Origin of the sequence: Streptomyces sp. NBC_00425, from assembly GCF_036030735.1 — a bacterium.
GTDB lineage: Bacteria > Actinomycetota > Actinomycetes > Streptomycetales > Streptomycetaceae > Streptomyces.
The window spans coordinates 7,480,972-7,537,263 of the sequence record NZ_CP107928.1 but is presented as its reverse complement, the minus strand read 5'-3'; the positions used below and the strand labels follow the sequence as shown (position 1 = coordinate 7,537,263).

General features: G+C 72.6%; 52 protein-coding genes (2 of these 52 cut by a window edge). 20 read left to right on the top strand and 32 right to left on the bottom strand.

The window, feature by feature from the left end; genetic code table 11:
• A protein-coding gene (locus OHS82_RS33165) for a serine/threonine-protein kinase (protein ID WP_328435105.1) crosses the window boundary here: on the top strand, positions 1-253 show its final stretch. 1,376 nt of this gene lie to the left of the window's left edge; 253 of the gene's 1,629 nt are visible here — the last part of the coding sequence; its start codon lies beyond the left edge, outside the window; its stop codon occupies positions 251-253.
• Positions 254-296: 43 nt separating this feature from the next.
• On the opposite strand, the gene OHS82_RS33160 is transcribed toward OHS82_RS33165, so the two are convergent.
• Entirely contained in the window at positions 297-1,103 is an 807-nt protein-coding gene (locus OHS82_RS33160; RefSeq protein ID WP_057579763.1) for an SGNH/GDSL hydrolase family protein, read from the bottom strand.
• A gap of 309 nt (positions 1,104-1,412) precedes the next feature.
• On the opposite strand from OHS82_RS33160, the gene OHS82_RS33155 reads away from it, so the two are divergent.
• The gene (locus OHS82_RS33155) at positions 1,413-2,507 is read left to right on the top strand and encodes a DUF5925 domain-containing protein (protein WP_057579765.1); all 1,095 of its coding nucleotides are present in this window, start codon (positions 1,413-1,415) and stop codon (positions 2,505-2,507) included.
• Between the two features lie 116 nt (positions 2,508-2,623).
• On the top strand, positions 2,624-3,328 hold the full coding sequence (locus OHS82_RS33150; RefSeq protein ID WP_328435104.1) for a DUF72 domain-containing protein: 705 nt from the start codon (positions 2,624-2,626) through the stop codon (positions 3,326-3,328).
• On the opposite strand, the gene OHS82_RS33145 is transcribed toward OHS82_RS33150, so the two are convergent.
• Positions 3,329-3,697, bottom strand: coding sequence for a GntR family transcriptional regulator (locus OHS82_RS33145; RefSeq protein ID WP_057579771.1), 369 nt, complete (start codon positions 3,695-3,697; stop codon positions 3,329-3,331).
• Between the two features lie 71 nt (positions 3,698-3,768).
• Between OHS82_RS33145 and OHS82_RS33140 the strand changes: the two genes are divergently transcribed.
• The gene (locus OHS82_RS33140) at positions 3,769-4,698 is read left to right on the top strand and encodes a GNAT family N-acetyltransferase (RefSeq protein ID WP_057579772.1); all 930 of its coding nucleotides are present in this window, start codon (positions 3,769-3,771) and stop codon (positions 4,696-4,698) included.
• On the top strand, positions 4,679-5,182 hold the full coding sequence (locus OHS82_RS33135) for a DUF402 domain-containing protein (protein ID WP_057579776.1): 504 nt from the start codon (positions 4,679-4,681) through the stop codon (positions 5,180-5,182). The genes OHS82_RS33140 and OHS82_RS33135 overlap by 20 nt, the downstream gene beginning before the upstream one ends.
• A gap of 56 nt (positions 5,183-5,238) precedes the next feature.
• On the opposite strand, the gene OHS82_RS33130 is transcribed toward OHS82_RS33135, so the two are convergent.
• Positions 5,239-5,853 (bottom strand): class I SAM-dependent methyltransferase, encoded by a 615-nt coding sequence (locus OHS82_RS33130; RefSeq protein WP_057579778.1) that lies wholly within the window; start codon positions 5,851-5,853, stop codon positions 5,239-5,241.
• A 140-nt stretch (positions 5,854-5,993) separates the two neighbouring features.
• Here OHS82_RS33130 and OHS82_RS33125 point away from each other — a divergent pair, with 140 nt between their 5' ends.
• Positions 5,994-6,128 (top strand): hypothetical protein, encoded by a 135-nt coding sequence (locus OHS82_RS33125; protein WP_107105240.1) that lies wholly within the window; start codon positions 5,994-5,996, stop codon positions 6,126-6,128.
• Between the two features lie 273 nt (positions 6,129-6,401).
• Positions 6,402-7,478: a lytic polysaccharide monooxygenase auxiliary activity family 9 protein gene (locus tag OHS82_RS33120; RefSeq protein WP_328435103.1), complete on the top strand. Its 1,077-nt coding sequence runs from the start codon at positions 6,402-6,404 to the stop codon at positions 7,476-7,478.
• 77 nt (positions 7,479-7,555) lie between these two features.
• On the opposite strand, the gene OHS82_RS33115 is transcribed toward OHS82_RS33120, so the two are convergent.
• Positions 7,556-8,437 carry an esterase/lipase family protein gene (locus OHS82_RS33115; protein WP_057579782.1) on the bottom strand — a complete coding sequence of 294 codons (882 nt, stop codon included), beginning with the start codon at positions 8,435-8,437 and terminating at the stop codon, positions 7,556-7,558.
• A 171-nt stretch (positions 8,438-8,608) separates the two neighbouring features.
• Positions 8,609-9,052: a MarR family winged helix-turn-helix transcriptional regulator gene (locus OHS82_RS33110; protein ID WP_057579784.1), complete on the bottom strand. Its 444-nt coding sequence runs from the start codon at positions 9,050-9,052 to the stop codon at positions 8,609-8,611.
• Positions 9,053-9,142: 90 nt separating this feature from the next.
• Between OHS82_RS33110 and OHS82_RS33105 the strand changes: the two genes are divergently transcribed.
• A complete protein-coding gene (locus OHS82_RS33105) occupies positions 9,143-9,517 on the top strand; it encodes a cupin domain-containing protein (protein ID WP_057579786.1) in 375 nt (124 codons plus the stop codon).
• A 25-nt stretch (positions 9,518-9,542) separates the two neighbouring features.
• On the opposite strand, the gene OHS82_RS33100 is transcribed toward OHS82_RS33105, so the two are convergent.
• On the bottom strand, positions 9,543-10,511 hold the full coding sequence (locus tag OHS82_RS33100) for a DNA polymerase Y family protein (protein ID WP_057579793.1): 969 nt from the start codon (positions 10,509-10,511) through the stop codon (positions 9,543-9,545).
• Complete coding sequence (locus tag OHS82_RS33095; RefSeq protein WP_328435102.1) at positions 10,508-14,203, bottom strand: DNA polymerase III subunit alpha; 3,696 nt, start codon at positions 14,201-14,203, stop codon at positions 10,508-10,510. Before OHS82_RS33095 ends, OHS82_RS33100 begins: the two co-directional genes overlap by 4 nt.
• A 133-nt stretch (positions 14,204-14,336) precedes the next feature.
• Between OHS82_RS33095 and OHS82_RS33090 the strand changes: the two genes are divergently transcribed.
• Positions 14,337-15,386, top strand: coding sequence for a DUF3533 domain-containing protein (locus OHS82_RS33090; RefSeq protein WP_328435101.1), 1,050 nt, complete (start codon positions 14,337-14,339; stop codon positions 15,384-15,386).
• A gap of 91 nt (positions 15,387-15,477) precedes the next feature.
• Here OHS82_RS33090 and OHS82_RS33085 read toward each other — a convergent pair whose 3' ends face one another.
• From OHS82_RS33085 to OHS82_RS33070, 4 genes are all read right to left on the bottom strand, one after another.
• On the bottom strand, positions 15,478-16,560 hold the full coding sequence (locus tag OHS82_RS33085) for a S1 family peptidase (RefSeq protein ID WP_328435100.1): 1,083 nt from the start codon (positions 16,558-16,560) through the stop codon (positions 15,478-15,480).
• A 492-nt stretch (positions 16,561-17,052) separates the two neighbouring features.
• The gene (locus OHS82_RS33080; RefSeq protein ID WP_328435099.1) at positions 17,053-17,973 is read right to left on the bottom strand and encodes a S1 family peptidase; all 921 of its coding nucleotides are present in this window, start codon (positions 17,971-17,973) and stop codon (positions 17,053-17,055) included.
• A 617-nt stretch (positions 17,974-18,590) separates the two neighbouring features.
• Complete coding sequence (locus tag OHS82_RS33075; RefSeq protein WP_057579804.1) at positions 18,591-19,220, bottom strand: GTP-binding protein; 630 nt, start codon at positions 19,218-19,220, stop codon at positions 18,591-18,593.
• Between the two features lie 290 nt (positions 19,221-19,510).
• Positions 19,511-20,728, bottom strand: a complete 1,218-nt coding sequence (locus OHS82_RS33070; RefSeq protein WP_057579805.1) for a DUF5685 family protein — start codon at positions 20,726-20,728, stop codon at positions 19,511-19,513.
• Between the two features lie 311 nt (positions 20,729-21,039).
• Here OHS82_RS33070 and OHS82_RS33065 point away from each other — a divergent pair, with 311 nt between their 5' ends.
• Positions 21,040-21,477 (top strand): cell division protein SepF, encoded by a 438-nt coding sequence (locus tag OHS82_RS33065; protein WP_057579807.1) that lies wholly within the window; start codon positions 21,040-21,042, stop codon positions 21,475-21,477.
• Positions 21,478-21,513: 36 nt separating this feature from the next.
• On the opposite strand, the gene OHS82_RS33060 is transcribed toward OHS82_RS33065, so the two are convergent.
• Both OHS82_RS33060 and OHS82_RS33055 read right to left on the bottom strand, forming a co-directional pair.
• Positions 21,514-22,704, bottom strand: a complete 1,191-nt coding sequence (locus tag OHS82_RS33060; RefSeq protein ID WP_057579809.1) for an acyl-CoA dehydrogenase family protein — start codon at positions 22,702-22,704, stop codon at positions 21,514-21,516.
• A 122-nt stretch (positions 22,705-22,826) separates the two neighbouring features.
• Positions 22,827-24,422: an MFS transporter gene (locus OHS82_RS33055; RefSeq protein WP_328435098.1), complete on the bottom strand. Its 1,596-nt coding sequence runs from the start codon at positions 24,420-24,422 to the stop codon at positions 22,827-22,829.
• A gap of 360 nt (positions 24,423-24,782) precedes the next feature.
• Between OHS82_RS33055 and OHS82_RS33050 the strand changes: the two genes are divergently transcribed.
• Both OHS82_RS33050 and OHS82_RS33045 read left to right on the top strand, forming a co-directional pair.
• Complete coding sequence (locus tag OHS82_RS33050; RefSeq protein WP_328435097.1) at positions 24,783-26,057, top strand: mannosyltransferase family protein; 1,275 nt, start codon at positions 24,783-24,785, stop codon at positions 26,055-26,057.
• A gap of 206 nt (positions 26,058-26,263) precedes the next feature.
• Positions 26,264-27,298, top strand: a complete 1,035-nt coding sequence (locus OHS82_RS33045; RefSeq protein WP_057579815.1) for a phosphatase PAP2 family protein — start codon at positions 26,264-26,266, stop codon at positions 27,296-27,298.
• 152 nt (positions 27,299-27,450) lie between these two features.
• Here OHS82_RS33045 and OHS82_RS33040 read toward each other — a convergent pair whose 3' ends face one another.
• From OHS82_RS33040 to OHS82_RS33030, 3 genes are all read right to left on the bottom strand, one after another.
• Positions 27,451-27,666 (bottom strand): I78 family peptidase inhibitor, encoded by a 216-nt coding sequence (locus OHS82_RS33040; RefSeq protein WP_057579818.1) that lies wholly within the window; start codon positions 27,664-27,666, stop codon positions 27,451-27,453.
• A gap of 408 nt (positions 27,667-28,074) precedes the next feature.
• Entirely contained in the window at positions 28,075-29,088 is a 1,014-nt protein-coding gene (locus tag OHS82_RS33035; RefSeq protein WP_057579820.1) for a helix-turn-helix transcriptional regulator, read from the bottom strand.
• 120 nt (positions 29,089-29,208) lie between these two features.
• Positions 29,209-29,991 (bottom strand): LysM peptidoglycan-binding domain-containing protein, encoded by a 783-nt coding sequence (locus OHS82_RS33030; protein ID WP_057579821.1) that lies wholly within the window; start codon positions 29,989-29,991, stop codon positions 29,209-29,211.
• Positions 29,992-30,528: 537 nt separating this feature from the next.
• Between OHS82_RS33030 and OHS82_RS33025 the strand changes: the two genes are divergently transcribed.
• Complete coding sequence (locus OHS82_RS33025) at positions 30,529-31,311, top strand: hypothetical protein (protein ID WP_057579823.1); 783 nt, start codon at positions 30,529-30,531, stop codon at positions 31,309-31,311.
• A 186-nt stretch (positions 31,312-31,497) separates the two neighbouring features.
• Positions 31,498-31,911, top strand: a complete 414-nt coding sequence (locus OHS82_RS33020; protein ID WP_057579912.1) for a hypothetical protein — start codon at positions 31,498-31,500, stop codon at positions 31,909-31,911.
• Positions 31,912-31,989: 78 nt separating this feature from the next.
• Here the strand turns inward: OHS82_RS33020 and der are convergent, their stop codons facing one another.
• The 5 genes from der to aroH form a co-directional block, all read right to left on the bottom strand.
• On the bottom strand, positions 31,990-33,471 hold the full coding sequence (gene der / locus OHS82_RS33015) for a ribosome biogenesis GTPase Der (protein WP_057579825.1): 1,482 nt from the start codon (positions 33,469-33,471) through the stop codon (positions 31,990-31,992).
• An 88-nt stretch (positions 33,472-33,559) separates the two neighbouring features.
• The gene (locus tag OHS82_RS33010) at positions 33,560-34,147 is read right to left on the bottom strand and encodes a lysophospholipid acyltransferase family protein (protein ID WP_370444146.1); all 588 of its coding nucleotides are present in this window, start codon (positions 34,145-34,147) and stop codon (positions 33,560-33,562) included.
• Positions 34,148-34,209: 62 nt separating this feature from the next.
• A complete protein-coding gene (gene cmk, locus OHS82_RS33005) occupies positions 34,210-34,896 on the bottom strand; it encodes a (d)CMP kinase (RefSeq protein ID WP_057579829.1) in 687 nt (228 codons plus the stop codon).
• Positions 34,897-35,114: 218 nt separating this feature from the next.
• Complete coding sequence (locus OHS82_RS33000) at positions 35,115-36,200, bottom strand: prephenate dehydrogenase (RefSeq protein ID WP_057579831.1); 1,086 nt, start codon at positions 36,198-36,200, stop codon at positions 35,115-35,117.
• Entirely contained in the window at positions 36,197-36,559 is a 363-nt protein-coding gene (gene aroH / locus OHS82_RS32995) for a chorismate mutase (RefSeq protein WP_057579833.1), read from the bottom strand. Before aroH ends, OHS82_RS33000 begins: the two co-directional genes overlap by 4 nt.
• Positions 36,560-36,747: 188 nt before the next feature.
• On the opposite strand from aroH, the gene OHS82_RS32990 reads away from it, so the two are divergent.
• The 3 genes from OHS82_RS32990 to OHS82_RS32980 are packed head-to-tail and all read left to right on the top strand — an operon-like array spanning position 36,748 to position 38,442.
• Complete coding sequence (locus OHS82_RS32990; RefSeq protein WP_057579835.1) at positions 36,748-37,401, top strand: hypothetical protein; 654 nt, start codon at positions 36,748-36,750, stop codon at positions 37,399-37,401.
• A 40-nt stretch (positions 37,402-37,441) separates the two neighbouring features.
• Positions 37,442-38,026 (top strand): DUF6529 family protein, encoded by a 585-nt coding sequence (locus OHS82_RS32985; protein WP_057579837.1) that lies wholly within the window; start codon positions 37,442-37,444, stop codon positions 38,024-38,026.
• Entirely contained in the window at positions 38,023-38,442 is a 420-nt protein-coding gene (locus OHS82_RS32980) for a Rieske (2Fe-2S) protein (protein WP_328435096.1), read from the top strand. The genes OHS82_RS32985 and OHS82_RS32980 overlap by 4 nt, the downstream gene beginning before the upstream one ends.
• A 109-nt stretch (positions 38,443-38,551) precedes the next feature.
• Here the strand turns inward: OHS82_RS32980 and OHS82_RS32975 are convergent, their stop codons facing one another.
• The 11 genes from OHS82_RS32975 to OHS82_RS32925 form a co-directional block, all read right to left on the bottom strand.
• Positions 38,552-39,574 carry an ADP-ribosylglycohydrolase family protein gene (locus tag OHS82_RS32975; protein WP_328435095.1) on the bottom strand — a complete coding sequence of 341 codons (1,023 nt, stop codon included), beginning with the start codon at positions 39,572-39,574 and terminating at the stop codon, positions 38,552-38,554.
• Entirely contained in the window at positions 39,571-40,320 is a 750-nt protein-coding gene (locus tag OHS82_RS32970) for an NUDIX hydrolase (RefSeq protein ID WP_057579915.1), read from the bottom strand. Before OHS82_RS32970 ends, OHS82_RS32975 begins: the two co-directional genes overlap by 4 nt.
• Before the next feature lie 90 nt (positions 40,321-40,410).
• On the bottom strand, positions 40,411-41,574 hold the full coding sequence (locus OHS82_RS32965; protein ID WP_057579840.1) for a pseudouridine synthase: 1,164 nt from the start codon (positions 41,572-41,574) through the stop codon (positions 40,411-40,413).
• On the bottom strand, positions 41,574-42,143 hold the full coding sequence (gene scpB, locus OHS82_RS32960; RefSeq protein ID WP_057579916.1) for an SMC-Scp complex subunit ScpB: 570 nt from the start codon (positions 42,141-42,143) through the stop codon (positions 41,574-41,576). Before scpB ends, OHS82_RS32965 begins: the two co-directional genes overlap by 1 nt.
• A gap of 53 nt (positions 42,144-42,196) precedes the next feature.
• Positions 42,197-43,525, bottom strand: coding sequence for a segregation and condensation protein A (locus tag OHS82_RS32955; RefSeq protein ID WP_328435094.1), 1,329 nt, complete (start codon positions 43,523-43,525; stop codon positions 42,197-42,199).
• Between the two features lie 18 nt (positions 43,526-43,543).
• Positions 43,544-44,122 carry a hypothetical protein gene (locus OHS82_RS32950; RefSeq protein ID WP_328435093.1) on the bottom strand — a complete coding sequence of 193 codons (579 nt, stop codon included), beginning with the start codon at positions 44,120-44,122 and terminating at the stop codon, positions 43,544-43,546.
• The gene (locus tag OHS82_RS32945; RefSeq protein WP_079041320.1) at positions 44,107-45,243 is read right to left on the bottom strand and encodes a ParA family protein; all 1,137 of its coding nucleotides are present in this window, start codon (positions 45,241-45,243) and stop codon (positions 44,107-44,109) included. Before OHS82_RS32945 ends, OHS82_RS32950 begins: the two co-directional genes overlap by 16 nt.
• 401 nt (positions 45,244-45,644) lie before the next feature.
• Entirely contained in the window at positions 45,645-46,769 is a 1,125-nt protein-coding gene (ald, locus tag OHS82_RS32940; RefSeq protein ID WP_199863812.1) for an alanine dehydrogenase, read from the bottom strand.
• A 136-nt stretch (positions 46,770-46,905) separates the two neighbouring features.
• Complete coding sequence (locus OHS82_RS32935) at positions 46,906-48,972, bottom strand: tetratricopeptide repeat protein (RefSeq protein ID WP_328435092.1); 2,067 nt, start codon at positions 48,970-48,972, stop codon at positions 46,906-46,908.
• 185 nt (positions 48,973-49,157) lie between these two features.
• A complete protein-coding gene (locus OHS82_RS32930; RefSeq protein ID WP_057579850.1) occupies positions 49,158-49,784 on the bottom strand; it encodes an NUDIX domain-containing protein in 627 nt (208 codons plus the stop codon).
• 91 nt (positions 49,785-49,875) lie between these two features.
• Positions 49,876-51,525, bottom strand: coding sequence for a CTP synthase (locus OHS82_RS32925; protein ID WP_057579852.1), 1,650 nt, complete (start codon positions 51,523-51,525; stop codon positions 49,876-49,878).
• Between the two features lie 469 nt (positions 51,526-51,994).
• On the opposite strand from OHS82_RS32925, the gene OHS82_RS32920 reads away from it, so the two are divergent.
• The 3 genes from OHS82_RS32920 to OHS82_RS32910 form a co-directional block, all read left to right on the top strand.
• A complete protein-coding gene (locus OHS82_RS32920; RefSeq protein ID WP_057579854.1) occupies positions 51,995-53,797 on the top strand; it encodes a glycoside hydrolase family 15 protein in 1,803 nt (600 codons plus the stop codon).
• Between the two features lie 110 nt (positions 53,798-53,907).
• Positions 53,908-55,290, top strand: a complete 1,383-nt coding sequence (locus OHS82_RS32915) for an FAD-binding oxidoreductase (RefSeq protein ID WP_328435091.1) — start codon at positions 53,908-53,910, stop codon at positions 55,288-55,290.
• A gap of 375 nt (positions 55,291-55,665) precedes the next feature.
• Positions 55,666-56,292 carry the start of a PucR family transcriptional regulator gene (locus tag OHS82_RS32910; protein ID WP_328435090.1) on the top strand. The gene runs 1,017 nt beyond the window's last position, so only the first 627 of its 1,644 coding nucleotides appear in the window; its start codon is at positions 55,666-55,668; the stop codon falls past the right edge of the window.

The following is a 56,292-nucleotide window of genomic DNA, read 5'->3' as shown; positions in this document are numbered from 1 at the left end:
GGTGTCGAAGGACGGCGAGCTGTCCGGGCAGACCTGGAAGACGCTCGAGTTCACGTCGGACGGCGGGAAGTCCAAGCAGGACAAGGTGATCGTGTCGACGTACGCGGAGAGCGGGACGTACGAGAACGCGATCGCCGTCGAGGTGCGTGATCCGGTGAAGACGACGTCCGCCTCGGTGCCGTTCTCGGTCACCTGCCAGGCGGCGGAGTCCCCGTCGGGCGAGGCCACTCCCTCGCCCTCGCCCTCGGAGTGAACCGGGCCTGACGACCGGTGCGGTGCGTCAGGCCCGGCGCGGATCAGGCCGCGCTGTTCAGAACCGGCAGATAGCCGCCCGACTGACCGGACGCGGTCGGGTGGTAGGACTCGCCGATGTTGAGCAGGTTGAGGCTGTGCAGCCAGGAGCTGCCCGAGCAGATCTCGTGGCCGCCGAACGAACCGCGGACGTCGCCGAAGACGAAGCCGTGGGCGGCGGCGCGCCGTGCGGTGGCGGCGTCCAGGTAGTCGGCGGCGCCGTTGATGGCGGAGCGCTTCGCCTCGGACAGCCCCAGGCAGACCGTGCCGAGCCGGTAGAAGCGCGGGTAGCCGATGACGACGACGCGCGCGTTCGGGGCCCTGTCGCGGATCGACGAGTAGACGGTGTCGAGTTTGCCGGGGAGCGTCGAGTCGACGTACGCCCTGGCGGTGTCGATGCGGGACAGACACGTGCTGTCGGAGCTGGTGACGCAGGTCGTCATGACGTCGGCGAAGCCCGCGTCGTTGCCGCCGACGGTGACGGTCACCAGAGCGGTGGAGGCGTTCAGGCCGCCGAGCTGGTCGGCCAGAACATCACCCGTACGAGCGCCTGAACACGCCGCGAAGGTGAACGAGGACGGGGCGTGGGCGGCGTTCCAGAGGTAGGGGTACGCCTTGGTGCTGCGCTTGCAGCTGCCGCTGGAGCTGATGTAGCTGCCCGCTCCGACACCGGAGGAGTAGGAGTCACCGAGCGCCACATAGCCGCCGCCGGCGGCGAGTTGGGACGCCTGCGCGGGGATCGCCCCGGTGAGGGCGGCGCCGGCGGCGAGGAGGACTGAGCTGACGAATACGACAAGTCGGGAACGTCTCATGGAACCTCCCTTTAGCAGGATCTCTGCCATGACTGTCGTAGCAACTACGCGTGTTGACGGGAAGTGTCCATGCCAACTTTGCCGCCGACGGAGTACACCGTTCTGTAACGCCGAACAGACGGAGAGTCAGAAACCGAGCGGACGCAGCGTCAGGAAACACCTGATACCGGACGTTCGCGCCCGGTCCGAGTCCACCCCCAGCCCGCCGGGGACGGAACGGATCGAACAGGCGAATCCGACACAACCGACACACCGCGCGCACCTCGGAAACCGGGTGCGCAGGGAGGCCTCGTGCCGGATCATGGCGGCATGTCCGCACTCCCACACGACGCACTGCCGATCCGGCTCACCGTCGACGACTCCGACTCCCCGTCCGACGTCGTCGACGCGTTGTTCCTCGGCCGCTTCGCGACGGGCGAGCAGCCGTACTCGCACGCGGCGAACATCGACCGCGTGCGCTCCGGCGCGACCCTGCTGCCGCCGCAGGCGCGTGTGCTGCGCGTGGCCCGCGACGAGGACCGCAGCGCCACCCTGGCCGAGGGCGACGGCTGGACGCTGCTGATCTCCCGCTGGAACCGCGGCGCCGACGTCACGGTCACCGCGACCACCGCCGAACTGGCCGCGCAGGTGCTCGACGAGGCCACGGAGGGAGCGGCGGACGAACCCGAGCCCCAGCCGGAGAACGTGACCATGGGCTTCTGGTACGTCTCCCCGCGGCGCGGCCCGCACCGCACCACCCGCCAGATCTCCGCGGGCACCTGGGACGAGGTCCGCCCCAACTACACGGCCCCCGTCGCCGAGGCGATGGACCGTCTGATGGGCACGACCCCGGAGACCATCGCCGGCCGGCTGCTCCTGCTGCACGGCCCGCCCGGCACCGGAAAGACGTCCGCGCTGCGCACCCTGGCCCGTTCCTGGCGGGAGTGGTGCCAGGTGGACTGCGTGCTGGACCCCGAGCGGCTGTTCTCGGACGTCGGCTATCTGATGGACATCGCGATCGGCGAGGAGGACGGCGCCGGCAAGAGCCGCTGGCGGCTGCTGCTCCTGGAGGACTGCGACGAACTGATCCGCGGCGAGGCCAAGCACACGGCGGGCCAGGCGCTGTCCCGGCTGCTGAACCTGACCGACGGCCTGCTCGGTCAGGGCCGCAACGTCCTGGTCGGCGTCACCACCAACGAGGACCTGGAGCGCCTCCACCCCGCCGTGGTCCGCCCCGGCCGCTGTCTGGCCCGGATCGAGGTGGGGGCGCTGACCCGCCGCGAGGCCGTGGACTGGCTGGGCACGGAGGAGGGGGTGGGCCGAGAGGGCGCGACGCTCGCGGAGCTGTACGCGCTGCGCCGCGGCATCTCCCCCACCGCGCTGCCGGAGCCGCGCGGGGTGGCGGACGCGGGGCTGTACCTCTGAGCACCCGGCCGCCCCGCGCGGCCCGCGATAGGGCTTCGGGTGTTCTGATGGAGGTATGACGCTGCACGTCGGGCTGGCAGTACAAGGACTGGAAGGACGTCCTGTATCCGGCCGACGTGCCCGTACGGCGGTGGCTGGAGGAGTACACCGGACACTTCGCCACCGTGGAGATCAACAACGCCTTCTACCGGCTCCCGTCCCGGGAGACGTTCGCGTCCTGGGCGGAGCGCGTCCCGCCGGACTTCACCGTCGCGGTGAAGGCGAGCCGCTATCTCACGCACGTCAAGCGGCTGAAGGACCCCGAGGAGCCGGTGCACCGTCTGATGACCCACGCCGCGGGCCTCGGCGGCCGCCTCGGCCCGGTCCTCCTCCAGCTGCCGCCGACCCTGCGGGCCGACCCCGCGCTGCTCGACGCCTGTCTGGCCTGCTTCCCGCCGGCCGCCCGGGTCGCGGTCGAGCCGCGCCACGCGTCGTGGTGGACGCCGCGGGTGCGGGAGGTCCTGCGGTCCCGGGGCGCGGCCCTGTGCTGGGCCGACAGCCGCTCCCGCCCGGTGACCCCGTTGTGGCGGACCGCCGACTGGGGGTACGTCCGCTTCCACCAGGGGCGCGCCCACCCCTGGCCGCACTACGGCCGCCGGGCCCTGGAGACCTGGCTGGACCGCATCGCGACGACCTGGCCGGACGACGCCGACGTCTACGCGTACTTCAACAACGATCCCGGCGGCGCGGCGGTGGCGGACGCGGCCCTGTTCGGGCGGACGGCGGCACGGGCGGGGCTGACGGTGACGCGCACCCCGCGCGGGCTCGCCGCGCGCCGGTGATCACGCCCGGTAGGCCGCCCGCAGCGCTTCCCGGACGGCGGCGGCCCCCTGCTCCTCGCTGAGCCCCAGCCGCAGCACCCGTTCGGCGTACACCTGTGCGGCGGCCGCGGCCTCGCGCTCCGCCGCCGGTCCCGCGGCGGCGACGACGGTGCCGTTGCGTCCCCGGGTCTCGATCACCCCGTCCGTCTCCAGCGCCCGGTAGGCCTTGGCGACGGTGTTCGCGGCGAGGCCCAGCGTCTCGGCCAGGCCCCGCACGGTCGGCAGCCGGTACCCGACGGGCAGCTCTCCCGACCGCGCCTGCTCGGCGATCTGCGCCCGGACCTGCTCGTAGGGCGCGGCACTCTCATCGATGTGGATCTTCAAGGTCACGGGCCCGATTGTCCCGTACCCGCCGGAAAATGGGAGGCACCCGCGGGCCGCCTCTCCTAGCGTGGGCCCACATGACCGTCATCGTGCGCGATCTTCACCCCGGCGCAGACGCCGACATCGAGGGCTTCGTCCGCGTCCGGCACGCCGCGCTGCCGTACGTGTACTTCAGCCGGGCGTCCGTGCTCCACCACCTCGCCCTGACCCCGGCCGCCGCCCGCTTCCGCGCGCTGGTCGCCGAGGAGGACGGTGAGGTCGTCGGCACGGCCCAGGTCGGCCTCGCGCACGACAGCCCGGAGCCGGGTCAGGGCTGGCTCAACCTGTACGTGGACCCGGCCCGCACCCGGCGCGGCGCGGGCACGCTGCTGGTGCGCGCCGCCGAGGAGCACCTGACGGCGCAGGGGGCGACCAAGCTGTTCGCCTGGGTCCTGGACGAGCCCGGCAACCGCGCCTTCGCCGAGCGGCACGGCTACCGGGCGAGCCGCTCCGGGCACTTCCTGGTGCTGGACCTGGAGCACACCGAGCTGCCGCCGCTGCACAAGCCGCCGGCGGACGTCGAACTGCGCACGGCGGCAGACTTCGCGGACGACCCGCGACCGCTGTTCACCCTCGACGCGGAGGCGGGCTCCGACGAACCGGGAGACATCCCCACCGAGTTCACGGACTACGAGGCGTGGATCGCCGAGTACTGGAAACACCCCCACCTCGATCTGGAGCTGTCCTCGGTCGCCGTGGCCGACGGCCGTCCCGTCGCGTTCAGCGTGGCCCACACCGACGGCGCCGGGCGCTACAGCACCGGCATGACCGGCACCGTCCGCGAGCACCGCGGCCGGGGCCTGGCCAAGCTCGTCAAGAACGACTCCCTGCACCGCGCACGCGCAGCCGGGTACACGCGGGCGTACACCGCCAACGACGCGGACAACGGGCCGATGCTCGCGGTCAACCGGTGGTTCGGGTACGAGATCAACGCGACGGAGGTCCGGTATGTCCGCGAAGTCGGCTGAGCCGACGGGCGTGGTGGACGTCGTCCTGGTCAAGGGCGGGCGGACGAAGATCCGTTACCCGGCCGGGCTGCTGTCCGACGACGGCGTCCGGATCGCCGTGCGCGCCCCGTGGGCGGGTGACGGCGTGCGCGACTTCGGCTTCGTGCGGTTCGAGGCGGGCGACGTCTTCACCGAGTTCTACTGGCGCGACCGGTGGTACTCGGTGAAAGAGGTCCGCGCCGCGTCCGGAGCCCTGAAGGGCTGGTACTGCGACATCGCCCGGCCGGCCGTGCGCTCCGGCGCGGAGCTCGTCGTCGAGGACCTCGACCTGGACCTGTGGCGCTCCGCCGACGGCACGGACGTCCGGCGCCTGGACGAGGACGAGTTCGAGGAGAGCGGACTCGCCCGGCGGGACCCGCGGGCCGCGGCCGCCGCACTCGCCGCCCTCGACGAGCTGGAGGCGCTCGCCCGCACCGAGGGCGGCCTGGAGTCGCTGCTGGCGTGACCCGCGGCCCGGGAACGGCGACCGTGCGGGGAAGCCGCCGCCGGGCCGGCAGCGGCTCATACCGTCGCCACCACCGCGTACCGCTCGTCCTCCACCGGGCCGCCCCACAGCAGCGCGTCCTGCGACAGGCGCTCCACACGCGCGTGCTCGGTCAGGGGGGCCAGCAGCGCGGTGAGCCGGTCCGCCGGTATGCCGACCGGGGTGACGGCGCCCCAGACGCCCTCGACCAGCACGAGCCGCCCACCGGGGCGCAGCAGACCGCGCCAGTGCCGCAGGACGCCGGCGGGGCCGGGCAGCGCCCACAGCAGGTGCCGGACGAGCAGCACGTCGAAGCGCTCCTCACCGACCGGGGGCGCCGCCGCGTCACCGTGGAGGAACACCGCGTCACGCCCGGCGAGTTTGGCGCGGGCCAGGTCGATCATGGCCGGGGAGAGATCCACACCCGTCACGCGGTGTCCCAGCTCGGCCGCGAGGAGCGAGAGGCTGCCGGTGCCGCAGCCGAGATCGAGCACGTCGCTCGCACGTTCCGGCAGCCAGGCGCGCAGCCGCCGGGACCAGGCCGCGCGCACCGCGGGGTCGCGCAGGCCGTGGTCCGGCTCCTCGTCGAACGCGGCCGCCGCCGCGTCCCAGTCGACACCGGGCGAAGTGGCTTCGTCACTGTTTTCCCTCATGTACCCCAGAGTGACACCCGCCACTGACAGTCGAATCGTGACACCCGCCACTGACAGAACGGGGGTTGATGAGGAACTCTCCCGGAAAGGGTCTACCTCCGTGAGAACGCGGAACTCGGTAGTCCTTGAAGGAGGCAGCCATGCGCCGCACCACCGTGCAGAAGCCCCTGAAGAAGACGGAATCCCGCAGGATCCGCGACGAGGCCGACGAACGGCCCGCCGGCCGCCCCGAGGTGCGCAAGGACATCGCCCGCACCTGGTGGCCTGACGGCTGAGCCCGCCCCGTTCAGGCCGCGTTCACTCCCCCGGCGTCGGGCAGGCCCCACGCACGCGCATGGCATCCACCGAAGTACGGCAGCCGCCGCCCGACGCCCAGGCCCTGGGCGTCGGGCGGACGGTGCGGCGTGCGCCTACCTGATCCCAGGCTCAGCGCTTCCTTAACGCCGCCCTAAAGATCGCCGCCGACCGCCCTCGGCGGGCCGTTTCGGGGTTTCTTGGTTCCGGTGCACCACGCGCCGCCGTCTGTTCCGGTTCCGAGGAGATCCCCCATGCCCGCACGCCGCAAGGCCGCCGCCGTCGGTCTCGGTCTGGCCGCGCCGGCCCTGGCCGCGCTGTCCGCCGCGCCCGCCGCCGCGCACGGGTCGATGGGCGACCCCGTCAGCCGGGTCGCGCAGTGCTACGCGCAGGGGCCTCAGAGCCCGAGATCGGACGCCTGCCGGGCGGCGGTCGCGGCGGGCGGCGCCCAGGCGCTGTACGACTGGAACGGCATCCGCATCGGCGACGCCAACGGCCGTCATCAGGAGCTGATCCCGGACGGCAGGCTGTGCAGCGCGGGCAACGAGGAGTTCAAGGGCCTGGACCTGGCCCGCGCCGACTGGCCGGCGACCGCCGTCGACAGCGGCCCGTACACGTTCGGATACCGCGTGACCGCCCCGCACAAGGGGACCTTCAAGGTCTACCTCACCAAGGCCGGTTACGACCCGGCCCGGCCACTGGCCTGGTCCGACCTGGACCTGGCGCATCCGGTGGCGACGGCGGTCGACCCGGTCGCGACGGGCGGCTTCTCCACCTTCTCCGGAACCCTGCCCGAGCGTTCGGGCCGGCAGTTGCTGTACGCGGTGTGGCAGCGCTCGGACAGCCCGGAGGCGTTCTACTCCTGCTCGGACGTCACGTTCCCGGGAGGGGGCGCGGGAGCGGGGGCGGGTTCGGGGACGGAAGCGGGAGCGGGTTCGGGGACGGGTGCAGGCTCGGGTTCGGGGACGGGCGACGGTGCCGCGCCGGCCGCCTCCGCGCCCTCCGAGGAGCAGATCCGGGACGGGGCCGACCGGTCGACGGTCGAGCACCACGGGCACGGCGACGACGGCGCGGCCACGACGACGGACCCGACGGCCCCCGGCACGCCCTCCGCCGACGGTGGTGCGCGGGACGCCACGGGCGCCTCCGCGAACGCGCCGCGGGCGGCCGACGTCCGTGCCGGTTCGGGCGAGCGTCTCGCGCGGACCGGCGGGGACGGCAGCGCCTCGTATCTCGCGGTGGGCGGCGCGGCCGTCCTGGCGCTGGGCGCGGCCCTGCTGTTCGCGTCGGTGCGCCGGCGGGCGGCGTCCGCCGGGTGGCACGGCCGCTGAGAGCGCGCACGACACGGACTCCGGGGCCTGACCGGCGGCTCAGGCCGGACAGGCCCCGGCGAACGCGAACCTGCGCGTCAGCTCAGGACGGACGCGCAGGTGGTGGCGGTGGCGTGGGCCGGGTCGAGGGCGTTGGCCACCTCATGGAAGGCGATCCGGTCGAGCAGCCCGATCGCCAGGTGCTCGGAGAGGTCCAGCGGGCACAGGTCCTGGAGCAGGACGTTGCGCACGTTCGATCCGCTGAGGAACTGGGTGCGCCACGGTGTGGCGACCTCGTCGTACCGGGTGGCGATGACGGTGTAGCGGACGCCGGGCACGGTGTCTCCGCCCTCGTTGAGCTCGGTGAGGAAGTCCGACCCGACGATCTGGTCGGCGAGGCCCGGGGTGGCGGCCGTCAGCAGGTCCTCGGCGCCGGGGAAGTAGGGCAGCAGACGGGTGAGTCCGCTGAGCGTGGTGCCGTGGTTGTCGGGGGCGATCCCGACCAGGGCGTGGACCTTGGCGGCTCCGCCGAGGAACTTCAGGTAGTAGCGCGGCATCATGCCGCCCTGGGAGTGGCCGACGAGGTCGGCCTCCGCGGCGCCGGTCGCGGCGAGCACCTTGTCGACGAAGGCGGAGAGCTGGACGGCCGATTCGTCGATGGGGCCGAGGCCGTTGAAGAGCGGGACGCCCGGCAGTTGGCCGTAGTCGACGGAGAAGACGCAGTAGTCGCGGACCGTCAGGTAGGGGGCGAGGGCCAGCCAGTTGTCGACGGAGTTGCCGAGGGTGCCGTGTACGAGGACGACGGGGTGGGGGTGGGCGGCGGAGGGCTTGCAGCGGTAGTCGTTCCAGCCGCTCGACGGGGCGGCGGCGGTGGCGTCCGCGGCGGTCGAGGCGTGGGCGGCGGCGGTGGGGACGGTGGCGGCAGCGGCGGCCAGCAGCAGGGCGGCGAGTGGTCTGAGCACACGATTCCAGGGCAGCATCGGGTGATCTCCTTGCGGCTCAAGGGAGGTACGAGGGCCGTACGCCCTGTGATCCGGATCACGGGATGCTGTTCACTTGTCAAGTTACGGACGAGTAGCTGAAGTGTGAAGTTACGCGTCAGTAAAAACTTCCAGTGATAGTCGGCGCCGCCCCGGGCCGCCGACGATCCGTCACCAGACCGGCCTGATCGGACCATAGGGGGCGATGCGCGCCAAACGGTCGTACAACACGCGCACTTCACCCTCGCCGAGCACATCGGCCCACGCCCGCACCGCCTCGGCCGCCGCCTCCTCCGCCGCCCGGGTGCACTCCCAGCCGTGTTCGGTGAGGACGATCAGCCGGGCGCGCGCGTCCACGGGATGCGGCCGGCGCTCGACGTACCCCTTGCGCACGAGCTCGTCGACGAGCTGGCTCGCGGCCTGTTTGGTGACCCCGAGATGGGCGCCGATCTCGGAGACCGTCGCGCCGTCCGGAGCCAGCCGGGCGAAGGCGAATCCGTACGAAGGCCGCCCCTCGAAGCCGCGGGCGACGACGCCGTCGTTGATGCGCCGGGTGAGCTCACCGGCGGCGGCGAGCAGGGCGGCGGACAGGGCGAGAGCTTCGGAGTTCTGCACAGCTGCAATGAAACACCCTTGACAGGCTGGTCAAGCAGGTTGACCATTGACCTACTTAGTCAATCTGCTTGACCATTTTGAGGAGTCCCCATGCCCGTCGTCCGTTCGTCGGAGGCCGTCACCCACGAGATCCACGGCGCCCGCTTCGTCTCGTACGCCACCCCGCTCACCGGAAGCAAGGAGCTCTGCGCCTGGCGGGGCGAGATCCCCGCGGGCACGAAAGCGCCCGCGCACACCGTCAACCGGGAGGAGATCTTCCATCTGCTCGTCGGCGAGCTGCTCGTCACCCTCGACGGCCGCACCGAGCGGATCACCGCCGGCGACACGCTGATCGTCAATCCGGGCGCGACCCTGGCCGTCGAGAACCCGACCGATCACACCGCGCTCTCCTGGGTCACCACCTCCATCGGCCTGGAGGCGGTGCTGGCCGACGGGACCCGGATCACTCCCCCGTGGGCCAACTGACCCCGTGGACCCGGCCGGGTTCGGCTCACGCCGCCAGCGTCCCGGGTTTCACCGCCCCCGGCCCGAACCTCGCCCGCAGCCGGTCGGCGACCTCCTCGATCCGGCGGGCCTTCTCGTCGACGGGATCGAAGGTGAGCTGGTGAGAGGCCTGTTCTGCGGGGCCGAGAGCCTCGGCGCGCAGGACGATCGCGCGGACCCGGGCACGCTGCAGACCGAGCGCCCCGTACAGGCCGTACGCCGCCCTCGTCAGGTCGGCCGAGTGCGCGGTCGGCTCCCCGAGGGTGCGGCTGCGGGTGGAGGAGGACCGGTCGGCGTAGCGCACGGTGAGGGTCAGGGTGCCGCAGACCTTCTCCACGGCGCGCAGCCGGACGCCCAGCTCCTCCGCGGCCGCGAGCAGGGCGCGGCGGTGCCGGCCGGGGTCCAGCTCGTCGCGGTCGAAGGGGCGCTCGGCGGCCAGCGACCGCGAAACGGCGCCGGGCGCCACCCGGCCGCGGTCGACGCCGCTCGCCTTCTCCTGCAGCTCCCGGCCCGCCTTCGCGCCGACCAGACGCTGGAGCGTGGACAGCGGCGCGGCGGCGACCAGGCCGAGGGTGTCGAGGCCGTACTCGCACAGGGTGCGGGCGGTCGCCGTCCCGACGCCGGGCAGCGCGGTGACCGGCTTGTCGGCGAGGAACTCCCGCACCCCGCCCTCGGGAACCGCGCACGTCATCCCTGGCCGGGCGGACCGCAACGCCGTGCGGGCCGAGAGCGGGCCGGGGCCGGCGCCGATCACGCAGTCGACCCCGTGCAGGGCGAGCGCCCGCACCCGGATCACCGACGCCAGCTCGACCGCGGTGCGCCCGAAGTACCGTTCGGCGCCCCGCAGATCGGCCAGCGCCCCGTCCGGCGGCAGCGCCTCGACGACCGGTGTGAACTCCTCCAGGAGCCCGAGCAGCGCCGGCAGGGCGGACTCGCGCGTCGACGGCAGCTGGAAACGTACACAGAGGACAGTCATCCCGCACTCCCCGGGCTCTGGTGCCACAACTTCCTTCCCACCGCGGGCCCTTCGCCCGCGGGGCGCAGATCGGCCCAGGGATGCATCTCGTACCCCGTGGGCATGTGGATGCGGCGCCGGTCCCCCGCGTCCTGAGCGGCCGAGCCCGCCGGCGCGGGCGGCCCGTCCGGACCGGCGAGCCGGCTGCGCGCCGGACCGTCGCCGTCGGCGCCCGCGCCGGGGGCGCCGCCGGGGTCGGCCAGCCGGGCCGCGACCCCTTCCAGCCCCTCGTCCCGGCGCACTTCCAGCAGGTCGGCGAGGTTCCAGACGGCGGCGCCCACCACGCTGAGGCTGCGCGGGCCGCGCCGCTGCACCACCCCACGCACCAGCAGCAGCCAGGAGTGGAAGACGGTGTGCGCGCAGGCGTCGTGGGAGTCGTCGAAGAAGGCGAGGTCGACCAGGCCGGTGCCGTCGTCGAGGGTGCTGAAGACGACCCGTTTGCCGGACCGGATCGGCGGGGTCTGGGTGGCCGCCTTGGCGCCCGCGACCAGCACGGTCTCCCCGTGCCCGGCCTCCCGCAGCCGCCGCGCCGGGATCACGCCCAGCTCGTCGAGGAAGGCGCGGTGGTCGTCCATCAGATGGCGCGAGACGTCCATGGACAGCACGCCCAGCTCGGCGCTGAGCCGCTCGGCGCAGGACAGGTCGGGCAGCCCGGCGGGAGCGGTCTTCCGCCCGCCCGCCAGGGGGAGCTGGCCGCCGCCCGCGCCCCGCGCCCCGCGCTGCAGTTCGGTCAGGTGCAGCTGCAGGTCACGGCGGTTGGCGCCGAAGGCGTCCAACGCGCCGACCTGGGCGAGCCGTCCGGCCAGCGGGCGGCTCGGGCGGGCCCGTTCCCAGAAGTCGAGCAGCGAGACGTACGGCTGCCCGTCCACGACCCGTGCCGCCTCGGCCTCACTGATGCCGTGCACGTCGCAGAGGGCCAGCCGGAGCCCCCAGCGCCCGCCGGAACCGGCGGCCCCGGAGGGCGACCCCGGTGACCCGGACCTCGCCGTCCCCTCCCTCGGCGACTCGGCCGCTGACGACCCAGGCATCGACGACCGAGGCGCTGCCGACTCGGGCATCGTCGACTCGGGCATGGTCGACTCAGGCATGGTCGACTCAGACATGGATTCAGACACCAGTTCGATGCGGTGGCCGACTCCCGACCGGTTCACGTCCAACGGCAGGATCGGCACCCCGCGCCGCCGCGCGTCCGCCAGCAGCAGCCGCTTCGGGTACATCCCGGGGTCGTGCGTGAGCAGCCCGGCGTAGAAGGCCGCCGGGTGGTGCGCCTTCAGCCAGGCCGACTGGTACGTCGGAACGGCGAAGGCGACCGCGTGCGCCTTGCAGAAACCGTAGGAGCCGAAGGCCTCGACGATCTCCCAGGTCCGCTGGATCGTCTCCGTCTCGTATCCCCGCGCCGCCGCGTGCTGGGCGAACCACACCTTGATCCGTCCCTGCGACTCCGGGTCGGACAGCCCGCGCCGCACCCGGTCCGCCTCGCCCCGACCACAGCCGGTCATGATCGCGACGATGTCGATGATCTGCTCGTGGAAGACGACGACCCCGTAGGTGTTCCGCAGCGGCTCCGCCAGATCCGGGTGCGGATACCTGACGGGCGCCCGCCCGTGCCGCGCCTCGATGAAGGGCCGCACCATGTCGGCGGCGACCGGGCCGGGCCGGAACAGGGAGATGTCGACGACCAGATCGTGGAAGGTGGCCGGCTGGAGCCGTCCGACGAGGTCGCGCTGACCGGGCGACTCGATCTGGAAACAGCCCAGCGTCTCGGTGGAGCGGACCAGCCGGTACGTCGCCGGATCGGTCGGCGCGAGCGCGTCCAGGTCGATCCGCTCCCCCGTCGCCCGCTCCACCTCGGCCACCGCGTGCGCCATCGCCGACTGCATCCGCACGCCCAGCACGTCCAGCTTGAGCAACCCGAGGTCCTCGACGTCGTCCTTGTCGAACTGCGCCATCGGGAACCCCTCGCCGCTGGTCGGCACGACCGGCGTGCGGGAGAGCAGCGACGCGTCGGAGAGGAGCACCCCGCACGGGTGCATGGCGATGCCGCGCGGCAGGGCGTCGAGGGCCTCGACCAGCTCCCACAGCCTGCCGTACCGCTCCCCTCCCCGCCGCGTCTCCCCCGCCAGCGCCCTGAGTTCGGGCAGTTCCGCCAGCGCCGCGCGGGCGTCCCGGGCGCGGATGTGCGGGAAGGACTTGGCCATGCGGTCGATCTCGGCGGGGTCCATGGACAGGGCCGCGCCGACGTCCCGGATCGCGTGGCGGACGCGGTACGTCTCCGGCATGGCGACCGTGGCGACCCGCTCGGCGCCGAAGCGGCCGATGATCGCGCGGTAGACCTCCAGCCGGCGCGCGGACTCCACGTCGACGTCGATGTCGGGCAGCACGACCCGCTCCCTGGACAGGAAGCGCTCCATCAGCAGACCGTGCTCGACCGGGTCGGCGTGCGCGATGCCGAGGAGGTGGTTGACGAGGGACCCCGCGCCGGAGCCGCGGGCGGCGACCCGTATCCCCATGTCCCGCACGTCGTCCACGACCTGAGCGACCGTCAGGAAGTAGGAGGCGAAGCCGTGGTGGGCGATGACGTCCAGCTCGTGATGCATCCGCTCCCAGTAGGCGCGCCGGCCGGCGTACCCCTTCAGCACCATCCCCGCCGCCGCCCGGGAGGCCAGCGCCCGCTGGGCGGTGCGCCGGCCCGCGCCGACGAGGTGCGGTTCGGGGAAGTGGACGGCGCCCATGCCGAGGTCGTCCTCGGGGTCGACCAGGCACTCGGCGGCCGCGGCCCGGGTCTGCTCCAGCAGCCGGTGGGCGGCGGCGCGCCGGAAGCCCGCGGCCTCCACGATCCGCTCCGCCGCCACGACCATGGCGTCCGCGCCCTTGAGCCACGCCTCGCCCGAGTCCAGCTCCTTGGACGGGTCGACGGGGACGAGCCGGCGGGCGGCGTCCAGGACGTCCGCGACCGGGCCCTGGCCGGGGTCGGCGTACCGGACGGCGTTGCTGAGGACGGGCCTGACCCGCTGCTCGGCGGCGAAGCCGACGGTGCGGGCGGCCAGCCGCAGGGAGCCGGGGCCGGTGCCGGCGCGTCCGTGCCAGACGGCCTCCAGACGCAGGGCGTCGCCATAGACCTCACGCCAGGGGACGAGGAGTTTCGCGGCCCGGTCCGGGCGGCCCGCGGTGAGCGCGCGGCCGACGTCGGAGGCGGGGCCGAGCAGGACGGTCAGGCCGTCGCCGTGGTTCGCGGCCCAGGGCAGCGTCGGAACGCCCGCACCCTCCTCGCCCGCGTGCGCCGCCGTGACGATCCGGCACAGGTCGGCCCAGCCCCGGGCGCCGTCACGGGCGAGGAAGGTGACGCGGGGAGCCGACTCGTCGAGGAAGACGCCGCCGCGCACGGGGGCGCGGCGCCGGTCCCGCCGTACGGACGCGTCGTCCCGCGGCCGCTCGGGCGCCGCCACCGCCAGGTCCACCCCGAACAGCGGCCGCACGCCCGCCTTCGCACAGGCCTTGGCGAAGCGGACGGCGCCGGCGAGGGTGTCGCGGTCGGTGAGGGCGAGGGCGTCCATGCCCCGCTCCGAGGCGCGCTCGGCCAGCCGCTCCGGATGCGAGGCCCCGTACCGCAGGGAGAACCCGGAGACGGTGTGCAGATGCGTGAACCCCGGCATCCGCACCTCCCGATTCGAACATCAGTTCACAACCTTCCCTCCCCCACCATAGACCAAATTCCGAACATCTGTACGACAGCCGTTCGGACGCCTCCCACCTGCGGAAACACCTCCCGCCCCGGACCGTGGGGACATGACGCAGACGACCGGGCCCGACGCGCCCCGCGCCTCCTCGCGCGGCTCCTTTCTCGACGAGGTCAAGGACGCCGTCACCCCACGGGCCACGCTGCTGGTCGTCGGCGTGGTCGCCCTCCATCTGCTCTTCATCGCCTCCTACGTGGGGGCGCTGCACGACCCGAAGCCGAAGGACGTGCCCTTCGGGGTCGTCGCGCCGGGGGCGGCCGCCCGGCAGACCGTGGCCCGGCTGGAGAAGCTGCCCGGCAGCCCGCTGGACCCCCGCACGGTGGCCGACGCCGCGACGGCCCGCAAACAGATCATGAACCGGGAGATCGACGGAGCCCTGATCGTCTCCCCGTCGGGCGCCACCGACACCCTGCTGGTGGCCACCGGCGGCGGAAAGGTCCTGGCCGCCACCCTGGTGACGCTCGCCACCACCCTGGAGAAGTCCGAGGCGCGCACCCTGCGGACCCTCGACGTGGTCCCGGCCGACCGGGAGGACGCCAACGGGCTGTCCTCGTTCTATCTGGCCGTCGGCTGGTGCGTGGGCGGTTATCTGTGCGCGTCGATCATGGTGATCAGTTCGGGCGCCGGGAGCTCGACCCCACGGCGCGCGGTGATCCGGCTGCTCGCCATGGTCGCCGTCGGTATCGTCGGCGGACTCGGCGGCGCCCTCATCGTCGGCCCGATCCTGGGCGCGCTGCCGGGCGGTGTCGCGGCCTACTGGGGGCTCGGCGCACTGATCATCTTCGCGGTCGGCGCGGCCACCCTCGCCTTCCAGGGCGTCTTCGGGCTCGCCGGCGTCGGGCTGGTCATCCTGCTCGTGGTGATCCTCGGCAACCCGAGCGCGGGCGGCGCCCTCCCGCCCCCGCTGCTCCCGCCGTTCTGGCGGGCGATCGGCCCGGCGCTGCCGCCGGGCGCGGGGACCTGGGCGGCGCGCTCGATCGCCTACTTCCAGGGCAACGACATGACCGCGGCCCTGCTGGTGCTGTCGGCGTGGGCGGTCGGAGGGGTCGTCGTCACGCTGCTCGCGGCGACGCTGCGCACCCGGCGGAGAACGGCGTGAGGTCCCGCCCCGCGCGTACGCGGGGCGGGACCTCCGACGGGTCGGGGCGTGACCCCGGGCCGGCCGCGCCCGGGGCCACGCCCGGGCCGGGTCAGCCGATCTGCGTCCCGGTGGCCGAGAGCGCCTCCGTCACCGGCTGGAAGAACGTCTCCCCGCCGGCCGTGCAGTCGCCGCTGCCGCCCGAGGTCAGGCCGACGGCACTGCTGCCCGAGAAGAGGGAACCGCCGCTGTCGCCGGGCTCGGCGCACACGTCGGTCTGGATGAGGCCGTTGACGACGTCCCCGTTGCCGTAGTTCACCGTGGCGTCGAGGCCCGTGACCGTGCCGGAGTGGACCTGGGTGGTCGACCCGCTGCGGGTGACCTTCATGCCGACGGTGGCCTCGGCGGCGCCCGTGATGGCCTGCGCGGAGCCGTTGTAGAGGTTCACCTCGCTCGGGTGGTCGACCTCGGCGGTGTACTTGACCAGGCCGTAGTCGTCGCCCGGGAAGCTGGAGACCTCGACCGCGCCGATCTGCGCGCCGGAGGAGTCCGACCAGGTGGAGATGGCGTCCGTGCAGTGCCCGGCGGTCAGGAAGTACGGCTCGCCGCCCTTGACCACGTTGAAGCCGAGCGAGCAGCGCCCGGTGCCGCCGGTGATCGCGTCGCCGCCGGCCACGAAGGGCGTGAACTCCCCCTTCGTGCGCTGGAGTTCCACCGTCTTGCCGAGCCCGGCGACGACCTTGGCGAGGGTGGTCCACTCGGCCTCGGAGACGGTGCGGTCGGCGGTGACGACGACCTTGTTGGCGGTCGGGTCGGTCACCCAGGCGGTGCCCGGGATGCTCGCGTCCGTCGCCAGCGCGGTGCGGGCGCCGGTCAGTTCGGCGAGGGAGTTCTCGACGAGTCTGGCCTTGGCGCCGGCTGCCTCGACGGTCTTCGCCGCGGCCTTGTCGAGGACGTTCACCACCAGGATCCTGCTCTTCGCGTCGTAGTACGTGCCCGCCGCGTCGGCGCCGAGGTCCCGGCCGAGCGACGAGGCGAGTTTTCCGGCCGCGAGGGCCGAGAGCGGGGCGGGCTGCGAGGTCTTCGCAGGTTCGCTGGCGTTCGCAGTCTGGAAGGTCACTCCTGCCGCGACGAGCGCGACGACGCCCGCTCCCGCCATGGCCGCCCGTCGCCGGGGTATGCGTCGGTGCTGCAACTCGGTTCCTCCTGTGGGGGTCGGCGCGGGCGGCCGTGGGGACCGCGGCGGGCCGGAAGGCTGGTGGACGGCCGCCCACTCTTCCGAACCGCACAGGGAGCCCACAAGGTCGACTTCAGGACGCGCACAGGGTGAGCACCGCGCGCCCTCCCCGCCTTCACCGTCCCCCACCTCGGCAGGTCACCGGCGGGCCGCCGCAGGGAAATTCGCACAGCAAACGCTACGGGTGAGTAACCCCTCACACCGCGCCGACCTCCGACGGGCCCGCTCCTGGCCGAAATCCGCCGCCGCGGCGGACGGCACGGGTGGGGAAGTCGTCGCAGGTGTGGAGGACGTCGGGGGAAGCGGTTGCCGCCGCGTGCGGGCTCCCCGAAGCGGGGCGGCTCCCCCGGGACGGCAGCCCGCCCCGCGGACAAGGGCGAGCCCCCGCACGCCGGTTGCGTGCGGGGGCTCGCCTGCGGTCGGCCGCGGGACCCGGCCGGGAACCAGGAGCTAGAAGACGCTGACGCCGTAACGGCTCAGGGCCTCGGTCACGGGCTGGAAGAAGGTCGTGCCGCCGGACGAGCAGTTGCCGCTGCCGCCGGAGGTCAGACCGAGCGCCACACCGCCGGAGGTGTAGAGCGCGCCGCCGGAGTCGCCGCCCTCGGCGCAGACGTTGGTCTGGATCATCTGGTACACCACGTCGCCGCCGCCGTAGTTCACCGTGGCGTTGAGGGCGGTCACCCGGCCGGTGTGGATGCCGGTCGTGGAGCCGTCCCGGATCACCGACTGGCCCACGGTGGCGTTGCCGGCGCTGGTGATGTCGGTGTTGCCCGCGGTGCCCGCCTTGGCGACCGAGGTGTTGGTGTAGCGGACCAGCGCGTAGTCGTTGGTCGGGAAGCTGTAGCTGCTGTTGGTGCCCAGCACGGTCGTCTGGCCGGAGTTCGAGTACCAGGTCGAGGCGACCTCGCCGCAGTGCCCGGCGGTCAGGAAGTAGTAGGTGCTGCCGCTGCGTACGTTGAAGCCGAGCGAGCAGCGGTAGCCGCCGCCGTAGATGGCGTCGCCGCCGCCGATGAGCTTGTTGAACCTGCCCGGCGTGTGCTTGATCGTGAGCGCGCCGGCGTTGTCGCCCGCCTGCTCCTTGATCTTCGCGATCTCCGCGTCCGACACCGTGCTGTCGACGGTGACCATCAGCCGGTTGGTCTTGCTGTCGACGGCCCAGGCGGTGCCCGGGATGTCCGCCCGGAGCACCGAGTCGCCGGCGCTCTTGAGTTCGGCGCTGCTGTAGACGGCGTCGTCGGCCGCGTTCGCATGGGGGATCGCGATGGCGGCCGCGGCCACGAGTCCGGTGGCGACGGCGGTCAGCCGGGCCCGTCTCGAGATGCCGTGCGTGGGGATGGTGGGGGTGGTGGGGGTGGTGCGCTTGATCCTCACGTTTCGTTCCCTCCCAGGGGAAGTCGGGGGCCCGTGGTGTGGGGTCGGGGCCCGGGTGAGGCGCAGCCAGGATCGACGTTCGTCCGCATTTCGGACACGCCGTGACCCTGACAAGCGCTGAGGGGGAGTATTCGGCCGAACGGCCGGTAGGCGCAAGGGCGCCTTTCGGCCGTCAGACGGTGAACCAACTGCGTGAGTTGAACCCTCTTGCAGCCCTCTTGCCCCAGCTCAGACCAGGTTGTGCCGCACTGCCTCGACCTCCACGCCCCATGTGTTCCCCGCCGAGAGGGCGGAGTGGACGAAACGACCGACAAGGCGCACGGAGGCAGTACACCCCGATCTGGTCCGCCGTCACGCCCCAGGCCCACGCCCTACGCGCCGTACCCGACTGCACCACCGCGCCCCGGCCGCCCGCACCTCCACGCCCGGCCCCGCCTGCAGGCCCGGCCCCGCCTGCACCTCCACGTGCCGCCCCGCCTGCACCTCCACGTGCCGCCCCGCCCGCTCCTCCGCGTCCGACCCTGCCCGGTTCCACGCCTCCGGCCGGCTCACCTCCGCGCCCCGGCCTGCGCCACGCGTCCGCCCGTCTCATGTCCACGCCCTCGCCCGGCTCCTCGTCACACGGGCGCCTTCTCGGCGGCCGCGGCCGGCGCCGTCCCGTCGCGCGTCCCCGGGCCCGCCCGGAAGCCGATCACCCGGTCCATCAGCGCCTCCAGCACGTCCCGCACGGAACCCCGCTCCCGGGCGTCGCACTCGAGCACCGGCACGTCGGCGTTCAGACCCAAGGCGTCCCGGACCTCCTCCGGATCGATGCGCACCGCACCCTCGAACCGGTTCACGGCGAGCACGAACGGCGCTCCCCGGGCCTCGAAGTAGTCGACGGCCGGGAAGCAGTCCTCGATCCGCCGGGTGTCCGCGAGGACCACCGTCCCGAGCGCGCCCTCCGCCAGGTCGTCCCACAGGAACGTGAAGCGGTTCTGCCCGGGCGTGCCGAAGAGGTACAGCGCGATGGCCGTGTCGAGGGTGATCCGACCGAAGTCGAGCGCGACCGTGGTCGTCGTCTTGGACTCCACGCCCTCGAGCGAGTCGATCCCGACCGACACCTGGGTGATCGCCGCCTCGGTGTCAAGCGGCTCGATCTCGGAGACGGCCCCGATGAAGGTGGTCTTGCCGACCCCCAGCCCTCCGCTCACCACGATCTTCACAGCGAGCGGCACGGTCTTGTCGGAGCGGGAGCGCCCGGGCATGGTCCCTGGTCCTTTCGCGCAGCGGGCGCGGCGCCCCGGCGCGGGTCCGCCCGGAGCGGCCAGGCCGGCCCGCCATGACGGCGGACCGGCCGCACGAGATCCGCGTCCTCACCCAGGGATACGTGTGCGGGCGGCGAGCCGCTCAGCGGCGGCCCCGCCGGACCGGTGACGGGCAGCGCCGCCACGAACGGACAGGACGCACCCGCCGAGCCGCCCGAAACCGCAACAGCAACAGCAACCCGGTCGTGGCCTCGCGGGTGACGCCGTGTCAGCGGAGGCGGTCGGCCGTGTCAGCAGGAGCAGTCGCAGGAACAGCAGTCGCACCCGTCACAGCAACCGCAGTCACAGCAGTTGCCGCAATCACAGCAGTCGCCGCAGTCGCCGCAGTCGTTGCACAAGCCCTCGCGCTTCTTCCGCGACCAGGGACCCTCGAACTCGTCGGCGCAGCACACCTTGCAGGTGCAGCACAGCCCGAGCGCGACCGCGCAGCCGGCCAGGAAGCCCCGCTTGCCGGGCCGGGGCGGCTCGCCGCCGAAGGGGTTGCCGTACGGGTTGCCGGGCGCGTGCGGATCCACCGGGTTCTGCGGGGCGTACGGTCCGGTGGGCGGACCGAACGCGCCCTCGGGCCCGTGCGCGTGACCGCACGACCGGGTGCCGAAGGCACGCTCGACGGAACGCTCCAGCTCGTGGGCGAGCAGCAGATGCGCCAGCCGGCCCTCCTCGAACTCCACGTCCTTGAGGGCGAGCCGGATGCCGTGCAGGGCGTCGTCGGCGAGCCGGCGGGCCTCGGTGAGCGGGGTCCCGGTGGCCGTGAGCGGGTTCCAGGCTCCGGCCGCGGCGTCCGCCTCCCGGTCCTCGACCGCGTCCAGCAGATGCGCGAGACGTCCGAAGAGGCGGCCGGCCTCCGCGAGCGGCGCGGTGTTGTCCGGCCGGCCGGCCAGGATCGCGGTGTGCGCGAAGGCGGCGGCGGTGGCGGTCTCGGTCGGCTCGGTGACGGTCAGCAGCGGGGTGCCGGGTCCGGCGAGCGCTTCGATGCCGATCTGCCGGTCCACGGCGTCGACCAGGACGGCGGTGTCGAACCCGACGGCGGCCCCGCTCCGTTCTCCGGCCCGTCCCCAACCGGCGGCGACCCGGCGCGCGGCGACGGCGACCGGCCGCCGCGCGAGCAGGCCGTCCCCGTCGGCGACATGGTCGCGCACCTTGGCGGAGGCGAGCACCAGCGAGACGGCGGCCGCGAGCCGGGCGCCCTCGCCCTGGGCGACGGACGCGGTGCGCATGCCGCGCAGCGGGCACGGTCCCGCCGTGCGCCGCCACCCGCCGGCCGTGGCGCGCTCGGCCTGAGCCTCCGTCAGAACCGAGATGAGCAGGCCGTCGTAGTTGGTGACGACCCGCGCGAACTGCCCGTGGTCGCCGCGCAGCGCGAGACACAGCCCGCACAGGTGCGCCATCCACTGGGTCTTGAGGCTCTCCCCGAGCCGGTGAGAGCACGGTCTGACGATTCCGAACACGACAACCCCCGTCGTCCTTGGGACATTGAGCTGCCGCATGCTATCGACTGATTGTCGTGCCGGATCCGGGGCACTCGTTCACCCGGACGCACCGAGCGTCACCCATCCGCCACGAAGAATCATATTTCACTCACAGTCAGCAGTCGTATCCGGTAGGACCCTTGGGAGACGCGGGCTCTCGACGGATTCCCTGTGCACCAGTACCGTCACAAACCCCCCGCACGGCGTCTATCCACTTGGCGCGACATCCGCATCATGGACGACCATGGGGAATGCGGAAAGCAGAATGACCGCTGTGAGAGGAGGCGTCCATGGGATCGGTGCGCAAGGCGAGTGCCTGGCTTGGCCTCGTCGACGACAACGATGACGAGCGTTACTACGACGACGACTATTCCGAGGGGACCGACTCCGGCGACGCCTGGGTCACCGACCCCCGCGTGAAGGTGGCCACGGACACGGCCGAGGAGAAGGGCCGCCGGATCGGCACCGTCACCCCGGACAGCTTCCGGGACGCGCGGGCGATCGGTGAGCTGTTCCGCGAGGGCGTGCCGGTCATCATGAACCTCACCGCGATGGAGTCCGCCGACGCCAAGCGCGTCGTCGACTTCGCGGCCGGTCTGATCTTCGGCCTGCGGGGTTCGATCGAGCGGGTGTCCACCCGCGTGTTCCTGCTGACCCCCGCCAACACGGAGATCGTGAACGGGGACCCGTCCGCGCGCCGGACGGACGGCTTCTTCAACCAGAGCTGAGGCAGGGCCGCTCGCCGGCCCTGCCCCCTCCGGGGGTCAGCGGAAGGCGTCGAGTCCGGTGAGCGCCTTGCCCAGCACGAGCTGGTGCATCTCGACGGTGCCCTCGTAGGTGAGCACCGACTCGAGATTCGTCGCGTGCCGCATGACCGGGTACTCGAGCGAGATCCCGTTGGCCCCGAGGACGGTACGCGCGGTCCGGCAGATCTCGATCGCCTCCCGCACGTTGTTGAGTTTGCCGAAGCTGACCTGCTCGGGACGCAGGCGGCCGGCGTCCATGCGCCGCCCCAGATGGTGGGCGAGCAGGATCCCCTTGTGCAGTTCGACCGCCATGTCGGCGAGCTTGGCCTGGGTGAGCTGGAAGCCGCCGATGGGCCGCCCGAACTGCTCACGGGTCTTCGCGTATCCGACGGCGGCCTCGAAACAGGAGCGGGCCGCCCCCATCGCTCCCCACACGATGCCGTAGCGGGCGTGGTTCAGACAGCTGAGCGGCCCCTTCAGACCGGTGACCTCCGGCAGCACGGCGTCGGCGGGCAGCCGCACGTCGTCGAGGACGAGCTCGCTGGTCACACTCGCCCGCAGGGACCACTTGTGCCTGATCTCCGGGGCCGAGAAGCCCGGGCTGTCGGTCGGCACGACGAACCCCCGGATCCCGTCGTCGCTCTGCGCCCACACCACGGCGACGCCCGCGACGGAACCGTTGGTGATCCACATCTTGCGCCCGTTGAGGACCCAGTCGGAGCCGTCGCGCTTGGCGTGCGTCCGCATGCCGGCGGGGTCGGAGCCGTGGTCCGGCTCGGTGAGCCCGAAACAGCCGATGACCTCGCCGGCCGCCATCCGGGGCAGCCACGCCTGCTTCTGCTCCTCGCTGCCGAAGCGGTGGACGGCGTACATGGCGAGGGAGCCCTGCACGGAGACGAGGGACCGGATCCCGGAGTCGGCGGCCTCCAGCTCCAGGCAGGCGAGCCCGTACTGGACGGCGCTCGCTCCCGCGCAGCCGTAGCCGTCGAGCGACATGCCGAGTGCGCCGATCCCGCCGAGCTCCCGCGCGAGCTCCCGGATGACGGGCAGCTCCCCGCGCTCGTACCACTCGGCGACGTTCGGCAGCACCCGGTCCGCCGCCCAGCCGCGCACGGTGTCGCGGACCGCGAGGTCCTCCGGCTCGAGCAGGTCGTCGAGCCCGAGCGGGTCGGCGGGGTCGAAGGGCGGCAACTTCGAGGACGCGGACATACGGCAGCCTCCGGCAGAACCAAGAAGACCAGCATCGCCAGCCAGGTAAAACTAGCACCGCTAGTCAGGATGTCCCGGGTGACGTTACGACGCGACGCGCCGCACGTCCACCCGGCGAGCCGTCACACGGAGACGCGGGACGGCGCGACCTCCCTGGGAGCGGGCAGCTCCACGGGCGGCGACTCGCACTGCATGGTCCGCGGCAGGCGCAGCGCCATCACCGCCCCGAGCAGCAGCAACCCGGCGCTGACCAGCAACGTCACATGCAGTCCGTGGACGAAGCAGCCCCGGGCCGTGGCACGCAGGGCCGCTCCGGCCGGTCCGCCGAGCCGCCCGGCGACCTCGTAGGCCTCGCCCAGCGAATGCCCCGCCGCGGCCGACGCCGACGCGGGCACCCCGGGAACGGAGCTCAGCCCGGGCGCGTACGCCGCGTTCATCACACTGCCGAGCAGCGCTATGCCGATGCCCGCGCCCAGCTGGTACGAGGTCTCTCCGATGGCCGCCGCCCCGCCCGCCTGTTCCGGCGGGGCCTCGCTCAGCATCGACTCGTACGCCGCGAAGAGGGTCGTCTCCAGACCGAAGCCCAGCAGCAGGAAGCCGCACAGCAACAGCCCCGTGTTGTCCGACTCGCCCATCGCGGTCAGCGTCAGCACCGCCGCGGCCGTCAGGACGAACCCCCCGCACACCATCCGGCGGGGCCCGAACTGCCGCAACAGCCGCGCCCCGGCCAGCCCCGCCGCCATCGCGGCGAACGTCAGGGGCAGCAGGCGCAGACCCGTCTCCAGAGGGGACAGCCCCAGCACCAGCTGGAGGTACTGCGCCGCGATCAGCTCGAGGCCGACCAGCGCCAGCATCGCCAGCACGATGCACCCCACCGACGTGCTGAACGCCGGCCGTCCGAACATCCGGAGATCCACCAGCGGGTGAGCCCGCCGCCGCTGACGGCGGACGAACGCCACGAGCAGCACCACGCCGGCCGCCAGCGGGAGCACGGTGAGCGGACCGGCCTCCCCGCCGCCGAGCCGCTTCACGCCGAACACCGCGCAGAACAGCCCCGCCGCCGCCATCAGCGCACCGACCACGTCCCAGGGACCGTCCCCCGCGCCCTTCGACTCGGGCAGGAGCAGTCGCCCCACCGGCAGGCTGACGAGCATCAGCGGGATGTTGACCAGGAAGACCGAGCCCCACCAGAAGTGCTCCAGCAGCAAGCCGCCGAGCAGCGGGCCCACGGCCGCGCCCACGGCGGCCACCGCGCTCCAGATGCCTATCGCCAGCGCCCGCTCGCGGCGGTCGGGGAACACCTGCCGCAGGATCGACAGCGTCGCCGGCATGATCATCGCGCCGCCGACGCCGAGCAGCGCCCGCGCCACGATCAGCACCTCGGCGCTGCCCGCGAAGGCGGCCAGCGCGGAGGCGACGCCGAACAGGGCGTACCCGAGCAGCAGGATTCGTCTTCGGCCCACCTTGTCGCCGAGCGTGCCGAACAGGATCAGCAGCGAGGCGCAGACCAGCGGATAGGTGTCGACGATCCAGAGCAGCTCGATGGCGCCGGGCCGCAGGTCCTCGGTGACGGCGGGCACCGCCACGTGCAGCACCGTCGCGTCGACGGCGACCAGGAGCAGGCTGACGCACAGCACCACCAGGACGACCCAGCGGTTGGCACCGGCCCCGGCCGCCCGACGGCGCAGCCCGACGGCGGCCGTGGTCGTCCCGGACATGTACGTACCTCCCAGGTGATCCCTCGGTTCGGCGGGCTCACGAGGTGGGGACTCCCCGTGGCTCGGCCGGAGAGGAGCGGTGGTCTCCGGCCCGCGCAGACGAACACGAGTGACACGCAGCGTACGCGAGTTCGCGCCGGGGCCACGTGGCGGACCTCTCACCGCTCAGGGGCAACCCGTGTGGCGTACGCCACTCGCGGCGGGCCACGTCGTACGGGTCGCGGGTCGTTCGCGCACCGCTCCCGGCCCGCTCCCCGGTCCGCTCCCCGGCCGCTCGCGGGCCTCCCCCGCCCTGCCACGTGCGTCGGTCAGTGCGCCCCGGCGGTCCCGGCAGCCGGGCACGCCGTCGATAATCGGCCCGTGACCGATCTTGACGTGCGCGCGACGCCCCCCGGCTCCGCGGCCCTGCGCCGGGCAGCCCCCGCCCTCCTCGGGTACGCGGCCGTGCGCGCCCTGGGCCTGCTCGCCCTCGTCCTGTGGAGCGCGGCCCGCGACAAGAGCGCGTACACCCTGCTCACCGCCCGCTGGGACGCCCTCTGGTACACGAGGGTCGCCGAGCTGGGATACGGCTACGAGGTCCGACTGCCGAACGGCGACGTCCACTCCAATCTCGCCTTCTTCCCGCTGCTGCCCTGGCTGGAGAGGCTGCTCCACGCGACGACCCCTTTGTCGTACGCCGGCGCCGGCTTCGCGGTCTCCTCGGTCGCCTCGCTCGCGGCGGCCTGGGGGATCTTCGCGGTCGCGGACCACGTGTACGGGCGGCGGGCGGGGATCTGCGCGGTGCTGGTGTGGGCCGTGCTCCCCGTCGGGATCGTGCAGTCGATGGCGTACAGCGAGTCGCTCTTCACCGCGCTGGCCGCCTGGTCGCTGTACGCGGTGCTCACCGGCCGGTGGGTGACCGCGGGGGTGCTTGCGTCGTTGTCCGGTCTGACCCGCCCGGTCGGACTCGCGGTGGTCGCGGCGGTCTGGGCGGCGGCATCGGCGTCCCTCATCCGGGAGCGCCGGGCCCCGGGGACGGGCCCGTTCGTGCGAACCCGCGGCACGGCGCTCGACCCCGGCGCGCACGACCCCGGGCACGCCTCCCGGCCGCCCGCCGAGCCCGCCTCGGGGCGCGGGGTCACCGCCCACGGGCCCCGTGTCGATGCGCGCGCCCTCGGCATGCTGCTCGCGCCCCTCGGCGCGGCCGGCTACGTCCTGTGGGTCGGTCACCGCACCGGCCGGGGACCCCTCGGCTATCTCGACGTCCAGGCGGGCTGGCGCAACGGCTTCGACGGCGGTTACGCCTTCGCCCGCTTCGTCGGCGACAAGTTCACGGCGTTCCCGTCGGCCCTGGCCGGGGTCGGGCTGATCGTCGGCGTCGCCCTGCTGCTCCGGCTGTACGTCGTCTGCGTACGGCAGCGCCAGCCGCTGCCGCTGCTGGTGTACGGGGGCGTGGTGCTCGCCCTCGCCCTGTGCGCGTCGAGCTACTTCGGCTCGAAGCCCCGGCTGCTGCTGCCCGCGTTCCCGCTGCTGCTGCCGCCGGCGGGGGCCCTGGCCCGACTGCGGACCTCCCGGTCGACGCTGGTGGTGGGGTGCCTCGCGGTCGCGTCGGCCGTGTACGGAGCGTGGTGGCTGAACGGCTCGGGCCCCCCGTAGACGCGGACGGCCCTTTCCGTGCAGCCTTTCATAACTTCCCTAAAGTCATCCCCTGGAATGATCAAAGGAATTGCGGGAAGGAGCGTTCGAGGATTGTGGATTCCTCGGGAATTGTCACCGTTCTGAGAGCAATCCCACATCACATCGTCATCACAAACCAGCGGAATCGGCCGGGTCACGAGCTCACTCGCTGTAACGTCGTTTAGGTGCGTACCGAACAAAACCTCACCCGTCTGGACCGGGTGTTCGCCAGGCTCGACCGTGAGCCGGAACGACCGGCCCACATCGATGTGCCGAAGATGAGCAGGCACAGGGTCGCGCTGCTGGTCGCGACCCTGGCCTTCTATCTGGCGATCGTGTGGCTCGTGGTGGTCACGTCATGGCTGGTCCGTTTCGACTGGCAGGTCATGTTCTTCCGGCCGTACCAGCAGTGGCCGGAGATCCACGCCTTCCTCGACTACTACGTGGTCCTCGGCCAGCGCGGCCCGACCGCCGTGATGGTCGCCGCGTGGCTCGGCTGGAGATCCTGGCGGCAGCACACCCTGCGCCCGCTGCTCACCCTGGGCGCCTCACTGCTGCTGCTGAACATCACCGTCGGGGCCGCCAAGCTCGGCATGGGCCGGCTGGGGCCGCACTACGCGACCACCATCGGCTCGAACGAGATGGGTCTGGGCGGCGATATATTTCCCAGCGGCCACACCGCCAACGCCGTCGTGACCTGGGGAATCCTCGCGTATCTGGCTTCCACGCCGAGGGCCCGCCGCTGGCTGTCCGCCGTTTCCGCGGTGGTCTCGCTCGGCGTCGGCCTCACCACCGTCTACCTCGGTACGCACTGGCTGAGCGACGTGGTGCTGGGCTGGGCCGCGGGTCTGCTCGTCCTGCTGGCGCTGCCGTGGTGCGAGCCCCTGATCGCGCGCGCCGAGGTCGCGATCTTCACCCTGCGCGACCGTCTGCGCGAACGCCGCAGCGGCGCGCTCCCGGTGCCGGCCGCCCCGGTGGCCGTTCCGGTGCCGGTCGCGGCGGGCGCCGCCGCCTCCGCCCAGGACGAGGCAGCCGGCCCCCGCGAGACGGCCGCCACGGCCCGTCCGCCGCGCGCGCCGGTCTATCTGGCCCCCGGCCCGCACACCACCCGCTCGGAGCGCACGCCGGTCACCCCGGCCGGCAGCCGCCGGCCACCGCACGCCGACCGCCTCCCCCGCGGCGCCACGACATCGACGGCCCGCCCCCTGACCGGGGGCTGACCCGCACGGATCCGCCTCACGGCGGCGGAGCCCGGTACGCACCCCCGGCCCACGCACACAGGCCCCGCTTCCCGACGTCGGGAAGCGGGGCCTGTGCCGTCTCCGCGGGGCCTCGCGGGTGCGGCGGCGCCGCGCGGTGCCGGCCGGGCGGCTCAGCCCTTCCAGGCGCGGGCCACCCGCCCCTCGCGCACCTCGAAGTTCAACCGGCCGAAGCGGTACTCCATGGTGATGATCGTCCCCGGCGCGAGCGAGCGCACCGTCGACCACCCCCGTTCGCGCGCGAGCCGCTCGGCCTGCGCGACCTCGAGGCCGACGTATCCGTCCGGGCTGTCCTGCGGCTCCGCTGGCGGAGTGGGGTTCGCTGCCATGCCGCCACGCTAGGCCGCCGGGCGAGCCCCCGGGAACCCCGTACGGGGCTTGCGGATCACTGCGGTCACGCTTCTGTCACAGGATCACGACACGCGTTTCGGCCTAACCCCGTCACACGTACGAGCGATTTCGTACATCTTGTTCATGCATTCGAACGTGATTTCCGCACGGCGTCCGAGCCCTTCGAAAAACCCTGCGAAAAACGTCTGCGGCGCCGTATCCGAAACCGTCGAAACCCGTTCCATTCCGATTGCCGGAGCGCTCCGCGCAGCTGACTGCCCGTAGGAAATACACGGTCCCTCCACATGTCCGGCCGGCGCCGCCGGCCGGACCTCGGGCCGGCGCGGCGGCGCCGACCGAGGGAGTCCGCAGACGTCCGAGGGGGCCCTCGGCGGGCCGGGCGGCCGTCAGGGGCGCGGCGCCGGCACCGGGTCGCCGGGCGGTGTCCGGGGCCCCGCGGCCCGGGCCAGAGCAGCGTCGAGCCGGTCGCGGGCGGTTCTGATCGCGTCGTTCAGCTCCACGGGTTCCAGCACCTCGAACTCGAGGCCCGCCATCATCACGTGGATCACCATCACATCGAGACTCGCGGCTCCCGTGCGCAGCACGCAGGCCCCCTCCCCGTCGGGCTCGAGCGTGCCCGCCGAGGGCGAGACGCGTTCGGCGGCCTCGGCCAGGGGCGCCAGCAGCCGGACGGCGGCCCGGACGGCGTACGCGTGCGTGGAGACGCCCTCGGAGACGTACCCGGCGAGGTCCTGGGCGGGCGGCTCGCGCGGGTCGAAGCGCGGGCCGTGCGGCGGCCTCGGGGTCAGCCGGTCCACCCGGAACGTGCGCCAGTCCGCCCGGTCGAGATCCCAGGCGACCAGGTACCAGCGGCGTTCGGTGCACACCAGCCGGTGGGGTTCGACCGTGCGGCGGGTCTCGCCGCCGTCGTGCCCCCGGTAGTCGAAGCGCAGCCGCTCCGCGTCCCGGCAGAGATGGGCGAGTTCGGTGAGGAGGCCCGGGTCCACGGCGGAGGACCGCGGGCCGCGCAGCATCGGCACGGTGAAGGCGTTCAGGGCGCCCACCCGTCGGCGCAACCGGTGCGGCAGCACCTGCTCCAGCTTGGCCAGCGCCCGTACCGAGGTCTCGCCGATGCCCTCGATGCCCTGCCCGGCCGCCGTCCGCAGCCCCACGGCGACGGCGACGGCCTCGTCGTCGTCCAGCAGCAGGGGCGGCAACTCGGCCCCGGCGCCCAGCTGATAGCCGCCGCCGGTGCCGGGCGTCGCGTTGACCGGGTAGCCCAGTTCGCGCAGCCGTTCCACGTCCCGGCGCACCGTGCGCGCGGTGACGCCGAGCCGGTCGGCGAGCTGGGTGCCGGACCATTCGCGGTGGGCCTGGAGCAGGGAGAGCAGACGCAGCAGTCGGGCGGAGGTCTCCAGCATGCGCCCAGTGTGTCTCACGGCGGACGTGCCGGACCCGCCGGACGCCGCAGAGGCCCCGGGGAACGGCCCCGTCCCGTCGTCGGACCGGACGGGGCCGTCGTGTCCCGGCGGGGGAGCGGCTCAGAGCACGAGGCGCTGTCCGGGCACGATCAGGTCGGGGTCGCCGCCCACGACGGTCCTGTTGGCGGCGTAGACGCGCTGCCAGGTCATGCCGTGCCGGGCCCCGATGGTGCTGAGGGTGTCGCCCTCACGGACGGTGTAGTCACCGCGGGAGGCGCCGCGGGAGGCCTGCTCGCCGGCGCGGTCCCCGGTGGCGGACGAACCCTGACCCGACGTCGGGGAACCCGAGGCGCGCGAATCCGCGCCCGAACCGGCCTTCCAGGAGCTCGGCTTCTCCGAGGAGCCCGACTTCGCGGCGGACTTCTTCGAACCGGAGGAATGCGACGACTTCGACGACGTCGACGTCTTCGAGGACTTCGAGGAACCCGAGGAGGAGCCCGAGCCGTCCGTGGACGAGCCGGCGCCCGGTGCGCTGCCGGAGGCTCCGGCGCGCGCCGAGCAGGTCGGCCACGCGCCCCAGCCCTGGGCGTTCTGCACCTTCGCCGCGATGGAGATCTGCTGTGCCTTACTGGCCTTGTCGGCGGTGGACGCGTAGGCGCCGCCGCCGAACGCGCGCCAGGTGCCGGCGGAGAACTGCAGCCCGCCGTAGTACCCGTTGCCGGTGTTGATGTGCCAGTCGCCGCCGCTCTCGCACTGGGCGATGCGGTCCCACACCCCGCTGTCGGCCGCTGCGGCCTCGCCGGTCGCGGACAGCAGTCCGAGAGGGGCGAGAAGTACCGCCCCGGCGAGGACCGCCGTCTTGCGCGACGACTTGCGGGTGCGGATATCGGCACATTCGGACATGTAGATCCCTCTCTACGAACCCGGGCTCCCCCGGGACGGGGCACGTCTGGCGCACAGGGCGCGGTCGTCGTGCTCCGTCCCGTCCGCCGGCGGTCGTGCTGCGCGATGTCTGGCCGCGCGGCCGGCGGACGTTCCCGAGCGGTGCTCGTTGCACACGGCGGAGCAATCTAGGGATGCTGACGAGTCGTTATCAACCAACTCACCTCCGCCCCAGGCCACTTGCCGGTTACCTTGGGTATCAGCGATTTTCGGCCACCTGTTTCATCCGCTCATTTCCCGCTTTGTCGACCGGAGGCCCCGGTCGACTGTGAGTCAGCTCACCGGATCAACTTCCGTGACCTCCCCGTTACTTGACAGGGAGTGTCCGGTTCCGCACCCTGGGTGACCGTGCGCGCAGGATGGTTCGATTCCGTTCGCTCTGCAGCGTGACTCCCGCCACAGATCGCCCGTTGTCTTCTTCATGAGCCGGGGACCCGCCCGGACCACGAGCCGGGGCCACCCGGACTCGCCCCAGCACCGCATCCGAGGGAGCCCCCCGTGCCGCGCATGCTCGACGTCAGCGACGAGGTTCGCGCCGAGATCGGCGACGAAGAAGCCGACCGGCTGCTCGCCGGAGACAACGCCCCGGGCAGTTACGACTGCACGTCCTGCCGCACCCCGGGCGACTCCGACAACGAGCGCACCAGCACCGTCCTGTTCATCGGGGACGAGACCGCCGTCCTCGCCTTCGCCCACTCCACCTGCCTGCCCTCGCAGGTCGTCCAGGTCACGGAGGAGCAGCTGCAGGGCGCGGTCCGCTCCATCAACGGCGACTCGGCCGACCTGGACGCCGGCAAGGTCGCCCCCGAGCAGGCCGTGCTCGGCGTGACCAGCGGACTCGTGCTGATCGCCGGGGAGTTGCACCCGGCCCTGGTCGTCGAGCCGACCGCGCCCATCGTGCGGCCCGGCACCACCGGCGCCGGCGACGACTTCCTGCCGCTGCTCATCGAGCAGGGCTTCATGCCGCTCTCCCAGCTGTCCGAGGTGCCGCCGGTGCAGCACGGCTGGTCGGTGCTGCTGGCCATGGGCCAGCTGCACGCGGTGCTGCAGCCCTCGGCGAACGGCGGCCAGCCGGTCGCCTGGTGGCAGGCTCACCAGCCGCTGCAGGTGACGGAGGGGTGGCGCGCCGCCGCCAACAAGCACCAGCAGGTGCTGATGTTCGCGGCCCCGGTCGGGTCGATCGGCCGTCAGCCCCGTGAGGACCTGCTGCGGGACGCGCTCGACAAGGCCGCCGCGGGCGGGCAGTTGGTCGGGGCGGCCCTGCCGCTCGCCGGAACCTGAGGTCTGCGGGGCGCGGGGCCCCGCAGACACCTCCCACGCCGCACGCACGTCCCGCGCCCCGCACGTCCCGCGCCCCGTACGGCGGGCGTGCGGACGTGCGGCGGGCGTGCGGGCGTGCGGGGCTCACGCGCCCGACGGCACGCCGTCCGGCCGCATCCCTTGATGTCCGACCTCGTTTGGACATACGTGCACACCTACGACGTTCCCCGCCGCCCGTCCTTCCCGTCGATCCCCTCCGCGCGACCGGCGCAGGACGCGCAGGGCGGCCCATCGGCCACGCCGATCTACGACGCGCTCTACGCCGAGTACGTCAAGACGTTCCGCTCGCTGCCGGGTGACCGCAGCGGCGAGGACGACCTGGGGTTCACCGCGTTCGGGAACATCCCGCACCACACTAGCTCGTACCCGGCCCCCCGCCCGGGGTCGTTCAGCAGCTCGTACAGCGCCTACAGCGCCGGGGCGCAGAGCGCGCGGCACGGGAACGGGCAGCAGTCGCAGTGGCAGCGGGTCGGGCAGATCGGCGGCCAGCAGCAGCACCAGCCCACCGCGATGCACCACATCCCGGCGGCGCTCCCGCCGGCCCCCCGCAGGACCTTCTGACCGGGGCCGGACACGGCCGGAGGGCGGCGCCCGTCACAGGCGCCGCCCTCCGCTCGGTCCCGCCCGGCTTCCGCCGGGCTACTTCTTCTTCGTGCCGCGCTTCTCGCGCACCCGCACCGAGATGTGGATCGGGGTGCCGTCGAAGCCGAACTCCTCGCGCAGCCGGCGCTCGATGAAGCGCCGGTAGCCCGCCTCGATGAAGCCGGAGGCGAAGAGGACGAACCGCGGCGGCTTGGTGCCGGCCTGGGTGCCGAAGAGGATGCGCGGCTGCTTGCCGCCCCGCACCGGGTGCGGGTGCGCGGCGACCAGCTCGCCGAGGAAGGCGTTCAGGCGGCCCGTGGGCACGCGGGTCTCCCAGCCGGCCAGCGCGGTCTCGATCGCCGGGACCAGCTTCTCCATGTGGCGGCCGGTGCGCGCCGAGACGTTCACCCGGGGGGCCCACGCCACCTGGGCGAACTCGGTCTCGATCTCCCGCTCCAGGTAGTAGCGGCGCTCCTCGTCGAGGGTGTCCCACTTGTTGTAGGCGATGACGAGGGCGCGGCCCGCGTCGACGGCCATGGTGACGATGCGCTGGTCCTGGACCGAGATCGACTCCGAGGCGTCGATGAGGATGACCGCCACCTCGGCCTTCTCGACGGCGGCGGCGGTGCGCAGAGAGGCGTAGTAGTCGGCGCCCTGCTGGAGGTGGACGCGCTTGCGGATGCCGGCCGTGTCGACGAACTTCCAGGTGACGCCGCCGAGTTCGATCAGCTCGTCCACCGGGTCCCGGGTGGTGCCCGCGACCTCGTTGACGACGACGCGCTCCTCGTTCGCCACCTTGTTCAGCAGCGAGGACTTGCCGACGTTCGGACGGCCGATGAGCGCGATCCGGCGGGGGCCGCCGACCGCGGTGCCGAAGGTCTGCGCGGGGGCCTCCGGCAGTGCCTCCAGGACGGCGTCCAGCATGTCGCCGGTGCCGCGGCCGTGCAGTGCGGAGATCGGGTGCGGCTCGCCGAGGCCCAGGGACCACAGGTAGGCGGCGTCGGCCTCGGCGCTCGGGCCGTCGACCTTGTTGGCGGCCAGGACGACGGGCTTGCCTGCCTTGCGCAGCAGCCGGACGACCGCCTCGTCGGTGTCGGTGGCGCCGACCTTGGCGTCCACGACGAAGACGACGGCGTCGGCGGCCTCGATCGCGTACTCGGCCTGTGCGGCCACGGAGGCGTCGATGCCGAGGACGTCCTGCTCCCAGCCGCCGGTGTCGACGAGCTTGAAGCGGCGGCCCGACCACTCGGCCTCGTAGGTGACGCGGTCGCGGGTGACGCCCGGCTTGTCCTCGACGACGGCCTCACGGCGGCCGATGATGCGGTTCACCAGGGTCGACTTGCCGACATTGGGGCGGCCGACGACGGCGAGCACGGGCAGCGGCCCGTGACCGGCCTCCTCGATGGCCCCCTCGACGTCCTCGATGTCGAAGCCCTCGACGGCGGCGAGCTCCATGAACTCCGCGTACTCGGCGTCACCGAGCGCCCCGTGATCGTGCTCGAAGGCATCCGAGCCGTCGGGCTGGCTGTGGTCGTTCATGAAGTCCGTACCTCGTCGTTCCATCGTGGTGATCGGTGGAGCGCCCCGTTCGTCCGGGTTGATCCACTACTCGGTCATTCAGTGTCGCTCAGCGCCCGGTCAGGCGCCTTGCGTTTTCCAGGTGGGCGGCCAGTTGTTTCTGGATCCGTTCGGTCGCCTCGTCCAGTGCCTTGCGGGTCCTGCGGCCGCTTCCGTCACCGGCGTCGAACGGGTCTCCGAAGACGACGTCGACGCGGGAGCGCAGCGGGGGCAGCGCCTTGACCAACCGTCCGCGGCGCTCCGTGCTTCCCAGCACGGCGACGGGCACGATCGGCGCCCCGCCGCGCACCGCGAAGTAGGCGAGCCCGGCGCGCAGGGCGGCGAAGTCGCCCTCGCCGCGGGTGCCCTCCGGGAAGATCCCGAGGACCCCGCCGCCCGCGAGCACGCCCAGCGCGCGGGTGATGGCCGTGCGGTCGGTGGTGTCCCGGTCGACCTTGAGCTGGCCGATGCCGGTCAGGAAGGGGTCCAGCGGGCCGATGAACGCCTCCTTCTTGATCAGGAAGTGCGTGGGCCGCGGGGCCACCCCCATCACCATCGGTCCGTCGATGTTGTGGGAGTGGTTGATCGCGAAGATCAGCGGGCCGCTCGCCGGTACCTTCCAGGCGCCCAGCACGCGCGGCTTCCACAGCCCGTACATCAGGCCGACGCCGATGCGCCGGCCGACCTCGGCGCCCTTCTCGGAGGGCACGGACGGCTGAGTCACTTCGCGGCCCGATTCTCCTCGACGAGAGTCACCACGCGCTCGATGACCTGGGTGAGCGTCAGCTCGGTGGTGTCCACCTCGACGGCGTCGCCGGCCTTGGCGAGCGGGGAGGTCTTGCGGGAGGAGTCGGCCGCGTCCCGCCTGATCAGCGCCTCACGGGTGCTGTGCAGATCCGCGCCCTTCAGTTCGCCGCTGCGGCGGGCCGCGCGGGCCTCCGGGGAGGCGGTGAGGAAGACCTTCAGATCGGCGTCGGGCAGCACGGTCGTGCCGATGTCGCGTCCCTCCACGACGATGCCCTGCTCGGCGGAGGCCGCCAGCGAGCGCTGCAGCTCGGTGATCCGGGACCGCACCTCCGGCACGGCGCTCACCGCGCTGACCTTGGAGGTGACCTCCTGGGTGCGGATCGGTCCGGCGACGTCGACGCCGTCGACCGTGATGGTCGGGGCGGCCGGGTCGGTGCCGGAGAGGATCTCGGGCTTGCCGGCGACTGCCGCGATCGCCGTGGGGTCCTCGATGTCGATCCCGTTGGTCACCATCCACCACGTGATCGCCCGGTACTGGGCGCCGGTGTCCAGGTAGCTCAGTCCGAGCCGGGAGGCCACGGCCTTGGACGTGCTGGACTTGCCCGTGCCGGAGGGGCCGTCTATGGCGACAATCACGGGCTGGGCGGCGCCGTTTTCCACGGGGGGACACCTTCCTGGTGCGAGGCGGTGGATGTGCGGGGCGCGACTGTGCCCCGTACCAGGTTACCGGCCGCAGGTCACTCGTCCGGCCGCGCCTTCCGAGCCCCGCCCGGTGCCGCCGCGTCACCCCACCGCCCACGCCCACCGCCCACGCCCCCGCGCTCGCTCCCCGCCACGGCCCGCGTCACCCGGCCCGGGCCCGCCCGGCGGTCCGCCGGCTACTGGCGGATGGCCCAGCCCCGCTCCCGCAAAGCCGACGACAGCGGCGCCGCCGACTTCGGCTCGACCATCAGCTGCACGAGACCCGCCTGCTGCCCCGTCGCGTGCTCGATGCGGACGTCCTCGATGTTCACGCCGGCCTGTCCGGCGTCGGCGAAGATGCGGGCCAGCTGCCCCGGCTGGTCGTCGATCAGCACGGCGACGATCTCGTAGGCCCGCGGAGCCGCCCCGTGCTTGCCGGGGACCCGTACCTGGCCCGCGTTGCCCCGGCGCAGCACGTTCTCCACGCCGTCGGCGCCCGCCCGGCGCTCGGCGTCGTCGGAGGACTGCAGGGCCCGCAGCGACTGCACCGTCTCCTCCAGGTCGGCGGCGACGTCGGTGAGCAGGTCGGCGACCGGCCCGGGGTTCGCGGACAGGATGTCGATCCACATCCGGGGGTCGGAGGCGGCGATCCGGGTGACGTCCCGGATGCCCTGCCCGCACAGCCGCACGGCGGCCTCCTCGGCGTTCTCCAGACGCGCCGCGACCATGCTGGAGACGAGGTGCGGCATGTGGGAGACGAGGGCGACGGCACGGTCGTGGGCGTCCGCGTCCATGACCACGGGGACGGCCCGGCAGTGCGAGACCAGCTCCAGGGCGAGGTTCAGCACCTCGGTGTCGGTGTCCCGGGTCGGCGTGAGCACCCAGGGGCGCCCCTCGAAGAGGTCGCCGGTCGCGGCCAGCGGTCCGGACTTCTCCCGGCCCGACATGGGGTGGCTGCCGATGTAGGCCGACAGGTCGAGGCCGAGGGCCTGCAGCTCACGGCGCGGGCCGCCCTTGACGCTCGCCACGTCGAGGTAGCCGCGGGCCACCCCCCGGCGCATCGCGTCGGCGAGCACGCCGGCCACATGGGCGGGCGGGGCGGCGATGATCGCGAGGTCGACCGGTCCCTGCGGCTCCTCGTCGGTGCCGGCGCCGAGCGCGGCGGCCGTACGGGCCTGCTCGGGATCGTGGTCGGCGAGGTGGACGACGACGCCCCGCTGGGCGAGGGCCAGGGCGGCGGACGTGCCGATCAGCCCGGTTCCGATGACGAGCGCGGTCCTCACTGGGCGATGTCCTTGCGCAGGGCGGCCGCGGCGCCGAGGTAGACGTGACTGATGTCGGCACGCGGGGTGTCCGACTCGACGTGCGCGAGTATCCGCACCACCCGCGGCATGGCGCCCTCGATGTCGAGTTCCTGGGCGCAGATCAGCGGCACGTCCACGATGCCGAGCTTGCGGGCGGCGGCCGCCGGGAAGTCGCTGTGCAGGTCGGGGGTGGCCGTGAACCAGATGCTGATGAGGTCGTCGGCGCTGAGCGCGTTGCGTTCCATGACGGCGGTGAGGAGGGCGCCGACCTGCTCGTCCATGTGGCCGGCGTCGTCCCGCTGAAGTTGGACGGCTCCCCGGACCGCTCGTACCGCCACGGCGCTGCTCCTTGCTGAAGTGCTGGACTACGGCTCCTGCTGCATCCAGCGTAGTCAGACGGTGTGGGCACGGTGCGCGCAGCCCGCGTGCCGAGACGGCCGCACCCCCGTACGCCCTTTACGGCGGGTGCGGCCTGCGCTGTCATGGCACTCTGACGGCAGGACACCCACATCGGGGAAGGCCCGACATGAAGCGTCCCGGACCCCTGCTCACCCTTCTCGCGGGGCTGGTGCTCGCCCTGTTCCTGCTGACGCTCAACGCGACGACGGGGACGAGGCCGGCCTCCTCCTCGTACCAGGAGCAGTCGCCGAGTCCGGCTCCCGTCCGCAGCACGGCCTCCCCCACGACCGCGCCGACCCCGTCCCGTTCCCGGGCCGCCGACGCCGACTACGCCGGGCGTACGGACGACGACGCGGCGGCGATCGCCGTCTCCGTCCGCGGCGGCCGGGCGATCGCGTACTTCTGCGACGGCCGCACCGAGGAGTCGTGGCTCAAGGGCGACGTGGAGGACGACGGCGCCCTGCGGCTCACCGGCGGGCACGGCGCGAAGCTGGAGGGCACGCTCCAGGACGGCAAGGAGATCGACGGCACGGTCGAGGTCGGCGGAACGCGCCACGCCTTCACCGCGGACCGGGCGAAGAAGCCGTCGGGGCTGTGGCGGGCGACGGCCACCGTGCGCTCCGCGAAGATCGACGGCGGCTGGATCGTCCTGAAGGACGGAAGTCAGGTCGGCGTCGTCACCCGGGACGGCGAGCCCTCGCCCGCTCCCCGCATCGACCCGGAGACCGGCACGGTGACGGTTGACGGACAGCGGCTCACGGCCCGCCCCGCAACCCCCTGACCCCTTGACCCCCTGACCTTCCTTCGAGCAGGGAGCGACCATGACCGTCGACCCGAACGCCGCCACCCAGGGCTTCCCCGGCCCCGAGCCGGCACCGAGCGGTCCGCGTCCGGCGCGCTATCTGGTCCCGGCGCTCGTCGCCGCCGCGGTGGCGCTCGCCCTCGGCGTGTACGGCCGTGTCCACGACCCGGCCGGGACGGCCTTCAACCTGGCCGGCTTCAGCAGCACGGGCGCGGTGAAGTCCTGGCTGGCGTCGGCCGCGATGCTCTTCGCGCTGGTGCAGCTGGTCTCGGCGCTGATGCTGTACGGGAAGGTGCCGGGCCCCGCCTGGTCCGGCACGCTGCACCGCTGGTCGGGCCGCGCGGCCTTCCTGATCGCCGTCCCGGTTGCGGTGCACTGCCTGTACGCGCTTGGCTGGCAGACGTACGAAACGCGCGTGATGTGGCACTCCGTCCTGGGTTGCTTCTTCTTCGGTGCTTTCAGTGCCAAGATGCTGCTGCTCCGCTGGGAGCGACTCCCGGGATGGCTGCTGCCGCTCGTCGGCGGACTCGTCTTCGCCGTGCTGACGGTCGTCTGGCTGACCTCGGCCCTCTGGTTCTTCCGCACGTTCGGAGTGACGACATGACTTCCCCCACGACACGACGCACGGTCCTCCTGGCGACGGGCGGCGCGGCAGCGGCGCTCACTGTGGGCTGCAGCCAGTACGGCGACGGCAGCTCGTCGTCCTCCAAGACGTCCACGAACGCCTCCGCCGGCCAGGAGCTCTCGAAGACGAGCGACATCCCCGTCGGCGGCGGCAAGATCTTCGCCGACGAGAAGGTCGTCGTCACACAGCCGACGAAGGACGACTTCAAGGCGTTCTCCGCGATCTGCACCCATCAGGGCTGCACGGTCGCCACCGTCGCCGACGGTCTGATCCACTGCCCCTGCCACCAGAGCGAGTTCCGCATCGCGGACGGCTCGGTGGCCCGCGGCCCGGCGCCGAAGCCGCTGCCCGCCGAGCAGATCACCGTCGTGGGCGGCGCGATCCGCCTGGCCTGAACCCGGCCGACCCGAGGCCAGCCGGGCCCGAGGTCAGCCGGCCCGAAGCCCGCTGCCCGACCCCGGCCGGGCCGAAGCCGGGTGAACGGACCCGGGCCGGGTCACCGGCTCACTGGTCCCACAGCGCCCCGAGCGTCATCAGTTCGCCGTGGTACTCGATCCGGTCCGCCCACGCCGTGGGCCAGGCGTCCGCGCCGGCGTGCGCGCCCGCGAAGGCGCCCGCGAGGCAGGCGATGGAGTCGGAGTCGCCGGACGAGCAGGCGGCCCGCCGCAGCGCGGTCACCGGCTCGTCGGGGAAGAGCAGGAAGCACAGCAGACCGGCGGCCATGGCCTCCTCGGCGATCCACCCCTCCCCCGCGGCCAGACACGGGTCGGTCTCGGGCGAGGGGCGGCGCAGCGTCTCCTGGAGCCGCTCCAGCACGGCGAGGCACTCGTCCCAGCCGCGCGTGATGAAGTGCTCCGGGCTCGGGTCCTGGCTGCGGGTCCACAGGTCGCCGAGCCAGCGGTGGTGGTAGCGGGAGCGGTTGTCGAGGGCGTACGAGCGCAGCAGACCGACCAGCGCTGCGGGGTCGGCGCCCTGCGCGAGCAGCCGGACGGCGTGCGCGGTGAGGTCGGAGGCGGCGAGCGCGGTGGGATGCCCGTGGGTGAGGGCGGCCTGGAGCTGGGCGGCGCCGGCCCGCTGCTCGTCGCTGAGGCCGGGGACGAGCCCGAGCGGGGCGACGCGCATGTTGGCTCCGCAACCCTTGGAGCCGATCTGACTGGCGTCCTGCCACAGCCGCGTGTCGTCCTCGAGGAGGTCGCACGCGGTCAGGCAGGTGCGCCCCGGGGCCCGGTTGTTGTCGGGTGACCGGTTCCAGGCCACGAACTCCTTGCGCAGCTGCGGCACCAGGGAGGTCGGCACGAGCAGCCCGCGGTCCATGGCGGTCCGCAGGGCGCGCCCGACCGCCAGGGTCATCTGGGTGTCGTCGGAGACGAAGGCGTGCGCCGGGAGCTCCATCTCCCGCCAGGGCCCGCACTTGGCGAGAATCGACGGGATGTCGTCGAACTCGGTCGGAAACCCGAGCGCGTCCCCCAGCGCGAGTCCCAGCAGGGACCCGGTGGCGCGCTTTCGGACGGTGGTCGAGGTGGTCATGCGGAACGTCCTTTCCGGGGCGGTCGCAGCAGGGGCGGATGGAGCGCGGTGGCGGCCCCCGCCCGGTAGAGGGCGGCGGGTTTGCCGCGGCCGCCGGTGAGGCGCGCGCCGCCGGGGACGGGCTCGACGAAGCCCGGGGTGGCGAGCACCTTGCGGCGGAAGTTGGGCCGGTCGAGGCCGGTCCCCCACACGGTCTCGTAGACCTGCTGGAGCTCCCCGAGGGTGAACTCGGGCGGGCAGAAGGCGGTCGCGAGGCAGGTGTACTCGAGCCCCGCGCCGACCCGGTCGTGGGCGTCCGCCAGGATCCGGTCGTGATCGAAGGCGAGCGGCCGGGCGTCGTCGTACGGCTGCCAGCGCGCCTGGACCGCGTCGCCGCCGCCCATCGGCTCGGGCGCGTCGGGCAGCAGGGCGGCGAAGGCGACCGAGACGACCCGCATCCGGGGGTCGCGGCCGGGCTCGCTGTAGGTGCGCAGCTGCTCGAGGTGCAGGCCGGAGACGTCCTTCAGACCGGTCTCCTCGGCGAGTTCGCGCCGGGCGGCCGTCTCCGCGGACTCGTCCGGCTGCACGAAGCCGCCGGGCAGCGCCCACCGGCCGGCGTACGGCTCCTGGCCGCGCTCGACGAGCAGCACGTGCAGGGCGCCCGCGCGGAGCGTGAGGACGGCGAGATCGACGGTGACGGCGAAGGGCTCGTAGGCGTACTTGTCGTAGGCGCACTTGTCGTCGGCGCGCCGGTCGTGGCCCCGCATGACGAACACCCCCTCTTAATAGTCACCACGACTATAAAAAGGGGGTGTCGTCCCGCACAAGCCCCGGGGTCAGGGATTCGCGCCCAGGGCCTAGAGGTCGACTTCCTGCATCAGCATGCCGACCTCGGTGTTGGACAGCCGGCGCAGCCAGCCCGACTTCTGGTCGCCCAGGGTGATCGGCCCGAAGGCGACGCGCACCAGCTTGTCGACCGGGAAGCCGGCCTCGGCCAGCATCCGGCGCACGATGTGCTTGCGGCCCTCGTGGAGGGTCACCTCGACCAGGTAGTTCTTGCCGGTCTGCTCGACGACCCGGAAGTGGTCCGCCTTCGCGTACCCGTCCTCAAGCTGGATGCCGTCCTTGAGCTTCTTGCCCAGGTCACGCGGGATGGGGCCCACGATGTGCGCGAGATAGACCTTCTTCACGCCGTACTTGGGGTGGGTCAGCCGGTGCGCCAGCTCACCGTGGTTGGTCAGCAGGATGACGCCCTCGGTCTCGGTGTCGAGCCGGCCGACGTGGAACAGCCGCGTCTCGCGGTTGGTCACGTAGTCGCCGAGGCACTGCCGGCCCTCGTTGTCCTCCATCGTGGAGACGACGCCGGCCGGCTTGTTCAGCGAGAAGAACTGGTACGTCTGCGTGGCGACGGTCAGGCCGTCGACCTTCACCTCGTCCTTCTCCGGGTCGACCCGCTTGCCCTGCTCCAGGACGATCTCGCCGTTGACCTCGACCCTCGCCTGCTCGATCAGCTCCTCGCAGGAGCGCCGGGAGCCGTAGCCCGCGCGTGCGAGGACCTTCTGCAGCCGCTCGCCCTCCTGCTCGGCGCCCGGGAAGGTCTTGGGCGTCTTGACGTCCTTCTTGCCCGCGTACCGCTCGCGGTTGCGCTCCTCGGCCCGCGCCTCGTACTCCCGCGAGGTCGCCGGGACCCAACGGCCGCGCCCGGTGCCCTGCCCCTGCTTGGGGCCGCCCTTGGCGCCGCCGCGCGCGGAGGCGCCGCGCCCGGACTTCGGACCCTCGTGGGTGCCGCCGGGACCCACGTCGTAGCGGCGCTCCTCCGGGCGCGGGTTCTTCGGCCTGGCGCCCTGCTGGTCGTCGCGGCCACTCCCGGCGCCGCGGGAGTTACCGCGGCCACCGGCACTCGCGCCGCGGCCACCGCCGCTCCCGCCCCGGCCACCGCTGCTCCCGCCGCGGCCGCCGCTGTTGCCACCACGGCTCCCGCCGTTGTTTCCGCTGCTGTTCCTGCCGCTGCTGTTTCGCATCAAAGTTCCGTCTTGTCGTCTGCGTCCTCGGAATCCGGAGCGTCCGGATCGAACGACGGCACGCCCTCCTGGGTCTCGGCCTCGATCGCCTCCGCCTCAGGCAGGAAGGGCGCGAGCTCCGGGAGCTCGTCCAGACCGCGCAGGCCCATCCGCTCCAGAAAGTAGTTCGTCGTCACGTACAGGATCGCACCTGTTTCGGGTTCCGCGCCCGCCTCCTCCACCAGACCGCGCTGGAGCAGGGTGCGCATCACACCGTCGCAGTTCACTCCGCGCACCGCCGAGACCCTGCTGCGGCTGACCGGCTGGCGGTAGGCCACGACCGCCAGGGTCTCCAGCGCCGCCTGGGTGAGCCGGGCCTGCTGGCCGTCCAGGACGAACCCCTCGACGGCCGCCGCGAACTCCGGCCGGGTGTAGAACCGCCAGCCGCCCGCGACGAGCCTCAACTCGAAACCGCGCCCCTGCACGGTGTACTCGTCGGCCAGCTCGCGCAGCGCGTCCGCGACGCTGCGCCGCGGACGCTGGAGGATCTTCGCGAGATGCTCCTCGGTCGCGGGCTCGTCGACGACCATCAGGACGGCCTCCAGGGCCGGCTTGAGATCCAGTGCCGCGACGGTCTCCTCGCTCACGTCTTCGTCTCCTTCCCGGGCTCCTCGGGGGGCCGGTCGAACTCGTCGGTGACCCTGGGCTGCGCGTCCCCGTCCCCACCGGTCCAGCGCACCAGCAGCTCACCGAGCGCGGTCTCCTGGTCGAGGGCGACGGCCTTCTCCCGGTACAGCTCCAGCAGCGCGAGAAAGCGGGCGACGACGGTGAGGGTGTCGTCGGTGTCCGCCACCAGGGCCCGGAAACTGGCCTCGCCGAGTTCACGCAGCCGTGCGACGACGATCCCGGCCTGCTCCTGCACGCTCACCAACGGCGCGTGGATGTGGTCGACGTACACCTGCGGCTTGGCCCTCGGCTGCATCGCCTTGACCGCGAGTCGCGCGAACCCTTCCGCGCCGATGCTGATGACCACCTCGGGCAGCAGCTCGGCGTGATGCGGCTCCAGCCCCACGGTGCGTGGGTAGCGGCGGCCCTCGCTCTCCAGCCGGTGCGTGAAGATGTCGGCGATCTGCTTGTAGGCGCGGTACTGCAGCAGACGGGCGAAGAGCAGGTCCCGCGCCTCCAGCAGCGCCAGGTCGGCCTCGTCCTCGACCTCGGCGGCGGGCAGCAGCCGCGCCGCCTTCAGATCGAGCAGCGTGGCGGCGACGACCAGGAACTCGGTCGTCTGGTCCAGGTCCCAGTCGGGGCCCATCGCCCTGATGTGCGCAATGAACTCGTCGGTGACCTTCGACAGCGCGACCTCGGTGACGTCCAGCTTGTGCTTGGAGATCAGCTGGAGCAGCAGGTCGAAGGGACCCTCGAAGTTGGCGAGCCGAACCTTGAAGACACCATCGGGCACCCCCGCCCCCGCCTCCGGCGCGGACACGGAACCCGCAGGGACAGCTCCCGGTACGGCAACGGTTCCCGGAGCAGCAGCGACTGCGGCAACCGGTTCCGCACCTCTTTCCGGATCACGGGTGGGCGCATGCGGGACAACCGGTTCCCGGGCCGTTTCCCGTTCCGGCGCGACGGGCTCTGCGGCAACCGGTTCCGCACCTGTTTCCAGCTCCAGGGCCGCGCCAACGACCGCAACCGGTTCCGCACCTGTTTCCGGCTTCAAGGCTGCAGAGTCAGGAGTGACCGGTTCCCGGCCCGTTTCCGGCTCCCGGGCGGCGGCGTCTGCGGCAACCGGTTCCGGGTTCGCCTCCGTGGCGGCCGGTTCCGGAACCGTTTCCGCTGCGGCCGAATCCGTTGCGACGGGCTGGGCCCCGGGCTCCGGACCGGCGGGTGCCGGGCCCGGCCCCCGCCCCAGCGCACGTCGGCGGCCGGCTGCTGCGCCGGGGCCGGGGACGGAGGCGTTGTTCGAGGTCATGGCCCTCGCAGGCTACCGCTACCGCCCGCGAAGTCGTCGTACGAGAATGCTGGCGTCCCCGCGGCTTTCCAGGTCGGCGAGGACCACGGCGACCGCCTCGCGGACGATGCGCCCCCGGTCCACGGCAAGCCCGTGCTCTCCGCGGAGCACGAGGCGGGCGTGCTCCAGATCCATGAGCTCTTCGGCGGAGACATAGACGGTGATCTTCTCGTCGTGCCGTTCGCGGCCACTGGGCCGGCGGGACGCCTGCCGGCCACGCTTGCGCGGCTGGTCGTCGGCGGAGGCAGAACCTTCCTGCGCGCCCTGGCGGCGCTCGGCACGCTCCCCGGGAACACCTCGGGTGCGGGACTCCCCGGCGTCGGTCTGTCCGGCGTCGGCCGCCACGTGCTCGGCGCCCTCGCCGTCCCCGCCCTGCGCGGGCACGGCCTGCGGCGCGTCCTGCGCACCGCCGGCCGCCACCCCGTCGCTCTCGCCGGCCGGCGCGGGCACCCGGGCCTCGCCGCCCGCGTTGCGACGGGGCGCGGACGGCTGAAGCGCCGTTCCCCCTGTCGTACGGAAGAGTTCGTCGGCCCCCGGCAGACTCACTCGGCGTGACACCGGGCGAGCACCTCCCTGGCGAGCTGACGGTAGGCGGCTGCGCCGACGGAGTTGGACGCGTACGTGGTGATCGGCTCACCGGCGACCGTGGTCTCCGGGAAGCGGACCGTGCGCCCGATGACCGTGTGGTAGACGTGGTCGTCGAAGGCCTCGACGACACGCGCCAGCACCTCGCGGCTGTGCACGGTGCGCGAGTCGTACATGGTCGCCAGGATTCCGTCGAGCTCCAGCTCGGGGTTGAGCCGTTCCTGGACCTTCTCGATGGTCTCGGTGAGCAGGGCCACACCGCGCAGTGCGAAGAACTCGCACTCCAGCGGCACGATCACCTTGTGGGCGGCCGTCAGGGCGTTGACGGTGAGCAGGCCGAGCGAGGGCTGGCAGTCGATGACGATGTAGTCGTAGTCGTCCATCAGCGGCTTGAGCGCACGCTGGAGCGTGGACTCGCGCGCGACCTCGGAGACCAGCTGCACCTCGGCGGCCGACAGGTCGATGTTGCTGGGCAGCAGGTCCATGTTGGGGACCGCTGTCTTCAGGAGCACCTCGTCCGCCGCCATGCCCCGCTCCATGAGCAGGTTGTAGACGGTGAGGTCGAGCTCCATCGGATTGACGCCGAGTCCCACCGACAGCGCGCCCTGCGGGTCGAAGTCCACGAGCAGCACGCGCCGTCCGTACTCCGCGAGCGCGGCACCCAGGTTGATGGTCGACGTGGTCTTGCCCACGCCGCCCTTCTGGTTGCACATCGCGATGATCTTCGCGGGGCCGTGTTCGGTCAGCGGGCCCGGGATCGGGAAGTACGGCAGCGGGCGTCCGGTCGGACCGACGCGCTCACGGCGCTGTCGGGCCGCGTCGGGCGCGAGCGTGGCCGCGTACTCCGGATCCGGCTCGTATTCGGCGTCGGGGTCGTAGAAGTGCCCGTCGGGCAGTTCGTCGTAGTCGGCGAAGTGGTTGTGGGGCGCGCCACTTCCGTCGCCGGCCATGGCGTTCACGTGATGGCCATCCATGCTCTGGAGTGCTGACAGAGCCAACTGGGGGCTGCTCTGGCTCTGGTGGGCTGCGAAGGTTCGGACAGCGACGGAGCCGACAGCCTCGAGCCCCGCGGAACCCGGGCCCCGCGTACGCATTCCTGGTTGACCACCCCCGGGAGCAAATGTCGACTCATTCACAAGTCGTCTTACCTCCTTGGTGACCAGGAAACTTCTAGACAAGGTCAGCGTGGCACCATGCCGACGGTTGGCGACTCTATGGCGTGTCGGGCGTCCGCAGCAACACAATCCGCCGGACCCGGCCCGATGTGTCGGCAATGAAACATCACGCTGTCAAGGGCGTACGGCCGTCGCACGGCAGGTTTCACCGGTGTGCGAATCGGTCGAAGCGTTACGTTCGAGGCGAGTTGGCCGAGAGCCGCAAAGTGACCATACACACATCCGGCCGGACCTTGTCGGGCAAGGTCCGGCCGCGTGTGCGCGGTTGACGCGCCTTGTTGACGTATCGCCTTTACGAAAAGGTGACTTAGCTTCCCGGCTCAGCCCAGCAGGGAATCGAGGTCCACGTGCTCCAGGCCGTGCGCCTCCGCGACCTCGCGGTAAACGACCTTGCCGTCATGGGCGTTGAGACCCTTCGCCAGCGCGGCGTCGCGGCGCAGCGCCTCGACCCAGCCCTTGTCGGCGAGTTCGACGATGTAGGGCAGCGTGGCGTTGGTGAGGGCGTAGGTGGAGGTGTTGGGGACCGCGCCGGGCATGTTGGCGACGCAGTAGAAGACCGAGTTGTGCACCGGGAAGGTCGGCTCGGCGTGGGTGGTCGGGCGGGAGTCCTCGAAGCAGCCGCCCTGGTCGATCGCGATGTCGACAAGGACACTTCCGGGCTTCATCCGGGAGACCAGCTCGTTGGTGACCAGCTTCGGGGCCTTGGCGCCCGGGATGAGGACGGCGCCGATCACGAGGTCCGCCTCGAGGCAGGCCTTCTCCAGCTCGAAGGCGTTGGAGACGACGGTCTGGATCTTCGTGCCGAAGACCTTGTCGGCTTCCTTGAGCTTGTTGATGTCCTTGTCGAGCAGGGTCACGTGGAAGCCCATGCCGATGGCGATCTGCGCGGCGTTCCAGCCGGAGACGCCGCCGCCGATGACGACCGCCTTGGCGGCCAGCACGCCGGGGACGCCGCCCGGCAGCACCCCGCGGCCCCCGTTGGCGCGCATCAGGTGGTAGGCGCCGACCTGGGGGGCCAGCCGGCCCGCGACCTCGGACATCGGGGCGAGCAGCGGCAGCGCGCGGCTCGGCAGCTCGACGGTCTCGTAGGCGATCGCGGTGGTCCCGGACTCGACGAGCGCGTCCGTGCACTCCTTGGACGCGGCCAGGTGCAGGTAGGTGAAGAGCGTCTGGTCCTTGCGGAGGCGGTGGTACTCCTCGGCGATGGGCTCCTTGACCTTCAGCAGCAGGTCGGCCGTGGCCCACACCTCGTCGGCGGTCTCCAGGATGCGCGCCCCGGCCGCCACGTACTCCTCGTCCGTGATGGACGAGCCGACGCCGGCGCCTCGTTCGACGACGACCTGGTGACCGTGGCGCACCAGTTCGTGCACACCGGCGGGGGTGATGGCCACCCGGAACTCGTTGTTCTTGACCTCGCGGGGGATGCCGACCTTCACGTCGATCACGGTCCTTGGCTCAGAGGGTGTGGGGGCACAGCAATGACATTCCCGGAGATACAGGACGCACCGGGACGCACCGCAGGAGAACGTGCGGCAGAGCCAGTTTAATGAAGGCGTTCCCGCTGTCTAGCCTTTCATTGCATCAATCTTTCGGAGATGCACTACGGATTTCGCAGGCATCCTCGATGTCATCCGGCCGTTCGGGCTCCGCGGCGCCGTCCGACGGCTCCTCTCCCAGGATGCGCTCGGCCGCGGCGCGGTGCAGGCGGGCCGCCGTCGGGTCGCCGAGGCGCTCCAGGGTGTCGGCCAGCCTCAGCTGCAGCGCGGCCTGCAGGCGCGTGTCCTCGGCGCGCCCGGCCCACTCCGCCGCCTCCTGGCAGGTGCGCAGCGACTCCTCGGGCCGGCCCGCGTACTCCTGAACCCGGGCCAGCTCGCTCAACGCCCGTGCGTGCGCGCCCACATCGTCGTTCTTGCGGTGTCCGGCGACCGCAGCCCGCCAGGCCCGCTGTGCCTCGCCGTAGCGGCCCGCGTAGGTGTGCGCGGTGCCGATACGGCCGTAGAGGCGGGCGGCGTCCGCGCGCTCGTCACGGGCCAGCCGCTGGGCCAGGGCCCGGCCGAACCAGTCCGCGGCCCGGTCGTAGTCCCCGAGCTCGAGGTGCGCGCCGCCTACGGATTCCATCGCGCGGCCGATCGCGTACGGGTCGTTCGCCTCGCGTCCGGCGTCCAGAGCGGCCCGGTAGCGCGCCAGCGCCTCCGCCGTGCGCCCGGTCCTGGCGTCGACGTCGGCCAGGTTCAGCAGCGCGGCGGCCTTCTCCCGGGGCAGGCGGCGGCGCTCGGCGACGTCCAGGACGAGCTGGTGGATCCCGTACAGGTCCGGTGCGGCCGCCTGGGTGCCGACGTGCGCGACCATCGCCCTGACCAGCTGGGACATCAGGCGGCGGGCGAGGGTGTCCAGCTCGCCGTCGGCGACCGCGAGGCGGGCCGAGGCCAGCAGGGCAGGGCGGCGGGCCTGCAGCCAGTCGGCGGCCGCCCGCGGCGTGGGGAAGCGCAGCGCCCGGGGCATGACCTGGAGCTTCTCGCGGGCCTGGGGGCTGTCGGTCTCGGTGATGGCCCGGCAGGACTGCAGCAGCCGCACCGTGCGCTCCAGCATGCGGGCGCGGGCCAGCTGGAGCTCGGCGGGGCGCTCGTGGCTCTCGGCGGCGGTCCGCAGCAGAGCGTGCAGGCAGCCGGGCACCTCGTACTGGGGCAGCGGGGAGTCCAGGGCCCGCAGCAGGCCGAGAGCGACGAGGTCGTCCAGGGTGGTGCGGGCGGCGCCCACCGAGCAGCCGGCCAGCGCCGAGGCGGTGTGCGGGTCGGCCAGGCCGGCCGGGGCCAGGGAGAGCAGTCGCAGTATCCGGGCGGCGGGGGCGGGCAGGGCGGTGTGCACGAGGCGGAAGACGCGGCTGAGCGGGGTGCCCTCGTCGCCCTCCGCGTGGAGCTGCTTGGCGAGGTCGGCGACGGCCGCCTTGGGGCGGGCGGCGAGCCAGCCGCCGGCCAGGTTCAGCGCGGCGGGCTGCCCCTGGCACGCCTCCACCAGCTGCTCGGCGGAGCGCGGGTCCACGGTGATGCGGACCGAGCCGGTGTACCGGGTCAGGAGTTCGAGGGCGGACTTGGTGTCCAGGCCGCCCAGGGTGCAGGGGCGGACGTCCGCGATGCCGGTGAGCGGGCCTGCGGACACGGCGACGAGCAGGCACTGCGGGGCGTCCGGGAGCAGGGCGTCGACCTGTTCGGCGCCGGTCGCGTCGTCCAGCAGGAGCAGTGCGCGGCGCTCCGCGAGGGTCTCGCGCAGCAGGGCCGCGAGGTCGTCCTCGTCCGCGCCGGGCGGGGTGGGCACGTCCAGCGCGGCGAGCAGTTCGCGGGCGGCGCGCTCGACCGGCACGGGTGTGCCGTCGGGCTCGGCGAGGCGAGCGCGCAGGACGCCGTCCGGGTAGCGGTCGGCGACCTGGCGCACGAGTTCCCCGGCGAGCGCGGAGCGCCCCGAGCCGGGCCGGCCGGCGATGAGCAGGACCCGCGCGCGGGGCGCCTTCCGCCCGGAGATGGTGTCCAGGCCCGTGCGCTCGATGTCGGCGCGCAGTTCCTTCAACTCCCGGGTACGGCCCAGGAAATGGCCCTCTGTCGCAGCGTGTCCGGACAGCTGCACGCCGCCTGTGTCCACTGCCTGATCCGTCACGGGCCACACTCCCGTCCCACCGCACGCGCCAGCCCGCCGGGACTCCGGTTCGGGCTGTTCCCGAGCCTAGTTCACGCTCTGCGACGTTCCGGGAGGAGCACGTCGGGCGGGGCCCGGACGTCCCCCGATCGGATCAGCCGATCGTCACACCACGCGGGTGCGGGAGAGGGCCCAGGAGGGGTCTCTCAGGCCTCGAACGGACGCGCCGGCCAGGGCGCCTCCGCCGGGCGCAGCGCGTCGAGCCCGTCGCCGTTCTCCGCGGCGACCAGGGACAGGACGCCGACCACGAGACACGTGTTGTGCACGTCGCCCGCCAGTACGGCCCGGACGAGGTCGGCGACCGGCACACGCGCGTGCTCCATGTCGGCCTCCTCGTCCTCCACCTCGAAACGCCGCCCCTGGGCCTCGGAGAGGCTGCGGGCCAGGAAGATCCGCACGGACTCGTCACAGCCGCCGGGGGTCGTGTACACGTCGGTGAGGACGCGCCAGTCCTCCGCCTTGACGTGCGCCTCCTCGTACAGCTCGCGCTGCGCCGCGTGCAGCGGGTTCTCGCCCGGCACGTCGAGCAGGCCGGCCGGGATCTCCCACAGCTTCTGCCGCACCGGGTGCCGGTACTGCTTGATGAGCAGCACCCGGCCCTCGTCGTCGACGGCCAGGACGGCCACGGACCCGGGGTGGACCTGGTAGTCCCGGCGGACCACAGACCCGTCCGGCATGACCACCTCGTCGGTGCGTACGGAGGTCTTGGCGCCCGTGAACGGGGTCGTCGTCGCCCGGATCTCCCACGCCTCGGGGGTGTCCTTGATCGTCATGCCGTGCGTCCTCCCACGTGCCACCTGCGCAAACGAAACCGGGGCGCCCACCCTTGAAGGTTTGCACCCCGGCCACCGTACAACTGGTGTGTTACTTCGAAGTCTTCCGCTCGACGGCCGCCTTCACCAGGCCGGCGAACAGCGGGTGCGGACGCGTGGGCCTCGAGCGCAGCTCGGGGTGCGCCTGCGTGGCGACCAGGTAGGGGTGGACGTCGCGCGGGTACTCGACGTACTCGACCAGCTTGCCGTCCGGGGAGGTGCCGGAGAACAGGATGCCCGCCTTCTTCTCGAGCTCGGCCCGGTAGGCGTTGTTCACCTCGTAGCGGTGCCGGTGCCGCTCCTCCACGTACTCCTTGCCGTCGTACACCTCACGGACGATGGACCCTTCGGCCAGCTTGGCCGGATACATGCCCAGGCGCATCGTGCCGCCCATGTCGCCCTCGCCCGCGACGATGTCGAGCTGCTCGGCCATGGTGGAGATGACCGGGTGGGCGGTGGCCGAGTCGAACTCGGTGGAGTTCGCGTCGCCGATGTCGCCCAGGTTGCGCGCGGCCTCGATCACGATGCACTGCAGACCCAGGCACAGGCCGAGCAGCGGGATCTTGTTCTCGCGGGCGTAGCGGATCGCGCCGACCTTGCCGAGCACGCCGCGGTCGCCGAAGCCGCCCGGGATGCAGACGCCGTCCACGTCGGCGAGCTGCGCCTTGGCTCCGGCGGGGGTCTTGCAGTCGTCCGAGGTGACCCACTTGATCTTCACGCGGGCCTTGTTGGCGAAACCGCCGGCGCGCAGCGCCTCGGTGACCGACAGGTAGGCGTCGGGCAGGTCGATGTACTTGCCGACCAGGGCGAGCGTGATCTCGTGGTCGGGGTTGTGGACGCGGTCGAGCAGGTCGTCCCAGGTCGTCCAGTCCACGTCACGGAACGGCAGGTCCAGCTTGCGCACGACGTAGGCGTCCAGGCCCTCGCCGTGCACGGTCTTCGGGATGTCGTAGATCGAGCGGGCGTCCGGGCAGGCCACGACCGCGTCCTCGTCGACGTCGCACATCAGCGAGATCTTGCGCTTGATCGCGGTCGGCACCTCGCGGTCGCAGCGCAGCACGATCGCGTCCGGCTGGATACCGATGTTGCGCAGCGCCGCGACCGAGTGCTGGGTCGGCTTGGTCTTCAGCTCGCCCGAGGGACCGATGTACGGCAGGAGCGAGATGTGCACCACGAAGACGTTGTCCCGGCCGACCTCGTGCCGGACCTGGCGGACCGTCTCCAGGAACGGCAGCGACTCGATGTCGCCGACCGTGCCGCCCACCTCGGTGATCACGACGTCCACCTCGTCCGTCGCCATGCGGCGGATGCGGTGCTTGATCTCGTTGGTGATGTGCGGGATGACCTGCACGGTGTCGCCCAGGTACTCGCCGCGTCGCTCCTTGGCGATCACCGTGTTGTAGACCTGGCCCGTGGTGACGTTGGCGGAGCCGTCCAAGTCTCGGTCAAGGAAGCGCTCGTAGTGTCCGATGTCCAGGTCCGTCTCGGCGCCGTCGTTCGTGACGAACACCTCACCGTGCTGGAAGGGGTTCATCGTGCCAGGGTCGACGTTCAGGTACGGATCGAGCTTCTGCATGACCACGCGAAGACCGCGCGCCTTGAGCAGCATGCCGAGGCTGGAGGCCGTCAGACCCTTGCCGAGCGAGGAGGCGACACCCCCGGTGACGAAGATGTGCTTGGTCGTCGTGGATTTGGGCGTCATGGCCAAGAGGGGGCTCCCGTGGTCGCGATTCGAGGGTGCGGTTCGGGGGCTTCGAGACCACCGGTCCACGGGCTACCAGGGTATCAGCGCCGCGGAGAGATGGCCTCCGGCCACGCTCCGCGCACGGGCCGACACGGGCCGCCGTCCGAGCACCGGTTCCTCACCCGCTGCTCACCCGTTCGGCCCACCCGCGTTGCCGGGAGCGGCACGCAGATCATCTACGTGCGTCGTATCCTGCTCGGACACTCGCTGCCGAGCCCGGCCGGCAAGACGGCACACCCCAGTCCGTATCCCACCGGAACAACGAGAGCTCGTCAGTTCGTTGAACAATGATCGGCGTTTTGCCCCCAGGGCCGAGCGGCTGCTTTGCTTCAACGCTCAACGACGCATTACCAACGACCCCTTGACCGCACTAGCGACAGCCCCCATCTCGCCTGGGGGCGACGTGGCCGTTCGACTGGAGTTGCACGTGGCCGGGCGCATCGAAGACTACGCACTCATCGGAGACATGCAGACCGCCGCATTGGTCTGCCGGGACGGCACAGTCGACTGGCTGTGCCTGCCCCGCTTCGACTCGCACGCGATCTTCGCAGGACTGCTCGGCACCGAGGAGCACGGCTTCTGGCGCCTCGGCCCCGCGCACGCCTCCGACGCGCCCCCGCCACGCGCGGCCCGGCGCACCTACCGGGGCGACTCGCTCATCCTGGAATCGGAGTGGGACACCCCGCGAGGGACGGTCCGGGTGACCGATTTCATGCCCCCTCGCGACGGCGCCCCCCAGCTGATCCGGATCGTCGAGGGCGTCTCGGGCCGCGTCCCCATGCGCTCCACGCTGCGCATGCGGTTCTCCTACGGGCGGGTCGTGCCCTGGGTGCACAAGCACGAGGGCCGCACGGTGGCCGTCGCGGGCCCCGACTCGGTGTGGTTCGACACCGACTGCGAGACCTACGGCAAGGCGCTGACGACGTACGCCGACTTCACGGTCGCGCCGGGCGACCGGATCGCGTTCACGATCTCCTGGGAGCCCTCGCACAAGCAGCCGCCGCCGCTCCCGGAACCCGAGCAGTCGCTCCAGGCCACCGAGGACTTCTGGCGCGAGTGGGTCGAGCACTGCACGTACCACGGCCCCTACCGCGAGGCCGTGATCCGTTCGCTGATCACGCTGAAGGCGCTGACGTACGGGCCGACCGGCGGCATCGTCGCCGCCCCCACCACCTCCCTGCCCGAGGACATCGGCGGTGTCCGCAACTGGGACTACCGCTACACCTGGCTGCGCGACGCGGCCATCACGCTGTCCTCGCTGCTGCGCACCGGCTACCGCGAGGAGGCCCGCGCCTGGCGCGAGTGGCTGCTGCGCGCGGTCGCCGGCGACCCCGAGAACCTGCAGATCATGTACGGCATCGCGGGCGAGCGCGAGCTGGGCGAGGCCGAGCTGGACTGGCTGCCCGGCTACGAGAACTCCGCCCCGGTCCGGGTCGGCAACGGCGCGGCGCACCAGCTCCAGCTGGACGTGTACGGCGAGGTCACCGAGGCCCTGCACCTCGGCCACATGACGGGCCTGGCCCGCAACGACTACGCCTCCCTCCTCCAGCTGAAGCTGATCCGCTACCTGGAGCAGCACTGGGACGAGCCGGACGAGGGCATCTGGGAGGTGCGCGGCCCGCGCCGCCACTTCGTGCACTCCAAGGTCATGGCCTGGGTCGCCGTCGACCGGACGATCAAGCTGATCGAGTCCGGCGACGCCGACGGTCCGCTGGAGAAGTGGCGCGAACTGCGCGACGACATCCACCGGGACGTCTGCGAGAAGGGCTACGACAAGGAGCGCAACACCTTCACCCAGTCCTACGGCTCCAAGGAGCTCGACGCGTCCTTGCTGCTCATCCCGCAGATGGGCTTCCTGCCGCCGGACGACAAGCGGGTCATCGGCACCATCGAGGCGATCCAGCGCGAGCTGTCCACCCCGGACGGCTTCATCCTGCGCTACCCGACCTCGGGCGGCGACGAGGGCGTCGACGGCCTGCCCGGAGACGAGGGCGCCTTCCTGGCCTGCTCGTTCTGGATGGCCGACGACCTCGCGATGATCGGCCGCGTCGACGAGGCCCGCAAGCTCTTCGAGAAGCTCCTGTCGCTGCGCAACGACCTCGGTCTGCTGGCCGAGGAGTGGGACCCCCGTCTGCAGCGCCAGGTCGGCAACTTCCCGCAGGCCTTCAGCCACGTCCCGCTGATCGACACCGCGCTGCGTCTGACGGCGTCGGGGGCGTACGGCGGCTGATTCTTTCGGTTCGGTGACGTGAGGGCGGCGTCCGGCGGCTGAACAGGACCGCCGGACCGCGCCCGCCTACGCTGGACGTCATCAGCCCCTGCACGGAAGGGGGCGCCCCCATGGCCTCCCCATCGAAGGCGGGCGCGGCTCTCGCCGCGCTCCGCGAGGATCTGGTCGGCGACGTGTTCGCCCCGCAGGACCCGGGCTACGACGACGCCCGGACCGTCTTCAACGCGATGATCGACCGGCGTCCGGCGGTGATCGCCCAGTGCGTCGACGAGGACGACATCGTCCGGACCGTCCGCTTCGCCCGCGACCTGGACCTGCCGATCGCGGTGCGCGGCGGCGGGCACAGTGTCGCCGGCATGGCCCTGGGCGACGGGGCCGTGGTGGTGGACCTGCGTCACCTGCGCGCGGTCGGCGTCGATCCCGTCGCCCGGACGGTACGCGTCGCGGGCGGCGCCACCATGAGCGATCTGGACCGGGCCTGCGAGCCCCACGGTCTGGCCACGACCGGCGGCCGGGCCTCCACCACCGGCGTCGGCGGCTTCGTCCTCGGCGGCGGCACGGGCTGGCTGGACCGCTGCCACGGGCTGGCCGTGGACAACCTGCTGGGCGCCGAGCTGGTGACGGCCGACGGCCGGCGCGTGTGGGCGAGCGCCGACGAGCACCCCGACCTCTTCTGGGCCCTGCACGGCGGCGGGGGCAACTTCGGCATCGCCGCCTCGCTCACCCTGAGGCTGCACGAACTGCCCGAGTTCTCCATCGCCCTGCTGCTGTACCGGCCCGAGTTCGGCGCCGAGGTCACCCGCACCTACCGGGACGTGATCGCCGCCGGCCCCGACGAGGCGAGCGGCGCGGTGCTGTATCTCACCGGCCCGCCCGAGGAGTTCGTCCCGCCGCACCTGGTCGGCTCGCTGCTGTGCGGGGTGCTGCTGACGTATGCCGGCGCGGAGGACGACCTGCGCAAGCTGGCCGAACCGCTGCTGGCGCTGCCGCACGAGTCGGAGGTCGTCGGGGCGCTGCCCTACGCCGACGTCCAGTGCATGCTCGACGATCCGCCCGGGATGCGGAACTACTGGTCCGCGGAGTACCTGACGGGCGCGCCCGACGACTTCGTGGACGTCTTCTGCGGTCTCGGGGAGTCCATGCCGGTGCCGACGGGCACGATGCACGCGCTCTTCCCGCAGGGCGGCGCGATCGCGGCCGGCCCGCACGAGTACCCCGTGCCCTACCGTGACGCGCCCTGGGGCGTGCACCCCTTCGGGCTCTGGGAGGACCCGGCGGACGACGCCCGGTGCGAGCGGTGGGTCCGGGACGTGCGGGCCGGGACGCAGCCATGGAGCACGGGCGCGGTCTACCTGAACTTCATCGGCGACGAGGGCGCCGACCGGGTCGTGGCCGGCGTGGGCGCCGAGAACGCCCGGCGGCTCGCGGACCTGAAGCGGCGATACGACCCGGACAACGTGTTCCGCTTCAACCACAACATCAGGCCGGCCTGAGCGCCCTCTGAGGTCGGCTCCCCGCCGCGGCCGGCCCGAGCCCCGTGCGGGTGCGCTCCCCCGCCGGATCGCCGTCGGTGGCCGGAACGGGCGCGATCTCGCGGCCGAGGGCGGCGGCCGAGGGCGGCGGCCGGCACCAAGGCGTCCCGGGTCGGTCCTTCGCCGGCCCGCACCTCCCGGTGGCCGAGCCGGTCGGCGAGCGCCGCCACCCGCGGCGGCTCGCCGGTCGGGCTGTCGTCCTCACGTGCCACGGCGACCACACGGAAGTCCATGCGCCGGCGCCACCCGGTCCCGGACGTCACCGGTGCGGGCGCGGGTGTCCGGCGCGGGCCCCGCGGATGTTGCCGGGGCGTCCGCGCAGGTAGCGTCCGCTGCATGGACAGCCGCACGGACCACCGTTTCGACAGCCGCAGCGCCGGGATCACCGTGCAGCGCGCGCTGGAGCTGCCCGGGCTGCGCAGCGGGCTCCCCGAGATCGTCGCGGGCGGGGACCGGCTGGGCCGCACGGTGCGCTGGGTGCACGCCGGCGAGGTCCCGCACATCGCCTCCCTGCTCAAGGGCGGCGAGCTGCTGCTGACCACCGGCTACAGCCTCGGCACCCGCCCGGCCGAGCAGCGGGCGTTCGTGCGCACCCTGGCCGAACGGGGCATCGCGGCCCTGGTGATCGAGCTGGGCCCGCGCTTCACCCGGCTGCCGTCGGCCCTGGTGGAGACCGCGCGGGCCACCGGCCTCCCCCTCGTCCAACTGCACCGCGAGGTGGCGTTCGTGACGGTCACGGAGGAGATCCACACCGAGATCGTCAACGGCCACCACGCGCTGCTCCAACGCGCCGAGGAGGTGCACCGGCGCTGTACGGAGGCCCTGCTCGGCGGCGGCGGTATCCCGCAGGTGCTGGGCATCCTTGCGGACTTCGCCGGCAACCCGGTGTTCCTGGAGACACCCGACGGCCAGCTGCTGTACGCGGCCGGCGAGGGGCCGCAGGGAGCGGATCCGCTCCAGGTG

Excerpts from the sequence above, each read along its gene's own strand:
- OHS82_RS33160 (WP_057579763.1), bottom strand. The coding sequence starts at position 1,103 with ATGAGACGTTCCCGACTTGTCGTATTCGTCAGCTCAGTCCTCCTCGCC.
- OHS82_RS33155 (WP_057579765.1), top strand. The coding sequence starts at position 1,413 with ATGTCCGCACTCCCACACGACGCACTGCCGATCCGGCTCACCGTCGAC.
- OHS82_RS33140 (WP_057579772.1), top strand. The coding sequence starts at position 3,769 with ATGACCGTCATCGTGCGCGATCTTCACCCCGGCGCAGACGCCGACATC.
- OHS82_RS33135 (WP_057579776.1), top strand. The coding sequence starts at position 4,679 with ATGTCCGCGAAGTCGGCTGAGCCGACGGGCGTGGTGGACGTCGTCCTG.
- OHS82_RS33130 (WP_057579778.1), bottom strand. The coding sequence starts at position 5,853 with ATGAGGGAAAACAGTGACGAAGCCACTTCGCCCGGTGTCGACTGGGAC.
- OHS82_RS33125 (WP_107105240.1), top strand. The coding sequence starts at position 5,994 with ATGCGCCGCACCACCGTGCAGAAGCCCCTGAAGAAGACGGAATCCCGC.
- OHS82_RS33120 (WP_328435103.1), top strand. The coding sequence starts at position 6,402 with ATGCCCGCACGCCGCAAGGCCGCCGCCGTCGGTCTCGGTCTGGCCGCG.
- OHS82_RS33115 (WP_057579782.1), bottom strand. The coding sequence starts at position 8,437 with ATGCTGCCCTGGAATCGTGTGCTCAGACCACTCGCCGCCCTGCTGCTG.
- OHS82_RS33105 (WP_057579786.1), top strand. The coding sequence starts at position 9,143 with ATGCCCGTCGTCCGTTCGTCGGAGGCCGTCACCCACGAGATCCACGGC.
- OHS82_RS33100 (WP_057579793.1), bottom strand. The coding sequence starts at position 10,511 with ATGACTGTCCTCTGTGTACGTTTCCAGCTGCCGTCGACGCGCGAGTCC.
- OHS82_RS33095 (WP_328435102.1), bottom strand. The coding sequence starts at position 14,203 with ATGCCGGGGTTCACGCATCTGCACACCGTCTCCGGGTTCTCCCTGCGG.
- OHS82_RS33090 (WP_328435101.1), top strand. The coding sequence starts at position 14,337 with ATGACGCAGACGACCGGGCCCGACGCGCCCCGCGCCTCCTCGCGCGGC.
- OHS82_RS33075 (WP_057579804.1), bottom strand. The coding sequence starts at position 19,220 with ATGCCCGGGCGCTCCCGCTCCGACAAGACCGTGCCGCTCGCTGTGAAG.
- OHS82_RS33065 (WP_057579807.1), top strand. The coding sequence starts at position 21,040 with ATGGGATCGGTGCGCAAGGCGAGTGCCTGGCTTGGCCTCGTCGACGAC.
- OHS82_RS33060 (WP_057579809.1), bottom strand. The coding sequence starts at position 22,704 with ATGTCCGCGTCCTCGAAGTTGCCGCCCTTCGACCCCGCCGACCCGCTC.
- OHS82_RS33055 (WP_328435098.1), bottom strand. The coding sequence starts at position 24,422 with ATGTCCGGGACGACCACGGCCGCCGTCGGGCTGCGCCGTCGGGCGGCC.
- OHS82_RS33040 (WP_057579818.1), bottom strand. The coding sequence starts at position 27,666 with ATGGCAGCGAACCCCACTCCGCCAGCGGAGCCGCAGGACAGCCCGGAC.
- OHS82_RS33035 (WP_057579820.1), bottom strand. The coding sequence starts at position 29,088 with ATGCTGGAGACCTCCGCCCGACTGCTGCGTCTGCTCTCCCTGCTCCAG.
- OHS82_RS33030 (WP_057579821.1), bottom strand. The coding sequence starts at position 29,991 with ATGTCCGAATGTGCCGATATCCGCACCCGCAAGTCGTCGCGCAAGACG.
- der (WP_057579825.1), bottom strand. The coding sequence starts at position 33,471 with ATGAACGACCACAGCCAGCCCGACGGCTCGGATGCCTTCGAGCACGAT.
- OHS82_RS33010 (WP_370444146.1), bottom strand. The coding sequence starts at position 34,147 with ATGTACGGGCTGTGGAAGCCGCGCGTGCTGGGCGCCTGGAAGGTACCG.
- OHS82_RS32990 (WP_057579835.1), top strand. The coding sequence starts at position 36,748 with ATGAAGCGTCCCGGACCCCTGCTCACCCTTCTCGCGGGGCTGGTGCTC.
- OHS82_RS32985 (WP_057579837.1), top strand. The coding sequence starts at position 37,442 with ATGACCGTCGACCCGAACGCCGCCACCCAGGGCTTCCCCGGCCCCGAG.
- OHS82_RS32980 (WP_328435096.1), top strand. The coding sequence starts at position 38,023 with ATGACTTCCCCCACGACACGACGCACGGTCCTCCTGGCGACGGGCGGC.
- OHS82_RS32975 (WP_328435095.1), bottom strand. The coding sequence starts at position 39,574 with ATGACCACCTCGACCACCGTCCGAAAGCGCGCCACCGGGTCCCTGCTG.
- OHS82_RS32970 (WP_057579915.1), bottom strand. The coding sequence starts at position 40,320 with ATGCGGGGCCACGACCGGCGCGCCGACGACAAGTGCGCCTACGACAAG.
- OHS82_RS32965 (WP_057579840.1), bottom strand. The coding sequence starts at position 41,574 with ATGCGAAACAGCAGCGGCAGGAACAGCAGCGGAAACAACGGCGGGAGC.
- scpB (WP_057579916.1), bottom strand. The coding sequence starts at position 42,143 with ATGGTCGTCGACGAGCCCGCGACCGAGGAGCATCTCGCGAAGATCCTC.
- OHS82_RS32955 (WP_328435094.1), bottom strand. The coding sequence starts at position 43,525 with ATGACCTCGAACAACGCCTCCGTCCCCGGCCCCGGCGCAGCAGCCGGC.
- OHS82_RS32945 (WP_079041320.1), bottom strand. The coding sequence starts at position 45,243 with ATGCGTACGCGGGGCCCGGGTTCCGCGGGGCTCGAGGCTGTCGGCTCC.
- OHS82_RS32930 (WP_057579850.1), bottom strand. The coding sequence starts at position 49,784 with ATGACGATCAAGGACACCCCCGAGGCGTGGGAGATCCGGGCGACGACG.
- OHS82_RS32925 (WP_057579852.1), bottom strand. The coding sequence starts at position 51,525 with ATGACGCCCAAATCCACGACGACCAAGCACATCTTCGTCACCGGGGGT.
- OHS82_RS32915 (WP_328435091.1), top strand. The coding sequence starts at position 53,908 with ATGGCCTCCCCATCGAAGGCGGGCGCGGCTCTCGCCGCGCTCCGCGAG.